Genomic DNA, 57,671 nt, shown 5'->3' with positions numbered 1-57,671 from the left:
GTATAATACACAAATTTTCCGTCGTGTGTTGGCGGAATATAAATTTAAAAGGGGGCAATATTAATGAGCAAGAAATTTTTAATTCTTATGAGCGTTATTCTTGTAGTAGCAATGCTCTTTACTGGATGTTCTTCACCAGCTGATGAAGCAGATACACCATCTGATACATCTGAAGAAACTCCAGCTGAAGAAACAGGAGGAAAGAAGATTTTAAGATCAAATAATAGTAGTGAACCAGGTTCCCTAGATCCTGCATTGGCACAAGGAACCCATGAATCTTGGGTACTAGAGAATGTTTTTGAAGGGCTTATGACCTTTGACGAAAAAGGAGAATTAGTTCCTGGTATGGCTGAAAGCTATGAAATATCAGATGATGAACTAACCTATACCTTTACCCTTCGAGATGGGGTTAAGTGGTCAAATGGGGACCCAGTAACAGCAGAAGACTTTGAATTTACTTGGAAAAGAGCTTTAGACCCAGAATTAGCTGCTGACTATGCAAATATACTTTACTATATCAAAGGTGGAGAAGCTTATAATACTGGTCAAGGTTCAAGAGACGATGTAGCAGTTAAAGCTTTAGATGAGAAGACTCTAGAAGTAACTCTAGAATCTCCTACTGCATATTTCTTAGAATTAACTGCATTTTATACTTATTTCCCGGTAAACAAGAATGTTGTCGAATCTAACCCAGATTGGGCAAAGAAACCAGAAACTCATGTTTCTAATGGACCGTTCAAATTAGTTAAGTGGGAACATAATGCTAAACTTGTATTAGAAAAGAATGAATCCTACTATAATGCAGACAAGATTAAATTAGATGGTATTGATCTAGATATTATAGAAGACCAAAACACAGCTTGGCAAAAATATGAAGGTGGAGAATATCATATTCTAGTAGATGTTCCAACTTCAGTAGTAGCCCAGCTTCAAGCTCAAAACGATCCAGAATTAGAAATAGGAGCTCAAGTTGGTACTTATTACTATAATGTAAACCCAGAGATTAAACCATTTAATAATGTAAAGGTAAGAAAAGCTTTATCCATGGCGCTAGACCGTGAAACCATAGTTAAGAATATAACTCAAGGTGGACAAATTGCAGCTGAAGGTGTAGTATCTTACGGACTATTAGATGAAACTGGAAAAGAATTTAGAGAAGGCGTAGGCAGTTTGATTGAATACGATCCAGAAGGAGCTAAAGCTTTATTGGAAGAAGGTTTAGCTGAAGAAGGAATGAGTATAGAAGAATTTAGTAGCAGTAACTTTGTTCTTCTTTACAATACTTCAGAATCCCACAAGAAAATTGCACAAGCTGCTCAAGAAATGTGGAGAACAGCTTTAGGTATTGAAATAGGACTTGAAAATGTAGAGTTCCAAGTGAAACTTGATAGAGAAAAATCAGGAGACTACCAAATTTCAAGGGCTGGTTGGATAGGAGACTTTATGGATCCTATGACTTTCCTTGATTTATGGGCATCAGACAGTTCTTTCAATGATGTTAATTATAATAATCCGGAATATGATGCATTATTGAAAGAAGCAAAATCAACAATTGATCAAGATGTTCGTATGGAGAGTATGAGAAAAGCAGAAAAGATGCTAATGGAAGATATGCCAGTCTTACCAGTATATTTCTATACTCAACCATATACTGTGAAATCTAATGTATCGGGAATAATCAAAGTTCCTGTAAGATATCCAGTAATAACTTATGCTGATATAGCTGAATAATAAAAATTAGAAAACAGTGGATGCTATATCCAATTTAAAATTAAAGAAGACATTAAAGATTAGAGGCTAGATTTTAGAATAGGATCAAGTGGCTAATTTAGCCACTTGGTTTCTATTTAACATTATAGAAAAGGGGAGGTAGTATGAGTAAATACCTTGTAAGACGACTTGCTATGGCTATAGTAACTCTATGGGCAGTTATAACTATTACTTTTATTCTAATGCACTCTGTTCCTGGCAATCCTTTTGTAAACGAAAATAGAAATATACCTGAGGCGGTTTATCAAAACTTACTAAAGAAATATGGGTTGGATAGGCCTTATAGTGAGCAATATGCAGTGTATTTAAAGAATATTGCTAGGGGAGATTTTGGTGAATCTATGAAGTCAAATACCGAAACCGTAAATGAAATGATAGCAAGAGGTTTCCCTGTTTCTGCTCAATTGGGACTTCAAGCTCTTCTTATAGCTTTAATATTTGGACCTGCATTAGGTGCAATTGCGGCATTATTTCAGAATAAATTTCCTGATTATATTTCCATGATTATTTCAATTATCGGTGTTTCGGTGCCCAGCTTTGTAATGGGGTCATTTTTAATTCAATTCGTGGCTAGAAATGTAGAATGGATACCTATAGGTGGCTGGGGAGAATGGAGACATACTATATTGCCATCTTTTGCCCTAGCATTGATGCCACTAGCTCAAATGGCTAGGCTTATGCGTTCTAGCATGTTAGAAGTAATAGGACAAGATTATATTAAAACAGCTAAATCCAAAGGGATTACAAGAACAGCCGTTATTATGAAGCATGCTGTTAGAAATGCAATATTACCTATTGTATCCATATTAGGTACTACAATTTCAAATCTTTTAGTAGGGAGCTTCGTTATCGAAAAAATATTTGGTATTCCTGGATTAGGTATGTTTTTTACTACTTCCATTTACAATAGGGATTATACATTAATAATGGGAGTGACTGTATTCTATGCGGTTATATTGATTGCTATGTTATTATTAGTTGATATAGCCTATACTTTAATAGATCCGAGAATAAGACTTACAAAGGAGGGACGTTAATCATGAAAACAGATATGGTATATACTAAAGAAATGTTTGAAAAAGCCCCTCAAGATTTGCGAGATTCTGAAGGTATAAGACGGCCTAGTATTAAGTATTGGGCAGATGTATGGCGTAGATTAAAGCAAAATAAACTGGCAATGACTGGACTGATTCTTCTTATAATTATGGGGGTTATGTCCTTTCTAGGTACTACAATAAGTAATTTTGAGTACTATGAACAGGATTATAGTAAGACAAATCTTAAACCAAATGGTGAATATTGGTTTGGTACTGATGAATTAGGTAGGGATTTGTTTTCTAGAGCCTGGTTGGGAACTCGATATTCATTAATAATTGGACTCCTTGCAGCCCTTATTGATTTTGGTATAGGTGTTGTCTATGGAGGAATTGCCGGTATGGCCTCTCCTAGGGTAGATGCTATAATGATGCGTATAGCTGAGGTTATTTATAGTATTCCCTATATGCTTGTAGTTGTATTAATATCGGTAGTATTTTCAACTAAAGGATCGGGTACTTCCATGTTTGTGCTTATAATCGCTATGACTATCACTGGGTGGGTACCAATGGCCAACCTAGTAAGAGGTCAGGTTCTTCAACTTAAAGAGTCTGAGTATTCATTGGCTTCTGAGTCCTTAGGGGCTTCCAAAGGATGGATACTTAAAAATCATATTGTACCAAATACTCTAGGGCCAATTTTAGTTAATGTAACTCTAACTATACCTAGGGCAATATTTGCAGAGGCGACTTTAAGTTTCTTAGGATTAGGTTTACAGCCACCTAAACCAAGTCTTGGAACTTTAGCTAATGACGGATTAGCAGTTATGCCAATAGGGCTTTTCTATCAAATACTAATACCAGCAATACTAATATCTCTTATAATGTTTTCCTTTAATGTATTAGGGGACGGTTTAAGAGATGCACTAGATCCAAGATTACGTAAATAGAAAGAGGTGGGAAAATGGAAAAATTGTTAGAAGTGAAAGACTTAGCAGTGTCCTTCCAAACCTTTTTTGGGGAAGTAGAAGCGGTGCGTGGAGTTAGCTTTCATGTAAACAAAAAAGAAACTGTAGCTTTAGTAGGAGAGTCAGGTTGTGGGAAGAGTGTAACAGCAAGCTCTATAATGCAACTTCTTCCTATGCCACCTGCCTTTTATAAAAATGGTCAAATCTTATTTAATGGTGAAGATATAGTACAAAAAAGTGAAAAGGAAATGCAAAAGATTCGTGGAAATCAAATATCTATGATATTCCAAGACCCAATGACTTCTTTGAATCCAACGATGAAAGTTGGAAAACAAATAGTTGAAGGATTAGTTAAACATCAAAATTTAAGTTTTAAAGAAGCAGAGAAAAAGGCAATAGAAATGTTAGATTTAGTTTCAGTACCTCAACCTGAAAAAAGGATTAAACAATATCCTCATGAATTTTCAGGAGGTATGCGTCAAAGGGTTATGATTGCTCTTGCAATGGTATCCCACCCTAGATTATTAATAGCTGATGAGCCTACTACAGCCCTAGATGTTACTGTTCAGGCTCAGATATTAGATCTTATGAAAGAAATACAAAATCAATTCGGCACTTCTATTATTTTAATCACTCATGATTTAGGTGTTGTTGCTGATATAAGTGACAGAGTTATTGTAATGTATGCTGGACAGCTTTTAGAAGAAGGTGGAGTAGAAGAAATATTTAATAATCCAAGGCATCCTTATACTAGAAAATTACTAGGCAGTGTTCCGCGATTAGATATGGACAGATCAGAAACATTACATTCCATTGATGGAACTCCTCCTGATTTATATATACCACCAAAAGGTTGTCCATTTTTCGATAGATGTGATGATGCTATGGTTATCTGTAAAAACCATATGCCAGAAAGGGAATACCACACAGATTCTCATTATAGTTGTTGTTGGTTAAATCATCCAATGGCCCAAAAGGTAGCAGAAGGGAGTGAAATATAATGGTTGAACCTTTAATATCGGCAAGAAATATAAAAAAATATTTTGATGTTGGTAAAGGAAAATTAAAGGCAGTAGACGGTATTAGTTTTGATATATATCCTGGAGAAACCTTTGGTCTAGTAGGAGAATCGGGTTGTGGAAAATCTACGGCTGGGAGGACTATAATCAGACTTTATGAACCAACGGATGGTGAGCTGATCTTTAATGGGAAGAATATTTATGAATTGTCCCGACATGAAATGCGGGATATTCGTAGGGATTTTCAAATGATATTCCAAGACCCTTATGCTTCATTAAATCCGAGGATGACGGTTGAGGAGATTATAGGTGAGCCTTTAGAAATTCATCGTATATATAAAAACCACAATGATCGTCGAAATAGAGTAATTGAATTATTGAAGCTTGTAGGATTAAATGAAGAGCATGCTTTACGTTTCCCTCATGAGTTCTCTGGTGGGCAACGTCAAAGAATTGGGATTGCTAGGGCCTTAGCTTTGAATCCAAAGTTTATAGTTTGTGATGAGCCTATTTCAGCCTTAGACGTATCTATTCAGGCTCAAGTAGTTAATCTATTAAAAGAATTACAGGAAGATTTAGGGCTTACCTATCTATTTATTGCCCATGATTTATCCATGGTAAGATATATTTCGGATAGAGTTGGAGTAATGTATTTAGGACATATGATGGAGGTTGCTAATTCAGAAGAACTTTATGATAACCCAATCCATCCTTATACCAAAGCCTTATTATCAGCTATACCTATTCCAGATCCAGAAACTCAAAGGAATAGGCATAGGATAATGCTTGAAGGAGATGTACCAAGCCCTATAGATCCAAAAGAAAATTGCCGATTTGTGGACAGATGTCCTTATGCTATAGATAAGTGTAGAGAAGTAGTTCCAGAATTCGAAGAAATACATGAAAATCATTTTGTAGCTTGTCATAGAGCAAAGGAACTTTAAGCTATAAATAAAAAAAGAACCAATCCTTATATTATGGATTGGTTCTTTTTAGTAGCTAAATATCTATTCCTCCATCTACTCTTATTAATTGACCAGTTACAAATGAAGAGTCATCAGTAGCTAAGAATAAAGCTGCTGTGGCAATTTCTTCAGGCTGCCCAGCCTTTTTAATTGGGGAACCTTCTATTAAATGTTTAACTGCAGCTTCTCCACCTACACTGTCAACCATAGCAGTCATAATTGCACCAGGTAATATGGCATTGGCACGGATTTCTGGACCATTTTTGTAAGGTTTCCATACCATAACGCTGGATAGATAGAAAAATAAATTTATCTACTATGTCATAGAGAGATTCTTCCTCTATATCATTACAATTTAATTTAATTTGTAGAATATATCCTAGGTCGGAGCAGATATTAACAAAAAGGTCGATATGGTTCCAATTAAATATAATATCATTCTTTTCTAAATGACAATTACTTTTGCTCAGAGGATTAAGTATTACATATTTCGGAGCATTAAAATGTATTTGTTTATCAGATATTTGTAAATATTTTAATTTAATATAGGTTTCTATTAGGGAGGAAATATCTGAATCTTCATGGAAATTAAATTCTAATGTAAAGAAATTTTCAATATAATCATTAAATATTTTTTCCAAATCATTTATCTCCAGATTTATATAATCGGAACCCTTTTTCATATATTCAATACATCTACTTCTATGTTCTAAAGGCATACATCCATACCATCTTTTAAAATTTTTATAGAAGTATTTTACATCTGAAAAGCCACATTTTTTTGATATTTCTGATATGGTGTCATCTGTAAATAATAGAAATTCGGATTTAAGCACCCTTTCATAGTTTATTCTTTCTTGAAAACTATAGGAGCTTATATCTTTCCAAAAATGAGAGAAATAGGTTTTAGTGACGAACTCTTGAGACACTATATCATCTAAGGTTATTTTTTCGGTATAGTTTTCTTGGATATATTTAACTACTCTATGATATCTATCTAAAGCAGTGGTACTGATGAATTTATTGTTTTGCTTAAGAAATTGTATCCAGTTAAATTCATATACCATTAAATATACTAACTGGTATGAAAAACTTTCTAATAGATTTTCAGACAAATTATTTTTATCTAAGATATGGGACAAAATGCTAATTAAAAGATTTCTAAATTTAATTATATGGTTTTCTTTAACATTTAGGAATATATTTTTGTTTTTTTTAATTGGGCATTCAAAGTACATTTTACTTCTAAAAAACATTTGCTTTATGTATCGGAATTCATCTTCAAAATAGTTCAAATCTATATGAAAAATTACTACAATAGTTTTTGAGGAACTTCTTATAGAGTGAATAGTTTCATTATTTATAAAGCAAAATTCTCCTCGGTTTAATAACTTTTTCTCAAAGTTAGCGGTAACTTCAACGGAACCATTAATAGGAAGAATTATCTCTACAATATCCTTATGCCAATGGAAGGGATATCTATTAATTGACTGTACTTCAATATTTAGGGGGATGTCCCTCTTGAATTCAATATTTTCTTTTATATACATATAAATTCACCTTTTTTAATTAAAGATTGTCAATATTTATTAAGTTTGTCCTATTAAGATATTTACCATAAAAATGGCTTTTTAAACAGGGGTTCAATACTAATAATGGACTATATATTTGAAGAACTTTATGAAAATGAAGTATTAGGAATCCATGTTGATTTCTTCCATACTGATAGATGGGTGGATTTAGATTAATTAGACTGTCTACTTTGGAAGTATCATATCATAAAGCCTAGTTTTTCTATACCATGAATTCATATTTTTTATGATATAATATATTAATGTATAGAATATTGGATAAAAGGAGAATTCAAATGGCGAGACGTAAAGAGATAAAGGAATTATACTATATAAGGGCTATAGCTGCCATGGGAATATTGATTATCCATGCTACTGGTGGGTTTGCAGTTAGTTCAGAATATGGCTCTAAAGCCATGTATTTAGGCATATTTTTAAATCAATTCTTTAGATTTGGAAGTCCTATTTTTATGATGGTTTCAGGATTGGTGTTATTTTATAATTATAGGTCTATAGATGAATTTAATAGTCCCAGGTTCTACAAGAAAAAAGTAAAATTCATATTAATACCCTATATCCTTTGGTCGATTATTTATTTTTTATATGATTCTTATGTATATGAACTATCTATAAATAGAGAAAGTCTATTAACCCTAGGCAGGGATATATTATTAGGAGAAAGCTTTGCTCATTTATACTTTATATTCTTGATATTTCAATTTTATATAATATTACCATTATTAATGAAATACCTAACGAAACCAATGGAAGAGAAACCCTTTAGAGTATTTGCCTTTTTCTTTATATTCCAAGGTGTAATCCTTCTATATGGGTATTATTTCAAAAACCCTAATGCAACAGGAATAATAAAGACTTTCAACCAATACTATTGGAAAACTTTGTTTAGCTGGTCTTTTTATTTTATAACTGGTGGGCTAATGGGTATGCATTATGAAAGGTTAGTAAACTTTGTGGAAAGGAATATGAAAAAGATATTTTTAGCATATATAGCCACAACCATATTATATATTGGACAAGTATACTATAATATTTGGATTCATAGCGGTAGGGATTATTATGGGAGATTTGGCTCTATTAGACCTCAAACCATGATATATGCCTTAGCTACTATGCCTATACTCATTTGGCTGACACGGAAGATGGTGGGAAGGTATAATAATTTGAAAAACTTCGGTACCTATTCCTTTGGAATATATTTTTCCCACCCACTAATATTGGAAGAGATAAAAAGACATCTAATAGGGAGTTTCCCTAGCCACATAGGATATAGTAGACTATCTTCCTTAGTATTAATATCTGGATTGGGTTTAGCAATAACGTTTATATTTGTATTATTAGTAGGAACCTTAAACATACGTTGGCTATTTATAGGTAAAGTACCTAAGTATGTTTTAAGAGAAAAAGAAGAAGTGCGGAACTTGTAATTGGTAAGAATATAGATAAATACAAATTAAAGATACTATTGGAATAATAGAGTTGATTTTAAAATGACAGGATACAATGACAGGATACCTTGTAAAATTCAAAATATCCATTAAAAAATAGAAGAGTTAATAAAAAAATGGACAGTAGATAAACAGTACCTAGTTAGGTAGATAGCGGAAGTAATAGTAACAAATTCAAACAGTCAAAGCTTGATAAAATATCAGGCCTTGGCTGTTTAATCTTTTTTGAAATCTTTTATAATAATAAAAATAAATATGAGTATATATGTCGTTTTTTATAATCTTGAATATTATATACTTGTATAAATAGTATTTTGCTCTTAAGTATTTACTAATATCTTCGTTGGATCAGTGCCAATGTATTTACTTGTCCTAGAAATATTTGTTTCGTATGTTGTGGGAATTTGAAAAGCAAATTGGTCAAGTTACATCTTATTGAAAGAGTAAAATACTAACTAGATTAATTTTCAAACGATAAACTTGTAAAAAAACAAAATAATTTAGGAAATTACAAAAATAAACTAAATTAATATTGCAAATTACAAAATTATAGTATATAATATTAGTAAATAAACAAGAAATCAGAATATTGTAAATACACTTAATTCTATTTATGAGTTTAAGTATAATGAATAAAGGAGTTTGATTATGAAAAAAAATATTAGAAGAAAAAAAATAATTGAAGTTATACAAGAGCAACCTATTACTACCCCATCAAATTTAGCATCAATTTTTGATGTATCTACTGAAACCATACGCAATGACTTAAATTATTTAGAAGAAATGGGATTGATTATTAAGGTTCATGGAGGAGTTGCTCCTGCTATGCAAAGGGGAGCAGAGGTTCCATATGACGAGAGGGAAACAGTAAATATTTTTGAGAAGAAACAAATTGCTAAAGAAGCATTAAAATTGATTAAACCAGGAGATTCAATAGCATTAGGTGCAGGAACAACTGTTGAAGAATTAGCAAAATTGCTAGTAAATAAAGAAGAGATTACAATTATTACTCCGTCACTTAATATTGCAAATATATTTATTAATGACCAAAAAAATAGAGTATTTTTAATCGGAGGTTGGCTAAGAAAGGAAGATATGTTTTTACACGGGAATTATAGCGTTGACATGATAAGAAACTTTCATGTCGATAAAAGTTTCGTTGGTTCAGCAGGAGTATCTAATAAATATGGGATAACGGACTACTTTGAGGGTGAGGTAGGAATAGTAAAAGAATTAATGAACATATCCAAAGAGAAGTATTTACTAGCAGATAACAGTAAATTTGGCAATGTAGCCTTACTGAGTATTGCACCTGCTAATAAATTTGATGCAATAATTACTGACGATAAAAGCTCTGTGGAGGAAATAAAGAAATTAAGGAAATCAAATATAGATGTAATCGTAGTAAACAGCGATAGACAAGGAGATGACTAAAAATGCTGAAAGAATATTTAGATGAAAATTGTATCTTATTAAATCCTGAGATTGATGATAAATTTGAACTTTTAAAGGATATGGCAAATTTATTGATGAGACATGATTATGTTACTGATGATTTTGCAGCAAAAGTTATAGAGCGAGAAAAAGTTTTCCCTACTGGGCTTCCTATGGAGAAAGTTGGGTTTGCAATTCCTCATGCTGATGCAAAATATGTTAGGAAGTCGAGTCTATGTATAACTGTTTTAGATAAACCAATTAAATTTTTTAGAATGGACGACAATAATGTGGAGATAGATATTGATTTTGTAATTATGATAGCTATGAAAAATCCTGATGAACAATTAAAGACGCTACAATCCTTAATTGATTCATTTAATAATATTGAAGGTTGGTTGGAACTTAAGAGAGCTTCTAAGGCACAAGAGGCTGTTGAAAGGTTAAGAAAATTATTCCAATCCTTTAGCCCAAATTAATGTCTGCGCCTATTATATTTTAATGAAAACCATATATTTGAGCTAATAATTGATTGTTTAGGCATTAAGCTTTTTCTTTATTAATGGGTATGATTGTCTCCTTAAATATTATATCTTTTAGAAAAAGAAAATAGCTTTTATATGTATTACATTTATTACAAAAGACTTGATAGGAAAGGAGGGAAGAAAGATGATGAAGGTTTTAGTGGTTTGTGGAACAGGAGGCATTACTTCTGCAATAGCGGAAAAAGAAATACAAGAAGAAGCTAAAAGGAATGGAATAAGTATAACCACTTATAGGTGTACACCTTTAGAAGTTAACTCAAGGGCAAGTGATGTTGATTTGATAGTAAGTACTACTGTGCTTGAGGATGACTATGGTGTACCTATAATAAACGGATTACCTTTCATTACAAAGATTGGAAAGGATAAGGTGTTGTCAGAGATAATGGACTATCTTAAAAAAACCAATAAAGGAGTGTAATGTATGGCAACTTTCATGAATATTATTAATTTTATAATGGATGCTGGAGCACCAATTTTTATGCCTATCATAATTACTATCTTAGGTTTAGTATTTGGACAAAAGATCAGTAGAGCTTTTAAAAGTGGTTTGATTGTAGGAATTGCATTTATCGGTATTAATTTGGTAATAGATCTACTATCTGGTTCCATAATGACTGCTGTAAATGAAATCGTTAGCATATATAATTTTAAGCTAACAGCAATAGATGTTGGTTGGCCTATTGCAGCTTCCATAGCTTGGGGCAGTGGGGTTATTGTGCCAGTAATATTAATTGCTGTATTTGCTACCAATATAATTATGCTTGTTTTAAAATGGACAGATACATTAGATGTAGATATTTGGAATTATTGGCAAGCTTTATTCCTTGGAGGAGTAGTTCATATGCTTACGGGGAATATGGTATTAGCAGTTATAGGTGCATGTGTTGCTATGGGAATTATATTTAAAGTAGCAGATTATACACAGCCCTATGTAGAGGAATTTTTCAATTTACCTGGAATATCAATTCCTCATATAGAATCAACTGGTTGGGCTTTAATAGGGATACCATTGAATAAACTAATTGATAAAATACCTGGGATAAATAAGATAGATTGGTCTCCTGAAAGTATTCAGAAAAAATTTGGTTTACTTGGGGAACCTGTTGTATTAGGTATTTTAATAGGTTTAGTTTTAGGGCTTATAGCAAGGCTTGATGCTACATCTGTTTTAAATACTGCTATCTCGACTGCAGCTGCTATGTATTTATTGCCTAAGATGATAGGTGTATTGATGGAAGGTTTAACACCAATTTCAGAGTCTGCATCAGAATTTATGCAGAAGAAATTTAAGGATAGGAAGATAAATATTGGTCTTGATGCAGCAGCAGTAGTTGGACATCCTTCAATAATTGCAACTGCTTTACTATTAATCCCAACAACATTGATTTTGGCTATTATACTTCCAGGAAATATTACTTTGCCATTAGCTGAATTAGGTGGGCTTGTATTCTTTCTTGTATGGGCTGTTGTACCGTCGAAAGGAAATATTTTTAGAGGATGGCTTATAGGTACAATATTTATGATACCAATACTTCTTATTGCTTCTGATTATGCGCCAGCTATGACACAACTTGGTAGAGAAGTTGGTTTTCAATTTCCAGAGGGGGCAAGCATGGCAACCTGTTTATCAATTGGATCCCAATGGATAACATGGGTTATTTATAAAGTATCAATGTTTATAGGTGGTATTTTTTAAAATTTTGTTTGAAAGGATGATTAATTAAAATGAAAGCAGCAATATGGAATGGACCGAATAAAATTGAAGTGAAAGATGTTGACGAACCTAAGTACAAAGAAGGTGATCTGTTATTACAAGTAATATGTTGTAATATATGCGGTTCAGACATAAGAACATATAGATATGGTTCTGATAGCATAAAAACAGGAACTGTCTTAGGGCATGAATTTGTTGCTAGAGTTATAGATGCAACTAATTGTGATGGTTTTTCTGAAGGTGATTTAGTAATAGCTTCTCAAGATATTCCTTGTGGAGAATGTTGGTATTGTACTAGTGGTTATGAGAATGTCTGTGAAAACAAGTTAGAAATAGGAAAAGATTTTCAAGGAGCTTTTGCTGAGAAAATAGTATTACCCGAAATTATTTTAAAAAAGGGATGGGTAAGGAAATTAGATTCTCAAATACCCATTGATGCTGGTTCATTAATTGAACCTGTTGCATCTTGTCTCCATACGCAAAAGTTGTTGCCTCCAAAAAAAGGTGAAAATGTTGTAGTAATTGGTGCAGGACCTATTGGTTGTATACATGGCGAATTAGCTAAACATGCAGGGGCAGAAAAAGTAATAATTGCAGATTTTTCAAGGGATAGATTGAAGATTGCAGAGAAATTTAACTTTGATAAGTATGTTGATTCAAGTAAAGAAGATTTAGTCCAAGTGATAAAGGAAATGTTTCCTTTTGGAGTAGATAGAGTTATTTCTGCTAATCCTTCTGTAGATGCTGTAAGACAAGCTGTTGAAATAGTCAGAAAAAAAGGAGTAGTAGTAGCTTTTGGAGGTTTCCCTAAAACAAATTACATGGTTGAATTGGATGGGAACAGAATCCACTATGATGAAATAGTTGTAATTGGTTCTTATGCCTATAGTAGAAAAGAATGTGATGAAGCAATGAATTTAATAAGAGAAGGGGCAATTAGTGTTGACAATTATATTTCAAGGAAATTTCCTTTAGAGGATATAGGAGAGGCTATGGTTTTAGCTACTAAAGCAGAAGTAATGAAGATTCAGATCAGATTGGGCTAGAATGGTTTAATTATTTGGATCAATATATAGAAGTATAAACAGATCTTATAAGGAGGAATTCATAATGATTTTAGAAAAGGAACGTGAACAGATAGTAGAAATTGGTAATAAATTAGTGGAAACGGGGCTAGTTACATTATCATGGGGAAACTTGAGTATAAGAGATAAAGAATCTAATTTAGTTGCAGTTTCTCCAAGTGGAGTAGACTATACAACACTAAAGAAAGAAGATGTTGTTATTATAGATATGGAAGGAAATGTTGTTGACGGGAAATTAAGTCCATCTAGTGAAACCCCCATGCATTTATATATTTACAAAAACAGAGAAGATGCATTGAGCATTATACACACTCATTCAACATATGCTACAGCTATAGGTGTAGCAGATGGAGAGATACCTTTAGTAATAGGAGAATTAGCTAATGCTTTAGGTGGTAATGTTAGAAATACAAAATATGCAGCTGAAGGAAGTACTGAACTTGGTGAGGAAGTTGTAAAAGCTATGGAAGGTAGAGCGGGTGCATTAATGAAAAATCATGGTGTTGTGACAATAGGTAGGTCATTGCAAGACGCATTTTTCAATGCAATGGTAGTAGAAAATGCTGCAAAAGTATATTTCATTGCAAAATGTATGGGTCAATATACTACTATATCTGATGAGGAAGCTAACAAATTGCATGAAGGATTCTTGGAAGGTTATAAATATACTATATAGTTTCAAATAATTCTATTAAATTCTGATATTATATGCAGTTTAAGGATGTATAAGAAAAAGAAATTCAGGAGGTGATAAAATGGTATTTCCAGATGCAAAACTAATTGACATAGATTTAACTAGTGGAGAAATAAAGAAGAAGGTTATACCGGGAGAAGTATACAGATTGTATCCTGGAGGTTCTTCTTTAGGGCTGTATATTTTACTAAATGAAATGGATCCAAAAGTAGATCCTTTATCTCCTGAAAATATGTTAGTTCTTTCTGTATCCCCATTGGTAGGATTCCCAATTAGTGGTGCTAATAGAATGACTAGCACTACCAAAAGTCCTTTAACTAATACTGTAGGAGATAGTCAGGCAGGAGGTTTTTTTCCAGCATATTTAAAAGGGAATGGATGGGATGGAATAGTAATTAGAGGTAAAGCAGAAAAACCAGTATATTTATATATAGATGGCGAAAAAGTGGAATTAAAAGATGGAGCTAATGCATGGGGCAAGGTAACTGGAGAAGCAGAGGAGATAATAAGACAAGAATTAGGAGAGGAAAGAATCGATATAGCTCAAATAGGGCCAGCTGGAGAAAATCTGGTTAAATATGCTTGTATAATTAATATGTGTAATAGAGCTAATGGTAGAAATGGAACAGGAGCAGTAATGGGATCGAAGAACTTAAAAGCAATAGCGGTTAAAAAAACAACAAGAAGACAACCAGTGGATAAAGAAGGATTTAAAGCTTTAGCAGAAAGTGTTAAGGAAAGACTTGAAAACAATATAAGCGTACAAGGAATGGGAGAACACGGAACAGATATAGATCTTGAAGGATTTAGTGAAGAAGGATTTTTACCAACTAAAAACTGGACAACAGGATGGTTTCCAGAAGGAGCTAAGAATATAACAGGAACAACAATGAGTGAAACAATTTTAACGAAAAGAGATACCTGTTATGCTTGTGCTGTAAGATGCAAAAGAGTGGTAGAAGTACCTGGAAAAGTGGAACCACTATATGGAGGACCAGAATATGAAACCTGTGCTGCTTTAGGTTCCTACTGTGGGATAACAAATCTTGAAACAGTAGCTCTTGGTAATCAATTATGTAATATGTATGGTTTAGACACTATATCTACCGGTGCTACAATTGCATTTGCAATGGAATGTTTTGAGCAAGGTATATTAGATAAAAGCCAAACTGATGGATTAGAATTGAGTTTTGGAAACGATAAAATAATGCCTATAATAATTGAAAAGATAGCAAAAAGAGAAGGAATAGGAAATATATTAGCAGAAGGAAGTTATAGAGCAGCTGAAATGATAGGGGAAGAATCATATAAATACAGTATATCGGTGAAAGGGCAAGAACTTCCAGCACATATGCCAGAGATGAAGCCTACTGTCGGAGTTATATATGCAGTAAATCCCTTTGGTGCAGACCATCAATCAGCAGAACACGATCCTGTACTAGCTATGGATAATGATAGTTGGGAAAGAAGAAACTTAAATAATCTAGGAGTATGGAAAGGCTATGATGATATCATGGAGTTAGACGATGAAAAAGTAAGATTTGCATTTAATACTCAATGCTTCTTTTCATTAATGGATATACTTTGTCTATGCCAATTTGTATGGGGACCTTCTTGGCAATTATTTGGACCAAAAGATGTGGTAGAATTAGCAAAAGTAGCTATAGGATGGGATACTTCAATTCACGAATTAATGTTAATTGGAGAAAGAAGAATAAATATGATGAGATATTTCAATGCTCAAGCAGGGTTTGATAAAAAAGACGATTACCTACCAGACAGGTTATTTGAACCATTTCAGGAAGGGCCATCTAAGGGAATAGCTTTGGACAGAGAGAAGTTTGAAAAATCATTAGAGACCTATTATGAAATAGCTGGTTGGGATCAAGAAACAGGAAATCCTACGACAGGAACTTTAAAAAAACTTTCATTAGGTTGGTTACTTTAAAGATAGTTAACCATGAGGTGATATAGTGCTAATAAATGGTAAGCATAAGGATATAGAACCTGGAACTACTGTAGCAGAATTAATTGAAGCTATAAGACTACCAAAAAACATTGTAAGAGTAAAAGTAAACGGGAAAAAAATTTCTGAAGAAGATTATGAAATGGAACTTGACGAAGATAGCAATGTAGAAATATATAGTTTCATTGGCGGAGGCTAAAGGTAAAACATTAGAAAGCCTCATTAAAACCTAAGTATATAAGCCTCCATTATACAAATACTAATTTTGAAAAATATTTGCATAATGGAGGTTTTGTTATGGGAAATAAATTAGTAGAAGGAATGTCTAAACAACCACTTCTTCCCAGGAGATAGCTTCAGATATATTGATTTTACAATTTACCATTGTAAATGCATTTTTAGTGGGAGATCCTACTGTAGATGAGGGAATGGTGGCAAAAATGTCTTCTACATTTCCTCACCATACAAGTATCGATATAGGTTTTAGAGCTGTAGCCCTCACTAGTGATGGCAGTATACCAGGTATGGACGGGTGGAGATGGATTCATACTCCAGGACATACGGAGGGACATATTTCTTTATTCCGTGAATCAGATAGGATTTTAATAGCAGGGGATGCTTTTACTACAACAAAACAGGAATCCTTGTGATCCGTATTGACCTAGAAGGAACAGATAAGCGGTCTTCCGACATATTTGACTGTGGATTGGAAAGTATCTAAAGATTCAATTGATTGTCTTAAAAATTTGGGACTAAACCTAGTATTACCAAGTCATGGTAAACCCATGAAGGGAGAGGAAATAATGGAGCATTTGAATATGTTAGTAGAAGATTTTAATGAAATTAGCAAACCAGAACAGGGACGATTTGTGGATAATTAAAAGATATAAAACTAGCCAATCTATTACGGCTGGCTATTGTTAATCTTCAGATCATAGAGAATATTATCCATTGCCTATAAATTTAAAAGAGATAGGTGTATCTATCTAAAATAGAATAGTAATGACTACATTTAGAGATATACAGACAAAAGATATTCATGGAATGATGGATTTTATTTTGAGAACGGCAGAATATCCTATAAACCTAGAAGATAAACAGACAGGCATAGAATTAGGAGCAAAGCAGGACAGAGGTAGCGAGGAATTTAATGTAAAAAAGAAACTAGAAATCATTATTTTTCTAGTTTCTTTTTTAGCTTCAATTGGAAACTATTAGAATATACACGAGAAAAGTATAGGGAACAAAAAATTTAAGAATATTTTACGATATTGTAAATATATAGGTTTCCTCTACAAGGAGGAAATTGATTTGATTGCATAATTTGAATAATAGATATAAAATATAAATTAAGGATCCGGTGATAAAAATGGCATATAGAAGGCAAAAAAAAATATTCATATGTTTATTAAATTCTTTAGTAGGATTATCGGGAAATGAGTTAGCTAAAATGTTTGATGTGAGTTCTAGAACTATTAGGTCAGATATTAAATCCCTAAATGAATTAATTAAAGGTTATGGTATTAAGATATGTTCTTCAAAACAAGAAGGATATTTTATACCAGAGGAACAAAAAAATACAGGATTGTCGGTGGCAAAAGAAATTTATAGAGAAGAAGCAACTTTATCTAAATTTCCTAACACTCCATCAGAAAGATTTGCTTTTATATTGCTCAAGTTAACCTTTACAAAGGATTTTATTTCCATGGAAGATTTTGCAGATATGCTATTCGTTTCAAAGACAACTATTTATTTAGATGTAAAAAATATAATCAAATTTTTAGAAGAATTTTCAAACTTGAAGCTGGAAATTTCTCCAATAAAGGGGCTAAAATTGAAAGGAGATGAAAGATTAAAAAGGTTTTTAATTTCAAATGTACTTAAAAGAGATAAGGAAAATGAAAAATTAATGCTAAGCAGAAGCCTCTATTATGTTTTTGCTGATGATAATGTAAATTTGAATAAGGATATATTATTTTTATATGAAACTATAATAAATATATTAAATAAGTATGGATATATTTTAACAGATGAGGATTTAAGTCTGTTTGTAAAAGATATTTTGATTAGTATAAAAAGGATTAAAATAGGTTTTACCATAGAAGATGAAATAGGGAAAGATTTAGATTTAACTATAGCAAAAGCTATAAAGGGAGAAATTGAAGGTTATTTTAATATCTCTTTGAATATCAAAGAACTTGAATATTTTCAACAAAGTTTTAATACCAAAAGGCTGCTAAATATCACTAAAAAAGATTGTGTTTTGAAAGAAGGGGGAGAAGATATACTAGATGAATTTTTAAAGGAGATTAAAAATAAATTTAATATTGATTTTACTGGAAATGTTAATTTTAAAAGAAATCTCATACTTCATTTGAATCCTATGATTGAAAGAATAAAATCGGACTATTTTGAGGACAATCCCTTTAAAAATCAAATAAAGACAAATTATCCCTTTGCCTTTGAAATTGCTATGACTATAGTTCCAATAATCAATGAAAAGTTAAATGTAATAATTAGCGAATCGGAAGTTTCTTATATAGCTTTGCATGTCGCCGTAGCTTTAGATAAAATCCATAATAAAACAAATATTGCTATTATCTGTGGATCAGGTTTAGGGACTGCTCAATTTGTAAATAGTAAAATAGCATCTTACTATGGTGAACGGGTTAATATATTAGGATATTTTCCGGTATATAAATTGAACAATATTTTAGAAGGGGAGTATGGAAAAGTAGATTTAATAATCTCAACTATTCCATTAACAACAAAAAGCAATATACCAATAGTTCAAGTAAAACCGTTGATTACTGGAGAAGATTTGAATAGGATAAAACACTATGTAGGTAATCCTCTGATGATAACTGAAAAAACAAGCGAAAATGGGATAAAAGAAGAGTTTTTTAAAAAAGAGTTATTTAAATATTTTGATGAGGAAATTGACTTTTTTAAGGCTATATTGAAACTTACTGAAATGCTAAAAATTCAAGGATATATAGAGGATATTGAATCCTTTTATTCTTCGGTTATCGAAAGGGAAAACCTATTTTCAACTGTTTTGGAAAGTATGGTAGCAATACCTCATCCCATGAAATCTATGTCTAAAAGGACAGTAGTAGCAGTTGGAGTATTTAAAAATCCTATAGTACATGATGGGAAAAAAGTAAAAATAATTCTACTATTTGCTTTTAATGTAAAAGAAAATGAAAGGTTAAAGCTATTATATAAGTTGCTTCAAGAAATAGTAGAATCCAAAACTATTGTTGGAAATATATCTCAATCTAAGGATTTTTATGAACTTATGTTAAACATGAGTTAGTAAAATATTAATTATATATGTACTTGTGTAATTGAGAGTATAATGTATAGGCTTTGTAAACTAAACATGAAAAAATAGCACAATGTTTTATAGAATTACTTCAAATTGCTTTAAATTTCGCCTTGACAATTATAAAAGTCCGCCTTGAGATTATCAAGGGTAAAATGAACGGGCTAACACGCGCCCTTGACAATCTCAAGGACGTACATTTGAAAAATATTTAGGCGAAATAAAGAAAAATTTATGCTACAAGAAGATACTTTTTCTTCTCTCTTTCAGTTAGATTTAATCCAGCAACTTGAGCTGGGGTTAAGCCATTAAGAGATGAATGAGGTCTTACAAAATTATAGAAAAATATAAACTTGCTGATTAGATTATTGGCTGATTCAAAAGAATTAAAACCTTGCTTAGTCTTATACCAAGCTTTAAATTGATGATGAAAAGATTCTATTAAATTATTAGAAATATCATCTTTAAAGCTTTCAACCCGATTATGTTTAACAGAACTTCCCAGTACAGATTTAACTGGTACTTTGTAAGCACTGTATCGATCGCTAACTATGGCATTAGCAGTACCTAAGTCTTTAACAGAATTAAGCAAAGCAAAAGCTTGGCTAGAATCTCTATAAGGCGATAAATGAAAACCTAAGACAAAGTGGGTTTCTGAGTCTATGATAAACCAAATATAATATTTTTGACCATTAATTTTTACAACAGTTTCGTCAGCATGCCATTCATCTGAATTAAAGTCTAACATTGGTATAAGTTCTAAAGAGAGATTATTAAAAAATGGAGCAAATTTCTTACACCAATTGCTAATGGTAGTATGAGAAACCTTAACATCATGGGCTACTGTAAGTATTAGGGCAATATTTCTAAAAGAATTTTTGCCAAGGTAAAACATAGATAGAGCAGTAATAATTATATGCACGGGGTAGCGCATACGCTTAAAATCATTCTTTCCAACAAGTTTAGACATAGATGCAGGCAGTATATTGTTTGGTTTAGGAACAAACATAGAATTATTACATTTCTTATCGCAACAACGATAATTAGAGTAATATTCATAATCGTGATGAAGAAACGTAGCTTTACCACAAACAGGACAACGAGGATATTTGGGCACCTTTTTAGACACTGGTCTATCAGGAGCAAATTGGTGATTGCACTTACGGCAAAGATACTTTTGATAACCATCTCTATCTTTGCCATAGCGATAAAAAGAATCTTTATTATTGCATTTTGGACATTTTATTGGTACAATTTTTTGCATGAGGACTTCATCCTTTCTGGGAGGTATTTGTTTTCTAGCAAAAACATTGTACCACAGAGGATTGAAGTCCTCAATTTTCATTTAAGTTTACAGAGCGAATGTATAAGGAGGGAGTACTTTGAATGAATTAATGAATTTTTTGGAAGCAAAGTTAGTACCGATAGCTAGAAAGTTAGATCAGAATAGGTATTTGACTGCAATTAGAGATGGTTTTTTTGCAGTAATGCCACTATTGATTATAGGTTCATTATTTCTTTTAATACCTTATATTCCAAGTGAAGCATACCAAAATTTTATGGCAGGCAAATTAGGCGAAAATTGGTTAAACTATATTTTAATTCCTTATAATGCTACAATGAATTTGATGACTATTTTTGTAATTATAGGTATGGCTAAAAGCCTAGGAAGGTCCTTTGATATTGACGATACAACAAGTATTGTAACGTCTTTAGTGGCATTTTTCATTTTGACACCTATGATAGAATTCGGAAATGATGCTGGTAAAGGTTTGCCTGTTGACAATTTTACGGCAAGTGGATTGTTTGTTGGTATACTTACTACTATGTTGGCACTGAAAATATTTTCAGCGATAGAGAACAAAGGTTGGACTATTAGAATGCCAGGGAATGTTCCTGGTAATGTAGCTACTTCATTTAGTGCTTTAGTACCGGAACTATTTGTTATTCTAGTACTTACAATTATTAGAATCGTTTTTTCTTTGACAAATTTTGAAACGGTACAATCTTTTGTATATGCCATACTTCAAAAACCATTAACTAATATAGGTGGGAATTTGTTTTTCCTAATTATAGTGATTATTATTCAGCAAACATTATGGATGTTTGGTATACACGGTTCAAATGTAACTGATGGAATTACGAAACCTATTATGTTTGCACAAACGGCGGAAAATGCTGCAGCTTTTGCGGCAGGGACGGAATTACCAAATATTTTAAATTATCAATTTTACACTAACTATGTTTGTATCGGTGGAGCAGGTGCAACATTAGCATTAGTTTTAATAATTTTATTTTGGGCGAGGTCAGAAAGATTTAAATCTTTGGGTAAGTTATCAGTTGGTGCGAGCATATTCAATATTAATGAACCAGTAATCTTTGGATTGCCAATTGTATTAAATCCGATTATATTTATACCTTTTTTATTAGCACCATTGGTAAATGCATTATTGACTTATTTTGTAATGGCAGTGGGTATTGTCCCATTAGCCAACGGTATTAATATTCAATGGACAACGCCACCTATTTTATCCGGGTTGATTATCTCTGGTTGGAGAGGTGCTCTGTGGCAGGCTTTATTGATAATTATAGATGGGCTAATTTATTATCCGTTTTTCAGAGTAGTTGATAAGTTGGAACTAGAAAAAAAATCTACATTGGATAAGCAATAAAAATAAAAATGTGGGGACTTCACTTCATAGAAGTCCTTGATTTTCTTTTAATTTTAGAGAATATATTATGAAGGCAGGGAAGTTATAGATGAAAAATTTAGGTATTTCAATTTATCCTGAAAAATCTACGGATAAAGAATTGTTTAATTATATTGACATAGCAAAGGAGATAGGGTTTAAAAGAATATTTTCTTGTTTACTGTCGGCACAAGGTTCGAAGAAGGAAATTGTGGATAGATTTTCTAATATCGCAAGTTATGCAAATGAAAGAGGATTTGAAATGATTGTAGATGTTAATCCATCTATATTGAAAAAATTAAAGGTTAATGGAGAAAATCTATCCTTTTTTAAAGATATTAAAGTGAGTGGTTTTAGGCTAGATAACGGATATTCTGGGTATGAAGAGGCTATGATGACGTACAATGATTATAATTTAAAAATTGAAATCAATATGAGTAATGATACTAGGTATATAGATACAATTATGGATTATATGCCAAATAAATATAATTTAGTGGGTTGTCATAACTTTTATCCTCATAAACATACTGGATTATCATTAGACCATTTTGAAAAATGCACTCAAAATTTTAAAAAATATGGACTTAATACTGCAGCTTTTATTACCAGTCAAAATAGTACTGCATTTGGACCTTGGCCCATTGGCAACCAGATGCCAACTTTGGAAATGCACAGGTATATGCCTATTCAAGTTCAATTGAAACATATGATAGCTTTAAATAATATTGATGATATTATTATATCCAATTGTTTTGCAACTAAAGAAGAATTTTCAAAAATAAAAAACATGCGGTTAGATATGGTATCTTTTGAAATAGCACTTGAAAAAGATATTACAGAAGTTGAGAAATCAATATTGTTAGATGAAATTCATTTTAGAAGAGGGGATATTTCCGATACAATCATTAGGTCTACTAAAAATAGTAGAGATAAATATAAGAATAGGAGTTTTGTTTTACACAATGCACCCAGAAATATAAAAAGAGGAGATATTCTAATAGAAAGTGATGAATATGGAAATTACAAGGGAGAGTTAGAAATAGCTTTAAAGGATTTTATAAATAGCGGAAAATCTAATGTGGTTGCTAGAATTAAGGAAGAAGAGATTTTTATATTGGATTTTATAAAACCTAATCAAAAATTTAATTTTATCATAAATGATAATTAGATATTTATAGGAGTGGTCATATGAAAAAAAAAGCAGATCAAGATTTAATCGAAACTGTAATGAACATAATAATTAATGCGGGAAATGCTAAATCTAATGCTATAGATTCTATTAGGGCCGCCAAAAAGTTTGATTTTGAATTAGCAGAAGATAAGTTAAAATTAGCCAAGGATTCGGAGTTATTAGCACATAATGCACAAACAAAGTTATTGGCTAAGGAGTCTGATGGACAGAGGATAGAATTTAATTTATTGGTTGTTCATGCTCAAGATCATTTAATGAATTGTATAACATTTAATGATTTAGCAAGGGAAATTATAGATTTATATAAAACAATTAAAAAATATTAAAAGGGAGGATATTGATTATGAAAAAGATATTTTTATTATGTTCAGCAGGTATGTCAACTAGCTTATTGGTAAATAAAATCAAGGAAGCTGCAAAAAAACAAGGCCTTGAATATGATATTGCGGCAACCTCATTAGCTAATTTAAAAGATATAAAGGAAGAAGCAGACGTTATATTATTAGCACCTCAAGTTAGATTTGATAAGGAAAGGGTAGAAAAAGAAGTTAAAGATATTCCTGTAAATGTAGTTGATATGACTGCCTATGGAATGATGGATGGAGAAAAAGTATTAAATCAGGCTAGAAAGTTACTTGGAGAATTATAATATATTCAAACAGGAGGTAATTATGAGTTACGGTAGATTTCCAAAAGGTTTTTTATGGGGAGGAGCTACCTCTGCTTGTCAAATAGAAGGTGCTTATAATCTAGACGGCAGAGGCTTATCTATAGCTGATATGGTTAAATTTGTTCCAAAGGAGGAAAGAAAAGGGGACAGGCCACTTAATATAACCAGGGAAGAAATTTATGCAATGTTAAAGAACGGGAAGAACTATTATTTTCCCAAAAGAAAAGGGATAGACTTTTATCATAGATATAAGGAAGATATAAAGTTGTTAGCTGAAATGGGTTTTAATGTTTTTAGGCTATCAATAAGTTGGAGTAGGATTTTTCCAAATGGAGATGATGAAAAACCTAATGAAGAAGGGCTAAAATTTTATGATTATGTATTTGACGAGTGCAAGAAATATAATATTAGACCATTGGTTACATTATCTCATTATGATACGCCATTAAATCTTGCATTAAAGTATAACGGATGGTCTAATAGAAAGTTAATTGATTTTTTTTTAAAGTATGTGAGAACAGTATTTGAAAGATATAAGGATAAGGTAGATTTATGGCTGACTTTTAATGAAATGAACGTTATGACAAAAAACCCTTATACTGGTGGAGGAGTATTTACGGAAGATAGTGATAACCCTTTACAGCTAAGCTATCAAGCTACCCATCATCAATTTATTGCTAGCGCATTGGCTACCAAAATAGCCCATGAAATCAATCCTAACAATAAAGTTGGATGTATGTTGGCGAGAACTGCAATTTATGCGGAAACCAATAATCCATTAGATATTATCAAAACTCAAAAGGCAAATCAAATGAATTTGTTTTTTACAGATGTTTGTGTAAGAGGACAATATCCGAATTATATATTGAGGTATTTTAAAGAAAATAATATTTCTATACAAAAAGAATTTGGAGATGAAGAGATTTTAAAACTTTATCCAGTGGATTTTATTTCAATAAGCTACTACAAATCTATTACAGAAAGCTCTAATTCTAATACTGAAAGATTGCCTGATAGCTTATTTACAGGAGTTAAAAACCCATACTTGGAGACGACAGATTGGGGATGGCAAGTTGATCCTGTTGGCTTGAGATGGGTTTTAAATGATCTATATGATAGATATCAAATACCAATTTTCATAGTTGAGAATGGATTAGGAGCATATGATAAAGTAGAAGAAGATAATAGGATTCATGATGACTATAGGATTGATTATTTAAAGAAACATATAATTCAAATGAGAGAAGCCATCGAAGATGGGGTAGATTTAATAGGTTATACAACTTGGGGCCCTATTGATTTAGTAAGCGATTCTACATCCGAAATCTCAAAGAGATATGGGTTTATCTATGTAGATATGGATGACTATGGGAGGGGAAGTCTAAATAGACTAAAAAAGGATTCTTTCTTCTGGTATAAAAAGGTAATAGAATCTAATGGTGAAAAATTGTAACAGCGTGTAACAAGGTTTATCCATATACTAATTATATTTATCTATACCATAAATGGGAATTGGAAGTATTATGAAGTCTAAGAAAATAATATTATTGGCCAGTGGAAAAAAGAAAGGAAAAGCTGTTAATCAACTATTAATAGGAAATAAAATAACAACAAAGTTGCCAGCAAGTATGCTTTTATTACATCCTGATGTTACGGTTATTGTTGATGAGGAAGCATACAATAGTTAAAACAGGGTTAAGGAGGGCTAAATAATGTACAAACAAGAAGTAACACTAAAAAACGAGACAGGTCTTCATGCTAGACCAGCAAGCTTATTTGTAAAAGAGGCTGCCAGGTTTACATCTGGGATAACTGTAATAAAAGATGACAAAGAATACAATGCAAAGAGTATTATGGGAATATTAAGCATGGGGGCAGGTAAGGGAGATACAATTTTAATTCAAGCTGAAGGAAATGATGCTGAGGAAGCTGTAAAGGCATTAGTAAAATTAGTTGATGATAATTTTAATGAATAAGATGGAAAGTCTGTCCATATATAGAAAGATAAAAGTTAAACCTAGCCAATGGTGCCGGATTGGCTAGGTTTAACTTTTTAAATTTTCCATTTACAATTAATGGACGATGCATTTGCAATTCAGTTAAGAGGATTAAAGGCCTTAGCTTTTATTTAAGTTAACCTTTTTAATTGGAGTTTAATTTTTAGTTTAAAAAATCAGTAAATTTAATTTAGATTTATATTGAAACAGTAAAACTCAAGATATAATATTATTAGGCAGGTGATAGTAAGGGATTTTAAAAGGAATAGAAAAAGAAGAAAAATCTCTAAGGTCTGGTAATCACATATAAACCTTCATTATTGCAAATACTAATTTAAAATATATTTCCTTAATGGAGGTTTTAATATGGGAAACAAATTAGTAGAGGGGATGTCTAAATTAGCAACCTCTTCTCAAGAAATAACTTCAGAGATATTGGTTTTACAATTTACTATTGTAAATGCTTTTTTAGTAGGGAATCCCAAGGCTGGCAATAAAAAATTTGTATTGGTGGATACAGGCCTAGAAAACTCTGGTAATTTCATAATAAAAGCAGCGGAGGAAAGATTTGGTACAGAAAGTAGACCTGAAGCTATTATTCTTACCCATGGTCATTTCGATCATGTAGGTTCGGTTATTCAACTTTCCCAACATTGGGATGTTCCCGTCTATATTCATGAGTTAGAAATACCTTATATAACAGGGAAAAAAGATTATCCTGTGGGAGATCCTACAGTAGGCGGGGGAATGGTAGCAGAAATGTCCCCAACATTTCCCCATACTAGTATAGACATAGGTTATAGAGCTGTGGCTCTTCCTGCCGATGGAAGTATACCTAGTATGCCTGAATGGAGATGGATTCACACCCCAGGGCATACGGAAGGGCATATTTCCCTATTTAGAGAATCTGACAGAGTTTTAATAGCTGGAGATGCTTTTTCTACTACAAAGCAAGAATCTTTATGGTCTGTGCTTACTCAAAAAGAACAAATAAGTGGTCCTCCGGCATATTTAACTGTAGACTGGAAGGCTGCTAAAGATTCTATTAACCGCCTAAAAGAGCTAAATCCAAATATTGTACTACCCAGTCATGGCAAGCCTATGGAAGGTAAAGAAATAATGGAGCATTTAAATATGTTGGTAAATGACTTTGACGAAATCAGTAAACCAGAGGGAGGTCGATTTGTAGATAAGTAAAAGTTGAACCTAGCCAATAGTATCAGGCTGGCTAGGTTCAACTTTTTCAATTCCGTTTACAATTCTTTTAAATCTACTTAAAGGAATACGAGGGGATATGCCGAACCTTGGAAGTTCATATTTATTTAATTCCTCGGTAACATATCCAGAATCTATGGTGAAGGCCATTTCAAATCCAGTTTCATTTAAATACTGGATAGTATTTTCATCGTATTTTCCATAGGGATAAGCAAAGTATTTAGCATCTAGCAATTCTTTGCTTCTTATTAAATCCTGAAGGATAATTTTTTCTTCTGAAGATATTAGAAGTTTCTCACCTTTTTCATTTACATCATGAAGCTCATAAGTATGACTTTCATAGTCGAATACATCTTCGTATTTATAGGCTTCATATATACTTAAAGATTGGGTGTCACTAGGATCAAAAGGAATCTGAACACTATCTACCCTGTATCCTAACATAAATATGGTTCCTCTAAAATTATATTTTTTCATAGTAGGATAAGCGTATAATACATTGCTTAAATAACCATCATCAAAGGTAATAACGACTGTCTTTTCTGGGAGAGTAATTTCCCCATCTAAAAAGGATTGTAATTCATCTAAAGTTGCAGTATAAAATCCATTCTCATAAAGGTAATCCATCTGTTCTTCAAAGGTTTCCACTGATAGAACACTACCATTGTCTGACCAATTATATTTATCTATATCTTCTTGCTTTAGCAAATGATGGTACATAAGTACTGGAATTTTGCTTGCTTTTTTTTCACTTAATTGATTCCTTAACTGTAATATTTCTTTTCTTAATCTTAAATTTTGTTCCTTAAATAATTGGTATCTTTCTTCTGCAATACTAGTAGTATTGCTTTCCCCATAGGCTGCAATTGGAGCCTGTACTACTAGTGTAATCATTATCAATAATATTATTCCAAATCTTTTCATTCACCTGCTCCTTCCTTATCTAATGTAATACATATATTATATATTCTTCAAGTCATATTGTAAATTAAAAAAGGGATAGGAGAATAGGTAATACATGGATTAATCTTTTTTAATTATATTTATTTATAATAATCCATAGAACTATAAATATAATTAATTTGTTTTATGGGTAATCTTATCATAAAATTAATATGAGTAAATTCTAGGAGGTGTAGCATAATGACTAAAGAACAATTAATGGAAGAAGTTAAAAAAGAAGCCGAAGGATATTTTGAACGAGGTGAGTTTTTCTGTTCAGAAGCTGTAGCTCAAACTATAAATAATCTACTTGGCAAACCTTATGATGATAAGATTGTAAAAATGGCTTCTGGATTCCCAATAGGCATGGGAAAATCCGGTTGTTTATGCGGGGCAGTAAGTGGTGGACAAATGGCACTTGGTATGGTTTATGGTAGAGTTCATGGAGAGCCTATGAATGAAAAAATGTTCCCACTAGCTGCAGAATTGCACGATTATATTAAAGATGAATATGGTTCTACTTGTTGTAGAGTTATGACAAGACAATGGGCAGGAGATAATTTTCAAAGTCCAGAGAGAAAGAAACATTGTATAGAGATAACTGGAAAAGTTGCTGAATGGATAGCAGAAAAATTAATTGAAGATGGACAAGTTGAATTATAAAAAACACCACTCAAGTATTAGTGGTGTTTTTTATGGTTTATTTAGCAGTTGCAGTTTTTGAAAATAGGAATCCAATATATCTTATCAATACATAGAGAACAATTATTACCGCCAATAATTCCTCAAATTTTACTAAGTATTTTAAAAAGGATATTTCCTTTCCAGCATTAATCAAGAAACCATTGGTTAATTTTAAGGATATTCCACTTATGACCAATGGAAAGGTGAAGGCTGAATAACTAGGATAAAATGGCAGTTTTAATAGTTTAGGAAGCTGTAACAATACATAGAGCAATGTAAGCTGAGATAAAGTTAATAATAGCCAAACTATAAACATGTTTTTATTTTGAAAAGAATTCATATATCCAGCTAAACAAAGGCTGGCAGGTGCAGCTAAAATTACTAAGGTGGGCATAGCTGGTTCAGGAATTTCTTTAATTTTTAAAATCCTATATAGGATAATTGGTAATAATATTAAATAGGATATAAAACCGAACCAAAATAGTACTTGCCCAATATTTGCCATGTCAAAAGCTGGGGCAGTTACAGATCCTACCACGATTCCAACATAGACTATATACCAACTAGGAAATACTTTTTTAATATTAAAATTAAAAACATATTTTATTGTAAAATATAGAATTAAAATAATGTGTAAGGCCAATCCAATAACCCATATGCCAAAAGCTAAGGATGGTTTAAAGGGCTTAATATAGGTAGCTATAAGCATGATTCCCATGGAAAGAGCAGGAAAAACACTAGCTATTACTGGGTTTTTTAGATCTTCAGCTACATTTTTAGGATATTTTATAATTTTAGCCAATATTAAAATAAAAGTAATTCCTGCAAAGATGCCAAATATATTTCTATAGATATTACCGTAGGATAATACTAGATTGCCTGTAGCGGCTAAAGCTAGGAATAATGCTACAGCTGGAATTGGCAATACTTTTATAATTCCCTTCATTTACATCTCTCCCTTTATCAATTTCTGATGATTGCTAACATCCCAAGATAGATTAACATAGAACCTAGAACAAATCCAATAAAAAATATCTATAATAAAAAGGGTTTGCTAAAAAAATATTTATACTTTATTTAAAATATTTGCCATAATAATAAGTCTTAAATCCTAAATAGTTTTTAAGCCGTCTTTCCATAGTCTTTCTATAACTTTCTAATTCAAGTATGTCTTCATCTGGAGTAGGCGATGCACTATATTTATTTTTTACAAAGATTTCTGTAATTTCTTTTAAATCTTTATCTGTAGCAAATAAGAAGAAACTATGAGCAATTCTATTAGCATATTCATAATGGGTTTCTCCATGTTTTTGATTATATCCTAATAGATTTGTTAGTTTGATAATTTCATTATAGAGGTAAATGATTCTTTCTTTATTTGGCAATTTTGTTATTTTATAATTTTGGTATTGAATTTTGATAAATCTTTCTATAAATTTTATTGACAAAATTAATAGAAGTAAGCCTACAATAATTACTGGTGTATTTTTGGGTAGGTAGACCATTATATTACGAGAATTTTTTTCATTATCTATATTTATATTGCCATTCTCAAGGTTTTCATCTATTTCCATTCTAGGCATTTCTATATCTGTCCAGAAACTTCTATCTTTTGTATTGAGTTCTTCTCCTTCTTCAGCTCCTATCTTTTCTTTAGATTCATCTAAAAGGCTTTCATCTATTCTATCCAATATTGGATAGGCTGGTGTTGGCTCGAAGATCATCCAACCTACTGGTTCTATAAAGGCTTCTACCCAAGTGTGGGCATTTTTATGTCTGACTTCATAGACGCCTTTTTCTATTGAATCATCGGCTAAATACCCTTCTATATATCTAGTTGGTATACCTTCTAAACGGAGCATTATGGCCATAGCCGTTGCATAGTAGGTGCAGTAACCCTCTTTACCTTCAAATAGAAAATAATCAATAAACTCTCTATTTTCAGGGACTATTTCTACATCTAAAGTATATCTATAGTTATTGCGTAGATGATTTTCTATGGCTAAGGCTTTTTCAAAATCCGTTTCTGCATCTTTTACAATCTCTTTTACCAGCTCCCTTGTAGAATCCGTTATTCTATCTTTAGGTATTTGCAAATAGCTAGGTAGTTGGTATAAATTTTCTTTTTTTCGGTTTATTCCAAGGCCTAATAATTGGTTATAGGGAAGGGGGCTTAATACTTCTACTATATAGTTTTCATTAGAGTATATTCCCTGTGGGAAGATCAATTCACCATCGGCTCCTACCTTTAGGTGATCCCCATTATCTTTAAAGTTTACAATAGAACCTTTATAAGGGCTAAATAGGGTGGTTGAGGCAAAGGAATTATAAAGTATTTCAACGGAGGTTTTATTATAGTAGTTCTCTTGTAAATACTTTGAGGTATTGCTAAAATCTTCTCCTAATTTATAGCTTTTCCAGACCTGAGGCATAGCTTCCCATGTATCTCCTGTATATATGAGTTTTACATTCCCACGAAGATAAATAGGTCCTTCTCCATAGATTGTCATAATCAAATCCTCATTTAGACTAACTGGACCTCCAAGTCTTGAACTTTCTTTTTGATAGCCTGTTATTGAAAAGTCGAATAAACCAGCCTTACCATATTTTTTGCTGAAGGTGTTAGTTGAACGTAAATTCTTAATACTAGGGAAGGTATTTTGAATTTTATCTTCAAGCCAAGTCCATTGAATGGTTTTAGAACTTTTAGGCAGTAGTAGGGCTAAGATTATTATCATGAAACTATATCTAATTATAGTTCTTAGCCAAGGCTTATATAGCTTTTCAAAGTTAACATTAGTATGATTTTTTATATTTTCTTTTTCTTTAGAGTACTTATCTAAGCCTGCTAAAATTATAAAGAGTAGGAGAAACAAGGCTATCATCCAATAGGCTTCATCATAATGTATATACCAGTAGTATAGGAAACTACCTATATAAATAGGTAATAAAATATATATTTTATTATTTTTAAATATAATATATCCTGTAAAAATAGATAATAAAACCACAAGGATTCCCCAAAACAATACTTGGTTTTCAGGATATATATTTTCTACATATTTTATATGGTCAAGTATATTTTCAAATAAAAGGTAAGTTCTCTGTAAAAATATAATCATATAAGGGGTGAAAAAACGAGTTATAAATATAACTGCTATAAAAATTATGGCAATAAGAATATAGAGGGATATAGGATTTAGTAGGAAAAAATTTACTATTATACTAATCCATAAAACCATTAAAATTTGCAGTGGAATATTAAGCTCTATTCTGATGGCCAGTCCTAGCATATAGGCAAGGGTAAATACCATAGAGGAATAGATAATATTTTTTATAATTTTTACATTTTTATTAAAGACTTTATCCATTTTTACCCTCCAGAGCTTCTTTTATATTGGCCTTATAGTCTAATATATATAGAGGAATGGCTTCCTGTCTAAGCCCTTTTTCCACTATAGGGTCTAGGATGCCTGAGTTATTTTCTTTATCTGTAGTAACTATGATTAAAGGTTTTAGATACTTGGTTTTTAATAATATACCAAGGGTACCTTTAGGTTTATCTAAGTTAGGGGTAATGATTATGACGGTAGCACCTTTTCTAAGGGTATTTGCTTTATTTTGGATAGAAGGATTAAAGTTCCTAGTGCCATTACCTTTAAATTTGGCAAACCCTATTAGAAAAGGCTTTATATCAGAGTTTTGTTCTCCGTATATTTCAACTATTTTTTCTCCATCCTGAGTATATAAATGGACAGGTATATTTTTATTTAGATAGTAGTTAACTATACTAAGGGCAATATCTACAGCTTTGTCTTCTAGACGCCTGTCTACATCCTTCTGAAAGTATTTCTTGTAATTATCTATAAATATTACTACATAAGTATCTCCACGGTTTTCATAGTCCTTAATTATTAGATTATCAACCTTAGCTGATAGTTTCCAATGGATAGATTTTACTGAATCTCCTTCCCTAAATTCTCTTATAGTGGATATTCTACTTCTGTCTTGAAAAGCAAAGTTTTCAATTAGTAATTCACCTAATTGTTCTACGGCGGTTATTTTAAAGGAATTAAGATCAATTGGTTTTGGATAGACTAAAAGAGATGCTTCTGAGGCAACCTTCTTTCTCAAAGAATAAAGTCCAAAAACATCCCGGATATTAACTTCTATTTCCCCTAGCTGATAATAACCTCGTCTTTTTAATACTATGGTTTCCTTATGGCGGAAAGATTCCTTTGGTTTTAAATTAGTTATAATTTCAGGTGGTGCTATACCCGTTAACTGTTTTGATATATGGTTTTGGATTTCTAAATAAGGAATATTAAAATTGCTTCCATTGTTTATCTCATAATTAATTGAAATCTCTTCTCCTGCGTATAAGGAGTCTTCTGGAATTTGGACATAGCCTTTAAGCTTATGACGAATAATTAGACTGTGAAACAGGGGAATTAAAAATATGAGTAAAAATATGTAGAACAAAAAATAGGGCATAGTTCCACCAACAAATAGAAGGAAGACAATTAATATAATGGATGTAAAGATAATCTTCATATTAGTCATTTGGTATCACCGGTATAAATACTTTTTTAAGTACTTCCTTTAGAATTTCTTCTATAGTCTTTCTTTCAATTCTAGCTTCTGGTGAAAGGATTAGTCTATGGCTTAGTACAGGTAGGGCCATTTTCTTGACATCATCTGGTATAACATAGTCTCGACCATCTAGAAATGCTTTGGCTTTAGACACTTTTAACAAATCAATGGAGGCCCTAGGGCTTGCTCCTAATCGTAAATCTTCACAGCTCCTAGTAGCATTAACGATATTTACTATGTATTCCAAAATATCATTATGGACTGTAAGATTATCAACTATAGATTGCATATTTAGTATATCTTCTCTAGAGACTACAGGTTCTATAAGATTAAGTTTTTTAATTGAGCCATACTTTTTTAGTATTTCTATTTCATATTCTTTTTCTGGATATCCAAGGGATAAACGCATTAAAAATCGGTCTAACTGGGCTTCGGGTAATGGGAATGTACCTTGATATTCTAGGGGGTTTTGAGTGGCTAATACTATAAAAGGTTTTTCTAGAACATAATCTTTTTCTTCTGTGGATATTTCTCCTTCTTCCATAGCTTGTAATAGGCTAGATTGAGTTTTAGGAGATGTGCGGTTTATCTCGTCAGCTAGAAATATTTGATTAAATATAGGTCCTTTTTTAAAGGTGAAAGTTCCTGTATCTTTATTATAAATATTTATACCAATAATATCTGAAGGCATTAAATCTGGTGTAAATTGAACTCTTTTATAGGATAGTTCCATACTTTTAGCCAAGGCTTTTGCTAAAGTAGTCTTTCCTACACCTGGAATATCTTCTACCAAAAGATGGCCTCTGGCGAGGATGGCGATTAAAACCTTTTCAATAACATCATCTTTACCTATAATTACCTTTTTTATATTCTCTAATATCCTTAAGGCTTTACTATTATCCATTATATCCCCCATTTCATTAGATGATTATCATTAAGTTTAATGCCTTATTTAGAAAATTCTAACTTCTTATATTTAATACCCTGATAAATTATAGATTAACATTTAGATATAGTCATCCCTTTGTTTTATTATATAGTCTATTATATGGGAAAGTCGACTCTAATTTTGTTAGATAATGCGTATTTTGTCAAATAATTGTTTGTTGAAATCACACAATTTATTAGATATTTAAATATGCTATAATAATTGTTCAAATAAGTAATTCATAAAATATTCAAAAGGGGGGGTAAGAAGTTGAAAATACGTAAAATTAGTAAAGGCATAACAATTAGTTTTATAATTATCTGTTTTCTATTCTTTACCGTAAACACTTCATCCTACGGTGAAGGACATTGGGCACAAGCTGAAATGGACTATCTATTATCAAAAGGGATTATTTCAGGTTATCCAGATGGAAGATTAAAACCAGATGATTATATTACTAGGGCAGAATTCGTAAGAATTATTAATAATGTAATTGGTAGCTATGGAGAAGCTGAAATATCTTTTAAAGATGTGGATAAAAAAGATTGGTTTTATGATGAAGTAGCTAAAGCTGTAAAATCAGGATATGTTGAAGGGTATGGCAATAATATTTTCAGACCAAATAGCCCGATTACAAGGCAGGAAGTAGCAAAAATTATAGTTACTATTTTTGGGCTAGAAGGTGACGTCTTAAGTAATAATAATAGATTTGTTGACCAAAGTAAAATAAGTAGTTGGGCTCGGGAATACGTTTCCATTCTTAAGGGAAAGGGATATATATCGGGATATGCAGACGGAACTTTTCGACCTACTGCACCAATTACTAGAGCTGAATCTATGAAGATAATTACTAATGTAAGCGGAGAGATAATTAATCTTGAGGGAGAATATTCAGGGATTGTAGCTAACAATTTATTAGTAAATGTTTCAGATGTAGAATTAAAAGATATGCATATAAAAGGGGATTTGTTTTTACTAGAAGGTATTGGGAATGGAGATGTTATTTTAGATAATATAACCGTTGATGGGACAATCTATATTACAGGTGGAGGACTAGGCAGTGTATTAATAAGAAATTCAACTATAAAAAAGATAGTAACTAATAAGGTGAATGGAGTAATTCACGTTGTATTAGATAATTCAAAAGTATCTTCAGTTACTATAAATGAAAATACTAATTTCACTATTAGAAATAAAACTTTAATTGAAGATATGGAAGTCAAAGGAAAATCAAATATTAAAATTGAACGGAAATCTAAAGTAGTTAAACTAATAATAAAATCTATTGATGTAGAAATAGAAGTACAGGGTGATATTGAGTCAGTTATTGCTAATCAGGATTTTGAATTAAATGGTAATAGGATTAAAAAGGGAGCAAAATTAAGTATAAAAGATGGAAGAATCATTGAGAAAAATGGAGCAAAAAGAACTATTACTGACACGAAAGCCAAACCAAAGGATGATTACAAAGATGATGAAAAGGATGATGATGAAGATGACAATAAACCTATACCTATAGACTATCAATTTGTTGTTAAACTGGATAAAAATGAATTTACCATAGACGAAGCAATAACATTATCCGGCAAAGTTTCTAAAAATAATATTGGACTATCAAATATTGATATAACATTAAAATTGGGGGCTGAACCTATTAGTGTAGATCAATTTAAAACAGTTGAAAATGGAGAATTTAACTATACATTTATGGTACCGAAAGATACTATCCTAGGTGAGTATAAGTTGATCATTAAAGCTAACGATCCGGTAAATATAGCTAAAGAACTGGATATAAAATTATTGGAAATAAATGAAGGATATAAAGTAAATATAGAATTAGATAAAGAAAAATATATGTTAAATGAAACAATAGCTATTAGAGGTGAAGTGCTAAGAAATAATGTAGGGTTATCTGATATCGATATAACATTAAAATTACAGAATAAAGACGGAAATGAAATGATAACTGTAGATCAATTGAAAACCAATGAAGTGGGAGGTTTTAGCCATACTTTTATGGTACCTAAAGATACCATATTGGGGGATTATAAATTGATATTTAAGATAAATGAACCATTAAATAGGTTCTTAGAATTTGATGTTGAGATAATCGATGGATAAAGGGGGTAACCATGTTGAAGAATAGAGTTATTAAAAGATTGAGTGGGTTTTTAGCATTGATTATGATTCTAAGCAGTGTTTTTACTATAGGAATGCCTATGATGGTAGTGGCAGAGGAAGAAACCTTTGTAGAGACTTTTGATGGTTTAGAATATTCCGGAAGTTCCTATATATCAGGTAGTTTTATAGGTGAATATGGGATTGAATGGAATTATGAAGGGGCAAGAGGGGATTTGGATGAATATGAGATAGATGGGAAAGGTATGATGTTCAGACGCTCTGGTGCAAATTCTAAGGTGTATGCAACTATTGAGAGGGGAATAGGAGACTTTTCTGTAGACCTTAGGAAGGCATTTACCACAAATACAAAAAGAGAAGTTGAATTATTAATAAATGGGGAGTCAAGAGGAAGATTTGAATTAGATCTTTCTAATGATGGTGTTCAAAGATTCCAAGTAGACAATATAAATTTAGAAGGAGAATTTACTCTTGAAATTAGACATGTTTCTGGTGGAAGTACCAATGCTCAAATAACAGTAGACAATATTACATGGACATCTTATAGCGGTGGAACTGTTGAACCAATTCCATTGGAGAGTATAGAAATAGAAGGTGAAAATGAAATATCTGTAGGTAGCATTACTAGATTAGATGTGATTTATACTCCAGCAAATACCACACAAAAAGGTGTTACTTGGTCAAGTTCTGATGAAACTATAGCTATAGTGGATGAAAATGGAGTTGTAACAGGGATAGCTGAGGGAGTAATTACAATTGAAGCTAACTCAGTTTATGATGAGTCTATAAATGCAATTCATGAAATGACGGTGAAACCATTAGTTATACAAACTATTGCAGAAGCAAGGGAACTTAATATTGGGGATTCTGCCACAGTACAAGGTATAGTAACCTTCATAGATTCAAACGATAACTATTTCATCCAAGATGAAACTGCTGCTATAGATATATATAAATATGGTGAAGATTTAGGGTTAGAAATAGGAGATGAGGTAGTTGTAACAGGTAAAATAGATGAATATGGTGGTTTATTAGAAATAATTCCACAAGGTGAAGGCGATATATCCGTTGTAAGTAAAAATAATGAATTACCAGAGCCTGAACTAGTTACTTTTGGCGATATAAAAACTGGAAACTATGAATGTGAAAGGGTTAAGGTGGAACAGGTTTATATAAGGGAAATAAATTATGATTTTAATACTACAATAGAAGACTTATCGGGAGATACTTTAATAATATTCAAAATGCCAGAATTAGAAGATATAGAAGAAGGGGATTTAGTTGATATTGTAGGATTTGGTTCAATACATAAGGGAACTTACCAATTACGGGTATATAGCGCTGATGACATAACTAAAACTGAACTAGGTCCAGATACTAAGGCTCCCGTTATAGAGCATGAACCGATAACTGAAGCAAATATCAATTTAGATTTGGAAATAAAAGCTAAGGTTACAGATGATAGGACAATAGAGGAAGTTATATTATTCTATAAAACTAAAGAAGAAATAGAATATAAAGAAAAAGAAATGTTCCTAATTGATGAAGAATATGCTACTGTCATATTAAAATCAGAATTAGATATGGCAGGATTAGAATACTATATATGGGCAACTGATGGGACCAATGAAACTAGGTTACCAGAAGATGAAAATAATCCATATTTCGTAGAAATAGTGGATGAAGATATAACTCCGCCAAGGATTTTCAATATAGAACCAAAAGAAGACGCTATATTAGATGAAACCGTCACGAAACCAACAATAAGAGCAGAATATGAAGATCCATCTGGAATAGACACTAATTCTATACAAATGTTTATTGATGGAATAGACGTAACAGAAAATACAACCATAACAGAAGAAAATATTACCTATACACCAGAAGAAGATTTGAAGTTAGGGAATCATACAGTTATGGTTAGAGTAAAGGACAATAAGGGCAACGAAGTATCTAAAACTTGGACCTTCACTATTGGTGAATTAGAATATGGATTCCGTTTTGGACAACTACATTCCCATACCAATGTTTCCGATGGTACAGGCACGCCAGATGATGCATATTCTTGGGCAAGGGATAAGGGTAAGGCCGATTTTTTTGCAGTAACAGATCATTCTAATTGGTTTGATAATGAGTTGGACAATGAGAATATTACAGATACAAGTCAATCTACAAGTTCGGATTGGAAGTTGTTAAATCAAAAAGCTGATGAGTATAACGAAGATGGGGAATATGTAGCATTAGCAGGCTATGAAATGACTTGGTCTGGTTCTACTGGCGGTTGGGGCCATATAAATACTTTTAACACTCCATGGTTTGTTTCCAGAAATAATAGAGATATGGATTTACCAGCATATTATGAAAAGATTGGAGAATGGCCAGAATCTATAAACCAACTAAATCATCCAGGTAAAACCTTTGGAGATTTTGCTGACTTTGGATTCTATAGTGAAGAGACAGATAATGTAGTCCAATTAATAGAGGTAGGTAATGGAGAAGGACCTATTAGAGGTAGTGGCTATTTTCCAAGTTATGAATATTATACTAGGGCATTAGATAAGGGATGGCATTTAGCACCATCTAATAACCAAGACAACCACAAAGGTAATTGGATAACCTCTAATGAAGCTAGAACAGTTATACTTTCAGAAGAGTTAACGAGAGATAGTATATATGATGGGATAAGAGATATGAGGGTATATGCTACTGAAAATAAGAATTTGGAAATTATGTATAAAATAAATGGACAGGTAATGGGTTCTAAGCTTAGAAGTCCAGATAAATTAAATGTTTCCATAAATATAAATGAACCAGATGTTGATGATTTAGATCAAAAGATAACTAGGGTAGAATTAATATCTAATGGGGGAGTAGTTGCCGCATCTCAGAATTTTGATAATTATGATATAGATTGGAACTTCCAACTAGACCCGATGTATGATTACTACTACGTAAGGGTAGCCCAAGCTAATGGAGATATTTCTGTTACATCACCAATATGGGTAGGGGAAGTATTGCCAGTTGGTTTATCTGGGCTAGATGTATCTTCCGACTATTTTGAATTGGGAGATACCATAGAATTAATAGCTACAGTTTACAATAACGGAAATAGCATAATTAGTAATGCAAAGGTAGAATTTTATGTGGATAGTATTTCTTCTGAAAATAAAATAGGAGAAGATATAGTTGAAAATATTGGGCAAGGGTCAACAGCTAAAGCATCAGCTAGATGGACACCGGAGGAAGCTAGAGGGTACAATTTATATGCTGTAGCAACCATAGCTGGAGTAGAGAAAACATTTACTGTAAGTAAAAGGGTAGAGGCAGTGTCTAAAGGTTCTGCTGTCAAGGTCATGGTAGATTATGCCCATAGTAACCATTATGTAAGTGGTGATTATGCTGGTATGATTGAAAGTCTAAAGGAAATGTTAAAGGTTAAGAAGATGATTATGGTAGAAAATTATCAAACTATAACTGATGAAGTGTTGGAAGATATAGATATTCTAATAATTACTTCACCCCAGCCAAAGGATAAAGGTGAAGTGAATCGGTCTAAATTGAGCCATAAGGAAATAGAAGCAGTGGTTAAGTTTACCAATGGGGGAGGTTCTTTAATTCTTACATCTAGAGCCAATTATGGAGATGGTACTGGAGAATACCAAAATTCTATTCAAGGGAATAAAGTATTAAATGCTATAGGCTCCAATATAATATTCAATTCCGACCAAGTAGTAGATTATGAAAATAATGGGGGACAACAGTATAGGTTATATTTTGAAAATTATGTCTCTGAAAAATATAATTTAACTCTAGGTCTAGGAGAAGGGGATGAATATAGTTTCTATAGTGGCTGTTCAGTAATATTAAAAGATGGTGGAAATGAAGAGAATGTAGACTTCTTAGTAAAAGGTCATTCTACTACAAAGAATGAAAATGCTGGAAAGACCCCTACAGGATATATAGAGATTGAACAGGGTAAAGTCCATGTTTTAGCTGCAGAAATCCTTCCAAGTGGAGGTAAAATTATAGCTTCAGGGTCCACATTCTTCTCTGATTTTGAAATGTCTGGGGACAATAGATATTCTAATATTGAAATAACTAGCAATATCTTAGATTGGTTAAAACCTGAAAGACAGGTAGAGGTAAAGACTATAAAAGAGGTAAGAGATGGGATGCCAGAAAACTTTGGCCAGGAATTTGCCATAGAAGGTAGAGTAACTGCTATGTCGGAAGCCTATGCAAAAGAAAAAAACATTCCTAATGCCTTTTTTGAAGTAATCTATATTCAAGATGAAACCGGAGGCATAACCATATTTGGAGTATCCCAGACTAAATTATCACTGGGAACAAAAGTAAGGATTATAGGCACCGCTGGTCAATATGAAGGAGATTATCAACTTCAAATAAATAATGAAGTAGAAGATTTAGTAGTGTTAGATGAACAAATAAAGGAAGTAGAGCCAAAGCTTTTGTCCACAGCAGATAGTATGAAGAAGGAAAATGAAGGGTGGCTAGTCAAGGTACAAGGAATTGTCACTAGAATAGATATAGAAGACAACAGCCTATATGTAAAAGATGATTCAGGCAAAGAAGCCAGAGTATATGTCAATGGATATATAGGTGGTAATCCAGATTATAGATATGGATTAGGTAGATGGGATCCAAAGATTAAAGTTGGCGATGTTGTATCGGTTATAGGTCTTGTTTCGACTGACCCAGTAGGACCCAGGTTGAGGGTTAGAAACACATCGGAGATCATCAGAATAAGTGATGAGTATCCAATTGTCATAAGAGGAGTAGAGAAAACAGAAGTAGGGGATAAGTTTGGGGTGAAAGTTGATGTAGAAAATATTGCAGATGATAATATAAATGGAGTTATAATAATAAAGCCAATTGATGATAAAGATAGAAGCTATAAAGTTATATATAAAGATGTTAAATTAAGTTTAGGATTAAATACAGTAGAATTTATATTGGATACAGCAGATTATATTAATGGGATTAAAAACATTAAGGTTTATATATGGGATAGTTTAGAAAATATGAAACCATTGGCTGACATATAAGAAGAGAAAAATAGAAAACCCTAGTGCCTTGCACTAGGGTTTTCTATTTTCTTAGCCAAAATGGAAGCAATAAATGCAGTAATAGGCACAGTAAGAATTATACCTATACTACCAGATGTTCCCTGTATAACTTCAGCTACTAAAAAGTCCAAGTTTACTATTTGCCTATAGGGCATTCCATAGGCTACGATGAACAATATCGTATTTAATGATGAACCTACAAAGGCTAATATCAAAGTATTTGACATGGTACCCATAATATCTTTTCCTATGTTCATACCAGATTTAAACAATTCATTTTTTGTATTTTTGGGATAGGTTCTATTTAGCTCAAATATTGAAGAAGCAATGCTCATGGCTACATCCATGATGGCTCCTAAAGATGCTATTAAAATTGCAGAAAAGGTAAGCCCTTTTATTTTTACATTTTGATGTTCTGCAATATATATTAGTCCTTCTGCTTCATTAGATGTAAGGCCAGAAATATGTGCGATATTGCTAGCGATATATGAAATAATTCCAGCTAGGACTACTCCAATTATAGTACCTAAAATAGCTGATAATGTTTTTGGGTTTGGTCCATTTATTAATAATAGGGTTACTATGGTAGTTATACCAACGGTTATTATTGTTATAGGGATAGGTTCATATCCTCTAAATACCATTGGGATCATAAAGAAGACTATCATTATACCTGTAAAAACTAGGGATATTACTGCATATAAGCCTTTCCATCCTGATAATAGAACTAATAAAATAAAAAAAGAAATTATAAGCGTATATACTACTTTTTCTTTTTGATAGTTGTATAAAGAAATGCTTTGTATAACATTATTTTCCTCATATATACTTACTACGACTTTTTCACCTATGCTAGTATGCACATTATAAAGTCTACTCATAGGATTTCTTATATTAAAAGTTTCTCCTTTATGTTTTCCGGTAGTTATTCTAATTTTAATCTGTTGATAACCTAGATAAAGATCTTCAACTATGGAATCATTTTCAAGCTTTTCTTCATTAATGGCTTCAACTATGGCTTTTTCAAATTGATAAGGAGACAGATTTCTATTGAATAGATTAGAGGTAAATATTATTATAATAGATAGTATAATTATTGTTGATATAAAAATTTTTAGAAAACTAATTTTCATTTTATACCCCCTTAGGTAATTAAGTATAAGAATATATTCTATTTAGTTTTGAAAAAACCTTTATTTTATATTAAACTATTTTTGTCAACGAATCTCTAATAGCTAACCCTAATTGTCTATCATACTTATATAAAATATAGATGTCTAATTTCTACAATTAAAAACTACTCATATTTTATTTGTGTCATCCTGAACGTAGTGAAGGATCTCTGTTTTGAGCTATATTGGAGATTTTTCGCTGACGCTCAGAATGACAACTTTTATTAAGCTTTCAAATTGTATCACTATAATAGATTGTAATATAATAAGGGAGTAGAATATAATAATAAGTATCAATTATTTTTGGAGGATGGATATACTATGGATATGAAGGTTAAAAATTTGATGGAGCAGTTTGAAGGCTTTAAAGTATTGGCTGGAGAAGGTGGATTGGAAAGAAAAGTGAGTACTGTTACTGTTATGGATGCCCCGGATATATATAATTGGATGAAGGGAGGAGAGTTTTTAATTACTACTGCTTATATAATGAGGCATAACCCATTAGAACTTAAGGATTTGGTAATCAAATTAAATAAAAATGGTGCATCAGCTTTAGGTATAAAAATAGGTAGATTTATTGAAGAATTGCCTCTGGAGGTTAAGGAAACGGGAGATAGGTTAAACTTTCCCATCATCTATATACCAACGGATTTTGCTTTTAGCGATGTAATTAACCCTGTCCTTTCAAAAATAGTTAATGCTCAAGCTAAAAAATTGATGATGTCTGAAAAGGTTCATAAATCATTTACACAAATTGTAATTGAAGGTAAGGGAACAGGGGATATTGTAGATACATTGTATAGGATTTTGAATAGAAATGTGACTTTTATGGATTTAGTCTTTAATAAAAATTATATAAAAAGTAAATCTAATGAATTTGAGGAGGATATAAAAAAATTAGGTCTTATAGACATATTGGATAAATACTATAATTATGTAGTTCAAATAGGTGGTTCTATATATGGATATATAATAGTTGAAGAAGGTAAAAATGAAAATACTTTATCAGATTTAGACAAAATAACCATAGAACATGCCAGTACAGTTCTCAAATTAAATATACAAAAAGAGATATCCAATCATCAAATAGAGCAGAAATATAGGGATGAGTTCATCCAGGATTTATTGGTAAACAATATAAGGACTGTTGAGGAGGCTAATAACAGGGCTGCTTTATATGGTTGGAAAATGGATAAAGGTCTGATATGTTTAATTGTGGATATAGATAATTATAAAGAAAGGTTTTTATCCTTAGAAAAGACAGATGGACTAGAAGAGCAAAGGGATAATGTATTTCGTTTAATTACTAGAAAGATGAAGAAAAGTTTTTACAAATGTTTTTACACAAATTATAGTGATAGTATAGTGTTTCTAATAGAACCCGATGTAGAACCTATGGAAGATTTTTTTAAAAAGCTTGAAAGGATATCTAGAGAAGTGAGACAGTTTGTTAAGGAAAACAGTCAATTTACTGTAACTATTGGTATCGGAAGTTACAAGGAATCTATTATAGATATATATATTAGTTTCATAGAGGCTCAAAAAGCCGTAAGAATAGGTAGAACTATTTATGACGAAGATAATACACATATTTATTCTAATTTAGGAATTTATAGAATGCTCTATGATATTTCTTTAGAGGGTGAGGCAAATAGTTTCTGTAGCCAGTATTTGGAAAGTCTAATGGAGTACGATAAACAAAACAATGGAGAATATATGGGAACTTTGGAGCGTTTAGTAAAGAACGATTGGAATTTAAAAAAGACAGCAGAGGATTTGTTCATTCATTATAATACTATGAAATATAGAATTAATAAGATCAGTCAGATAGTTAAAATCGACTTGAACAGTAGAGAAGACAAGTTTAAAATAGAACTTTGTTTAAAGTTAATGAATATGAGTAAACAGTATTCATTGTACATGAAGACTAATATTTAGTCTTTTTTTTATACTTTGTGGACAATGTGTATAAGTTGATTAAGATGTAGAATACAAGTAAGTAAAATAATTAACAAGGAGGTAGTTGTATGTATAGTACAAAGGTTGGTATGTCCAAAGATATCTTAGCATCTGTTAAAGATGGCAGCTTATCAGATCCAAGTAGGGAATTAGATAAGACTGGAAAAATTATTTTAAAAAATGGACTAGTAATAGATCCTAAAAACCAAGTAGAAGAAGTATTGGATGTGGTTATAATAGGAGATGAAATAGTAGAGGTAGGCAAGGATATCTATGTAGAAAAGGGAGATTTAGTAATAGACTGTGAAGGTTTATTGGTTGTACCAGGGTTAGTAGATATGCATCTTCATCTAGGTGATTTGTTTGAAATAAGCACGGATCCAATCTATGGTTCAGTAGCTGACGGAGTAACTATGGGGCTTTCTCCAGGAGCAGGAAATACATTCATGGCACCAGCATTACTAGGGGCAGAGGTAGATAGAGGGTTACCAATAAATATTGGAGTATATCAAGGGGCTGGTAGCGTTTTAGCTACTATGCTATCGGTAGAGGAATTGATAAAACTTTATAAGGGTGAATTAGAGGAAGATATAGCTTCATCTAAGATGACAAGAAATAGCATTACAAATACTACAGCACCTTTAATTGTTGGTATTAAAGACCATATGGGACATTTCATTATGTCGGATGAAAATATAGATAAAATATTTGAAATAACTTCTAAAGCTAAATTAATATATATGACACATACTCAAGACCCAGATCATGCTGCCAGATTAGTTAAGTTATCTAAAGGTAGACCAATCCACTTAGGTCATGCAACAGCAGCTGGATGTGGTACTCATAAAGAGGCTGCTGAATCTATGAAATTCATAATCGATTTATGTGAAGAAGAAAATGTAACTGGAGAATTTGTAACTACCATGCTAAGAGAAGGTGGCGGTAGTAGAGAGGGACTTATTCTACCGAAAAAATCTCAACAGTTAGCTTATGATGCATTGGAAAAAGGAATAGTTGATGTGTTGATATCCGATGGACAAAATGACGCTACTATGAAAGGGTTTGGAGATACTAGAGACAATATACCTACAATACTGGAATTGGCTGAAATGGGAGTATTAAGCTTATCCGATTCAGTGGCTACTATGACTTGTAACCCAGCTAAATTAGTTGCAGAAAAAACGGATAATAGCTGGTGGACAGAAAAAATTGGGCATCTAGGAAAAGGAGCATTAGCTAATGTTACCGTTATAAACAGAAAAGTAAAATCAGCAGCCTACACCATAGTAAATGGAGAAGTAGTAGGATTTGAAAGTAGAGCAGTAAGACGAGGTAGTGGTGCAGGAGGATTTGTAAGTAAATTTGGTATGGTAAAGAGAATTGGAGTGGGAGATTTAGTAATGTTCTCATATAAAAGATAATAATTGATTTTAAAGGGGGAGTTTAAGTTGAAGAAAAGAACAGAGAATATTCTAAGAAAATTGGTTAATGTAAATACTACCAATCCACCTGGAAATGAAATGGATGTAGTTAAGACTATTTTAAGCTTCTTCCCTAAAGGTATTGATTATGAAATAATCGATCATGGTAATAATAGAGGTTCCTTATTATTAGAGATAAAAGGGAAAGATGAAGAGAAAATAGGCTTCATGGGTCATATAGATACTGTACCAGTGTCAGACGAGTCTAGTTGGATTTATCCACCTTTTGATGGAGTAGTGGAAGACGGTTATATGTATGGAAGAGGCACTTCTGATATGAAGGGTGGAGTTACAGCTATGATATTGACAGCACTATATTTCATAGAGAATAACATAACTCCTCCTCATACTCTTAAGTTTGTTTTTACTGCTGATGAAGAATCAGGAGGCATGGGGGTACAGGCCTTAAGGGATAAGGGAGATTTAAAGGATATATCCAAAGTATTTATTCCAGAGCCTACTGATGAAGAAATTGGTACTTGTGAGAAGGGTGCTTTATGGCTAAATATTCTGGTAGCAGGAAAATCTTCTCATGGTTCAAAACCAGAATTAGGGATTAATGCTATAGAAAAATTATATGAATATATTTATAGGCTTAGAGATACTATGGATTTAGATAAGAGCCACCCCTTATTAGGGAAATCTAGTTTTGCCATTACTCTAATAAAAGGAGGAGTAAAGACCAATATAACTCCTGAAAATGCGGAAGCTTCAGTGGATATAAGGACCATACCTGGATTAGATCATAATACAATTTTAGAGGATGCAAATATTATTGGAAAAAGTATGGAAGAAGAAAACCCAGGATTATCCATAGATATACAAGTGGAGAATAATAGGCCACCCTTGACTATGGACGAAGAGGATAGATTTATAAAGGAGATAGTATCCGCATATGAAAAGCTATCTTATCCAGTAAAATTTAAGGGGATAAACTTTTATACTGATGCATCTCAACTGATACCGTTTCATAACATACCTTTTGTCCTATTAGGACCTGGTGAGGAAAATATGTGTCATCAGAAAAATGAAAGGATAAAATTGGAATCAATTATAAGAATGACTAAGTTTTATATTTCTTATATTAAAAATTCTTAGAAGGGAAGGATGAGTATGGAAGATATGAAGGCGAAAAAACGAAAGTATAATTCGGGTTCGGTAGCAGGGCTTATTATTTCCGTTGGAATAGGTTTTTTAATATATTTTATTCTAAACAATATTAATGTAGTGAGTAATTGGTTGGATTATAATACAATAGTCGCTAATGCAGGCCATGATCCATTCTATAAATTCATATGGTATATTATGAATTTTACAGAAGCTCAGTTCTATGCAGGATTTTTTGCTTCTTTAGGTGTAATCATAGGAGGATTTATAGCTTGGAGACTGGATGTGAAAAATTCTAAATATAGAGGATTTGATGTATCTTATGGTTCCAATCTGTGGCCTTGGGTATTAGCAGCTCAGCTATTATCATTATTTGTTGCAATATTTGTTTTGAACTATACTAGGTTTTTTAACACAGGGGAATATACTTGGTTACCAACCTTTATTACAGTAGTAGGTATCCCACCAGCAATTATGCTATTATATGGACCAAGTTTGAAAGCACTGTTTACTGGTTCAATTCTTGGGGGGATCATGGGATTCCCAGTGGCTATGTGGATTAGCGATTATATTATTCCAGTTTTGGATGTACCAGGAGTAGTATCAAATGTATTTACAATGGCTATTACAGGAATTTTAGTTTGTACTATATGTAAAGCTTTGCCTTGGATGGAAGAGGTACCAGCAAAACCACATAACAGGAAGGAAAAATCTCAAGAAGAAACTATAAAGGAAATGGAGAAACCTTTATGGTCTGTAAGAAGGGTTTTAGCAGATTTTTCTGAAGCCCAATTTTATGGTAATGAAATAGCTGGAATATTGGTAATATTGGGAGCTGCTTTAGACTGGATACTAAATGTAAATCACGGTGTTTACGGTGCAGGTGTAATTCCGGGAATAATATTGTCCCAATTTATTGGTTCGGCAGTAGGAGTATTCTTATACTTTGATAAATATGTGGAACAAGGATGGTATGGAACCTATGTGCCTGTAGTAAGCGTTGGACCTGCTTGTGTTCTAATGTTTGGATCATCAGTAGGGATTGCTGCTACAGCAGGTATATTAGGAGGAATCATTGGACCAGCTTTAGCTGAATATTTCTGCAGCAAGCTTCCAGAAGGATATCATCCCACTATAGGAAATGTAACATCTATGGGGGTAACAACTATAATAGTGTCTGTAATAATCAAGGTACTACCTTGGCTATAAAAACCAGTCTAATGGCTGGTTTTTTTATTAGTATAAAGGATAAGTAATTTTGAATATATTAGAATAGATGAGGAGATGTTGAAGTTATAGATTCAATTTTGATAGAATGTATTGGTAAATGAAAAGGGATGCTTTGTAATAACGAATATTTTATAGAGCTTAATTGAGGAGGAGAGAAATGATAAAACCAAAAGGATTAAAAATAGGAGATACTTTAGGAGTAGTGGCTCCAGCTAGTCCTACTACTAAAGATAAGGTTGATTTAGCTTATAAAAAGCTAAATCAAATGGGATTTAAGGTAATTATGGGGAAAAGTTGTTATTCAAATTATGGTTATTTAGCAGGTTCAGATGATTTAAGGGCGGAAGATTTAAATACTATGTTTAAAAATCAAGAAATAGACGGAATTATATGTTTAAGGGGTGGATATGGAACACCACGTATTTTGGATTTGTTGGATTATAAATTGATAAAAGAAAATCCAAAGGTATTCATAGGATATAGTGATATAACGGCTTTACATATTGCCTTTAATCAACTATCTAATTTAATTACCTTCCATGGACCTATGGCAGCATCGGATTTAATTGGAGAATTTAGTGATTTTTCTAAGGAAAGTTTGCTTAATTCTATTATGGAAGGCGAATATCAATTTGCCATAAAGGATTCATTAGGTAAAATATTAACTATAAATGGTGGAATTGCAGAAGGTCCAATAATTGGTGGAAATCTATCTTTAATAACTAGTACCATTGGTACCCCATATGAGATAGATACAAAAGGGAAAATCTTATTTATAGAGGAAATAGATGAAGAACCTTATAAAATAGATAGAATGTTTACTCAACTGAGATTATCCAAAAAATTAGAAGAAGCAGAAGGAATTATTTTAGGTGATTTTAATAATTGTGTAGCAGAGAGTTCAGAGTATGATGATTCTTTAACTTTGGAGGAAGTAATAGATAATATAATAAAACCTATAGGAAAGCCTACCATATTCAATTTAAAAGCAGGTCATTGTGAGCCAGTGGTGACCATACCCTTTGGAATAAATGCTAAGATGGATGCAGATAAGAAAGAATTATTGCTACTGGAAAGACCAATACATTAAACCAGTCTTTTTAGACTGGTTTGTTTATCCATATTCTATTATAAAAATGGAAAATTGAAAATATTTTGACTTTTACCACACATTACTTTATAATATATATTTAGTAACCTTATATGTATTACTGATTATATAAATTTTGATGATTTTTTAAGAAAGGAGGTAAATTTGTAAAAGTAAAAATTTAAAAGAGGAGGGCGTTTATGGGTAATTCCTATGAAAAGAAAAATTTTTCAGCTGGTGATTACTTAAAATTTATTGTACCTTCAGTTATTGGTGTGCTTCTATTAATGTTTCCTTTCAAATATGAAGGGGATACAACTATTCTAGTTGCCCTACTGGCAGGGGGTTTAACAGGTTTATTAGAATCTATTTTACCTACCATCATTGTAATTATAATTACTTTAACCGGAATTATGACTCTTGCTTACAAATTTTCTAAACCCGCATTTATTGAGAAAAGTGAATTTTTGAAATCTGTATTTGACGTATCTAATTTTTGGATTGCTACAAGAATTATTGGAGTTATACTGGCTATTTTAGTGTATTTCGAAATAGGACCTGAGTGGATTTGGTCTGGAGATACTGGTGGATTAATACTTCACGATTTAATACTAGGATTGTTCTCTATATTTTTATTTGCAGGATTTTTATTACCTTTTTTAACGGACTTTGGATTATTAGAGTTTATTGGGGCATTATTGACTTCATTGATGAGACCAGTATTTGAATTACCTGGGCGTTCATCTATAGACTGTATTGCTTCTTGGGTAGGAGATGGAACTATTGGTGTAGCACTGACTAACAAACAGTATGAAGATGGATATTATACTGCCAAGGAAGCATCTATTATATCTACTACCTTCTCGGCTGTATCTATTACTTTTAGTTTAGTAGTACTAAATCAGGTTGATTTAGCTCATTTATTCGGACCTTATTATTTAACCATTATTATATCTGGAATAGTTGCAGCTATTATAATGCCAAGAATTCCACCTCTATCTAGAAAGAAGGATACTTATTATACTGGGGTTAAAAAAGATGTTGGAGAAGATGTGCCAGAGGGATTTACAAATGTCCAATGGGGTACTTATTTAGCTGTAAAGAAGGCAGAGGAAAGTGGAAATCCTAAAAATTTCGTAATAAATGGAGTGAAAACTGTATTAGATATGTGGCTAGGCGTATTACCAGTAATAATGGCCTTTGGCACTATAGCTCTTATAATTGCAGAGGCTACTCCAGTATTTGATTGGTTGGGCATGCCTTTTATTCCAATACTAAAATTGTTCCAGGTAGAGTATGCAGTAGAAGCTTCTAAAACCATGGTAGTAGGATTTGCAGACATGTTCCTACCTTCCGTTATAGGTGCTAGTATTCCAAGTGAGATGACTCGCTTTATTGTAGCTACAGTTTCTGTAACCCAATTAGTTTATCTATCAGAGGTTGGAGCAGTTATATTAGGTTCAAGGATCCCTGTATCCTTAAAGGAGTTATTTATCATATTTATAGAGAGAACTTTAATTACACTACCGATTATCGCTATTGCTGCCCATATTATATTTTAGATAGATTGTTAATTAGCCATTCCTTTTTAGGAGTGGCTTTTTTTATTTTGTAGAAAAGGAAGGAAAAGAGGATTCTATGTCTAATATTATAAGGAGAAGCAGGAAAGGGGTGGAAGGATGCTTAGGACTAGGGACAGAAGAAAATTCATTATATTAGCCTTATTAATATTGTGTAATACTATATTTATTTCTTCTGAAATGGTAGCAGAAGAGGAAGATTCTTTAGAGAAAATCCAAGAGGAATTATTGAATATATCTAGTGAGGAAAGAGAGATATTAGACTCCTTATTTATTCAAGCCCAAGAAATTGAAGAGCTAGAAATGGAAAAGGAAAGGATTACATTGGATATTGGAAAAATGAAAAAGGAAATAGGGGATTTAGATAGAAAGATAGAAAAGGAGACTAAAAGTTACGAGGATAAATTGGATTTATTGAAACAGGTCCTTAGATCCTATCAGAGGATGGGGCCTGGTTCTTATATTGAGATAATTCTAGATGCAGAAAATATAGCCAACTTGCTGAGGAGGATAAATACTTTAAGGGATTTAACTAAGAATACAGGAGAATTATTAGATTCAATAGATGAGATTAAAAAGAGACTTATTAAGGAGAAGGTTAGTTTAGACCAAAAGCTTAACCTATTAGAAGAAACAGAGGATCAATTGGCTAAAACAATAGAAGAAGGACAACAAAAGGTAAAGGAAATGGAAGAATATTTAGCCTCTTTGGAAGGTGATAGAGAATATTATCAAGAACAATTAGATAGATTGATGAAGATGATAGATGAATTGACTCTTTTAATAAAAGATGCAACTAAGGAATTTACTCATATTATAAAAGAAGGAGATTTGCCTGAAGAAGAAGTGAAATTAAAATTAGCTGGGAAAAATGTAAAGGGAAGTATTAGAGAAGGTATATTTAATCAAATAATTAAGGCTAATTCCAATTTGCCAGAAATTATAGTTCATTTTTATCCTGATAGAGTAGAAATGGAGTTTCCTGAAAAAGAATTATTGTTAATAGGTTCTTTTGTGGTTTTGGATAAACAAATTTTACAGTTTAAAGTTGAAGAGGGGACTTACTATGGTTTTGTTCTTAAAAAGGGAACTATAGATAAATTCTTTGAAGAAGGGGATTTCATTCTAGATATTCAACCATTGATTGGGAGAAATGTTTTGAAAGCTGTAGAGATTATGGATGGTTATATAGAACTAACCGTTGAGATTAAACTGTTTTAATGTATAGATTGGAGGTTTTACTATGATTGAAGCTAAGGACATGTCTTTAGTATATGGAGATGGCACCAAGGCTTTAAAGAGTGTAAATTTACATATAGAAGCTGGAGAAATTGTATATATAACGGGACCTAGTGGGTCAGGAAAGACTAGCCTGTTAAAATTAATTATGGGAATTGAATATCCTACAGAAGGAAATTTAAAGGTTATGGGTCAATGGATAGCCAGAGAACAGATATCAAATATTAGAAAACTTAGGAGGAATATGGGGCCAGTTTTCCAAGAGTTTAAACTTATAAAGGGAAGGACCGCTTTAGAGAATATAGTATTGGGGATGAGGTTTTTACATTTTACTCCAAAGGAAATGGAGGAAAATGCCACTAGAGCTTTAGAAAAAGTTGGGTTGATCCATAAAAGGAATTCTATAGTGGAAAGATTATCCTGGGGAGAAAGCCAAAGGATTGCTATTGCTAGAGCTATAGCTAGAAAGCCTTCTTTAATATTAGCAGATGAGCCTACAGGAAATTTAGATATAGATAATGCATTAAATATAATGGATATTTTAACATCTCTTAAAGATGAACAAACTACCATTATAATTACTACCCATGCAACCCATTTAATTGGAGAAAAAGAGGATGGGTTATTTATTCGAATAGAAGAAGGGAATCTTCAGTGGGAGAGACGGGGGGTTATGGCAAAGTGAGGAAAGCAGCTTATAATCTAGGTTATTTTATAAAGGAAGCAAAGACTCTATTTAAATTAGATTTTTTCTCCAATCTATTTTCTATTATTAGTATTGGATTAATATTTTTTATTTTAGCTTTAGTGATTTCGGGATGGGAAATTAGTAATTATGTTATAGAAATAGTGGAAAAGGAAGCAGAGATAAATGTGTATTATGATACTAAATTAGAAAGGGAAGAAATTAACAGATTAATAGAGGATATTGAAAAAATGGAGGGAGTAGGAAGGGTTACTTTGGTTGATGAAGACGAATCCTATAATAGGATGGCAGAAATATTAGGGAAAGAAGCTAATGTTTTGGAATTGTTTGATGAGAATCCATTTACTTCTTTTATTGAGATACAGATCCATATTGAAGAAGTAGATTCCATATTGGATAGACTAGAAAGTATAGAAGATATAGATTATATTAGAGATAATAAGGGAGTTATAGATCGATTACAGGATATTGTAATTATACTCAAAGTTCTAGGTGTTTTGGCTGTAGTTGCTGTTGGAGTTTCTACTTTAATAGTAGTGTCCCATATTATTAGGCAGGGTATCTATAATAATAGAGAACAGATAAACACCTTGGAGTTGCTAGGAGCCCCAGAATTTTTTATTGGTTTTCCATTTTTATTGGAAGGATTGTTTTTGACTTTAATAGGGGGAATTCTAGCCTTTTTATTGCTAAAATTCACATTGGAATATGGTTATGGGCAAATGGCTACTGCGATTCCGTTCATACCATTATTGCCAAAGGAAACTTTGGTTACTAAAGTGGGATTATTGATTATTGTTATGAGTGGAGCTTTAGGTATAGTAGGGAGTTTATTTGGTTTAACTAAACATGGTAATAACCTTAAGTAGTTATTTGTTTTTTGTGGTATAATATATAGGCGGGCTAATTAGGGAATAAAACTTAAGGGGGCCAAGAAATGCGTTTAGAGATATTTGATTTTATTGATGATACCATAGTTTTGGTAGATGAGATGAGGGATTTACTAGAAGAAGGAAATAGGGAGTTGGAATATTTCTTTAAAGAAAAATTTTTAGATTTGGATAATATACTAAATATTAGTTCCAGAGTTAAATCTTCCATGAGTTTAAAGGAAAAGATATTTAGAAACAATTTTTATTTAAAGTATGATTCACCAGAGGAGTTGGTTAAAAGTCTATCGGATCTAATTGGAGTAAGGATTGAATGTAGATTTATTGAGGATGAAGAAGAGGTATATGGTAAACTATTTGAAATATTCGATAAACCTGAAGAAGATGGTTATTATTATAATGAAGGAAAGCCTAATATTCTCTTGAAATTAGGTGAAAAGCAGCCTCAACTACAAAAAAATGGTTTTGGCATATATAAAATTGATGGGAAATATATTAAGGATAATAGGGTGTTGAAATTTGAATTACAGATCAAATCTCTTGTAAACGTATTTTGGGGAGAAGTAGAACATAAAGTACTATACAAAAACTATAAATATCTCCTTACTGAGGAATTATTTAAGGATGTAATGTATTCCTTAAGGGAAAATTTAAGTATGATAGATAGACAGCTAATGATTCTTTTTACCCATTTGAAGGATATGGATGAGGCTAATATAGATAAAAGAAGGGAGCAATTAGAATCCATACTTTCTAAGTTAATATATGAAATATATTCGGAAAAGACTAAAGAAGAATTTGGTTTTGTTGTAGATTATAGAAAATCCTGTGATGTAATCGTATCCTATGTTTTAAGGAAGAATGGTTCTAAAGAGCCACAAAGTTATGATGAAGTGTTTTTAAAGGTTTTAGAGAGGCTTTACAGGATAAAGGGAAATGAGATATATTTGGATAGACATATAGAGTTTGAAAGGGAAATAGAATACGAAGATGATTTTTGTGCAAAAATTGGGGAGGCTATTTTAGAAATAATCAATAAGGATTTTAAATGGAACCTATTTTTTAAGATAATATTCCAATTGGAAAGGGGTAGTAATGCAGAGGAGTTTGAAGGCTTCCTAATATTTCTGAGAAATCGTTTTCACAATAATTTGAAGTTAAACCAAGGGCTAAATACAAAATTTTCTCAAGAAGAAAGGAAAGAGATAATAGAATATATTATGAATTTAGTAGCAGACAGTTTCATAAACAATAGAGAAATAGAGTTTATAAACGACGATAATATAGACTGTATGAATAGAAAGATAAATATAACCTTAAACAAGGTTATGAATTATGATATGTGGAAGGAAAATATCAAATATTTTACCGATGAGCTTATGATGAAACTTAATGATTATAAATAATGAATAAGTTCCTTTTTTGGTGCCTGGCACCAAAAAAGGAACTTATTTATTTTCTTTTTGATAACTCTTCTTCTTCGTATTGTTTAACAATATTGTACCATTCATCTTTAATCGGAACATTATTAGTATGACAATAGTAGTTCCAAACATCTCCAAAAGGATAAGATTTAAGTTCTTCCATTAATACTAATCTTTTAGTGAAACCCCTTTTTTCTTGCAGCTTTTTCAATTCCCCATTTGGCATTAAAAGGGCAAATAATAATGCTTTTATCATATTTCTAGTGCCTAACACCCAGGCGGCAACTCGATTTATACTTGCATCAAAGAAATCTAGACCAATAATTACCTTATCTAGCGCATCGTTTCTAACGATTTCCTTGGCGATTTCTTGTAATTCATCATCAAAAGTTATAACATGGTCGCTGTCCCAACGAACAGGTCTACTAACATGTAATGCTACCTTATCGTTGAACAATAGCATGGATGGTATTTTGTCTGATATGACTTCAGTAGGATGGAAATGCCCAGCGTCTAATAAATATATTTTATTATTTTTAGCTGCATAATTCATATAAAACTCATGGGATCCAACAGTGTAGGATTCTACACCTATTCCAAACAATTTGGACTCAACTGAGTCTATATTATACTTTTCATTTATTTCTTCTTCGAATATCTTATCCAATGAATCTTTCAATCTTTTTCTTGGTGCAAGTCTATCGCTAGGTATATCTTTAAAACCGTCAGGAATCCAAATGTTTGTTAAACAAGGTTGGCCTAGTTCTTTTCCAAAGTATTCTCCAATTTTCCTAGATCTTTTACAATGTTCTATCCAGAAATTTCTTATATCTTCATTTGGATTGGAAAGAGTGGCTTCTTCGGCCTTTGGATGAGAAAATAGAGTTGGGTTAAAATCCAATCCTATACCCATCTTCTTAGCCCATTTAACCCAGTTTTCAAAATGCTTAGGTTCAATTTCATCTCTATCAACAGCTACACCATCGGTTTCTGCATAGATGGCATGTAGATTAACTTTATGTTTTCCTGGTATCAAACTTAATGCTTTTTCTAAATCTTTTCTCAATTCTTTAGGATTTCTAGCTTTTCCAGGGTAATTTCCCGTTACATCGATTCCGCCTGAAAGTGAACGTTCTTCAATCTCAAAACCCGTAATATCATCACCTTGCCAACAATGGATTGATATTTTAACTTTAGATAGTTTTTCAAGAGCTTTTTCTACATCTATACCTAGTTTCTCATAATCCTTTTTTGCTGATTGAAATCTTTTACTAATGTCCATCTTATACCTCCTAATTAACGTTATTTAAAAATGTATAATCTAATTTCAGTTTAAAGTCTATTTTTGCTTAGGAGATTACATATGAAGGCTATATATAATAATTACTATACTAAATTATATATTTAAAAAGGAGGTATTTTAATATCCATATTTGTTTAGTTTATTAACCTTATTTGCAAAAAAAGATATTTTAGTCAGTTGTATCTCTATACTTTTTAGGAGTAGTATTATATTTTTTCTTAAAAATTTTATAAAAATATGTTAAATTTTCATATCCTATAGATTGGATAGTTTCTGAAATTGGCAAGTTAGTTGATTTAAGAAGTTCTGCTGCTTTACTTAATCGTTTTTCTTGTAACAATTCATTAAAAGTTAATTCAGTGTATTTTTTAATGATACGACTTAATTTGTAATGGGGTTGTCTTAACCTATTTGATATTTCATATAAGGTTGCAGTTTTATAATTGGTATCAATATAGTTCAAAGTATCTAATACCAATTTTTTTTCGTAATCATTGGCGGAATAACCTTCAATAGAATCGGTTTTTTTAGCTAATTCGATTAATAATAAGCCGACTAATAACTTTATTGTTGCTTCACTCATTGTGGAAGGTTTGTATAACTCCCACATGATTCTATCTATAGTTTCTTGAATTTCTTTGTTTTTTGATACTTTAAAATATAAATATTCTGCTTTTGCATGGTTAGTATATCTTAGTGTAAAATAATTGTTGGACAAATAAACAAAAAAATATAGAGAATAATCCTCAATTTGATATAATGTAATCGTCGAAATCACAAAAAAGGAGGAT

The 57,671-nt window shown here is 31.9% G+C and carries 50 protein-coding genes; 39 read left to right on the top strand and 11 right to left on the bottom strand.

Annotated features, from left to right (window positions below; all coding sequences use genetic code 11):
• Positions 1-63: 63 nt before the first annotated feature.
• The 5 genes from C3E89_RS02240 (at position 64) to C3E89_RS02220 (ending at position 5,735) form a co-directional block, all read left to right on the top strand.
• Positions 64-1,731, top strand: coding sequence for a peptide ABC transporter substrate-binding protein (locus C3E89_RS02240; protein WP_236910873.1), 1,668 nt, complete (start codon positions 64-66; stop codon positions 1,729-1,731).
• 143 nt (positions 1,732-1,874) lie between these two features.
• The gene (locus tag C3E89_RS02235; RefSeq protein WP_236910872.1) at positions 1,875-2,807 is read left to right on the top strand and encodes an ABC transporter permease; all 933 of its coding nucleotides are present in this window, start codon (positions 1,875-1,877) and stop codon (positions 2,805-2,807) included.
• Between the two features lie 2 nt (positions 2,808-2,809).
• A complete protein-coding gene (locus C3E89_RS02230) occupies positions 2,810-3,754 on the top strand; it encodes an ABC transporter permease (protein WP_236910871.1) in 945 nt (314 codons plus the stop codon).
• Positions 3,755-3,768: 14 nt separating this feature from the next.
• Positions 3,769-4,773 carry an ABC transporter ATP-binding protein gene (locus C3E89_RS02225; protein ID WP_236910870.1) on the top strand — a complete coding sequence of 335 codons (1,005 nt, stop codon included), beginning with the start codon at positions 3,769-3,771 and terminating at the stop codon, positions 4,771-4,773.
• Entirely contained in the window at positions 4,773-5,735 is a 963-nt protein-coding gene (locus tag C3E89_RS02220) for an ABC transporter ATP-binding protein (RefSeq protein ID WP_236910869.1), read from the top strand. The genes C3E89_RS02225 and C3E89_RS02220 overlap by 1 nt, the downstream gene beginning before the upstream one ends.
• Positions 5,736-5,790: 55 nt before the next feature.
• On the opposite strand, the gene C3E89_RS02215 is transcribed toward C3E89_RS02220, so the two are convergent.
• Complete coding sequence (locus C3E89_RS02215) at positions 5,791-5,973, bottom strand: SDR family oxidoreductase (protein ID WP_236910868.1); 183 nt, start codon at positions 5,971-5,973, stop codon at positions 5,791-5,793.
• Complete coding sequence (locus C3E89_RS02210; RefSeq protein ID WP_236910867.1) at positions 5,957-7,306, bottom strand: AraC family transcriptional regulator; 1,350 nt, start codon at positions 7,304-7,306, stop codon at positions 5,957-5,959. Before C3E89_RS02210 ends, C3E89_RS02215 begins: the two co-directional genes overlap by 17 nt.
• 317 nt (positions 7,307-7,623) lie before the next feature.
• Here C3E89_RS02210 and C3E89_RS02205 point away from each other — a divergent pair, with 317 nt between their 5' ends.
• The 13 genes from C3E89_RS02205 (at position 7,624) to C3E89_RS02145 (ending at position 19,550) form a co-directional block, all read left to right on the top strand.
• On the top strand, positions 7,624-8,772 hold the full coding sequence (locus tag C3E89_RS02205; RefSeq protein WP_236910866.1) for an acyltransferase: 1,149 nt from the start codon (positions 7,624-7,626) through the stop codon (positions 8,770-8,772).
• Between the two features lie 669 nt (positions 8,773-9,441).
• Complete coding sequence (locus C3E89_RS02200; protein WP_236910865.1) at positions 9,442-10,227, top strand: DeoR/GlpR family DNA-binding transcription regulator; 786 nt, start codon at positions 9,442-9,444, stop codon at positions 10,225-10,227.
• Positions 10,228-10,229: 2 nt separating this feature from the next.
• Positions 10,230-10,706, top strand: coding sequence for a PTS sugar transporter subunit IIA (locus tag C3E89_RS02195; RefSeq protein WP_236910864.1), 477 nt, complete (start codon positions 10,230-10,232; stop codon positions 10,704-10,706).
• A 190-nt stretch (positions 10,707-10,896) separates the two neighbouring features.
• A complete protein-coding gene (locus tag C3E89_RS02190) occupies positions 10,897-11,190 on the top strand; it encodes a PTS sugar transporter subunit IIB (protein WP_236910863.1) in 294 nt (97 codons plus the stop codon).
• 3 nt (positions 11,191-11,193) lie between these two features.
• The gene (locus tag C3E89_RS02185; protein ID WP_236910862.1) at positions 11,194-12,468 is read left to right on the top strand and encodes a PTS galactitol transporter subunit IIC; all 1,275 of its coding nucleotides are present in this window, start codon (positions 11,194-11,196) and stop codon (positions 12,466-12,468) included.
• A gap of 29 nt (positions 12,469-12,497) precedes the next feature.
• Positions 12,498-13,532 carry a zinc-binding dehydrogenase gene (locus C3E89_RS02180; RefSeq protein WP_236910861.1) on the top strand — a complete coding sequence of 345 codons (1,035 nt, stop codon included), beginning with the start codon at positions 12,498-12,500 and terminating at the stop codon, positions 13,530-13,532.
• 64 nt (positions 13,533-13,596) lie between these two features.
• Positions 13,597-14,247, top strand: coding sequence for a class II aldolase/adducin family protein (locus tag C3E89_RS02175; protein ID WP_236910860.1), 651 nt, complete (start codon positions 13,597-13,599; stop codon positions 14,245-14,247).
• Between the two features lie 79 nt (positions 14,248-14,326).
• Positions 14,327-16,213: an aldehyde ferredoxin oxidoreductase family protein gene (locus tag C3E89_RS02170; protein ID WP_236910859.1), complete on the top strand. Its 1,887-nt coding sequence runs from the start codon at positions 14,327-14,329 to the stop codon at positions 16,211-16,213.
• A gap of 25 nt (positions 16,214-16,238) precedes the next feature.
• Positions 16,239-16,430, top strand: a complete 192-nt coding sequence (gene thiS / locus C3E89_RS02165) for a sulfur carrier protein ThiS (RefSeq protein WP_236910858.1) — start codon at positions 16,239-16,241, stop codon at positions 16,428-16,430.
• 166 nt (positions 16,431-16,596) lie between these two features.
• Entirely contained in the window at positions 16,597-16,881 is a 285-nt protein-coding gene (locus C3E89_RS02160; protein ID WP_236910857.1) for an MBL fold metallo-hydrolase, read from the top strand.
• A gap of 45 nt (positions 16,882-16,926) precedes the next feature.
• The gene (locus C3E89_RS02155) at positions 16,927-17,112 is read left to right on the top strand and encodes a hypothetical protein (RefSeq protein WP_236910856.1); all 186 of its coding nucleotides are present in this window, start codon (positions 16,927-16,929) and stop codon (positions 17,110-17,112) included.
• 121 nt (positions 17,113-17,233) lie between these two features.
• Entirely contained in the window at positions 17,234-17,449 is a 216-nt protein-coding gene (locus C3E89_RS02150) for a hypothetical protein (RefSeq protein ID WP_236910855.1), read from the top strand.
• A 151-nt stretch (positions 17,450-17,600) separates the two neighbouring features.
• Positions 17,601-19,550, top strand: a complete 1,950-nt coding sequence (locus tag C3E89_RS02145; RefSeq protein WP_236910854.1) for a BglG family transcription antiterminator — start codon at positions 17,601-17,603, stop codon at positions 19,548-19,550.
• Between the two features lie 241 nt (positions 19,551-19,791).
• Here the strand turns inward: C3E89_RS02145 and C3E89_RS02140 are convergent, their stop codons facing one another.
• The gene (locus C3E89_RS02140; protein WP_236910853.1) at positions 19,792-20,823 is read right to left on the bottom strand and encodes an IS6 family transposase; all 1,032 of its coding nucleotides are present in this window, start codon (positions 20,821-20,823) and stop codon (positions 19,792-19,794) included.
• A gap of 118 nt (positions 20,824-20,941) precedes the next feature.
• Between C3E89_RS02140 and C3E89_RS02135 the strand changes: the two genes are divergently transcribed.
• The 8 genes from C3E89_RS02135 to C3E89_RS02100 all read left to right on the top strand — a co-directional run bounded on the left by C3E89_RS02135 (position 20,942) and on the right by C3E89_RS02100 (position 27,308).
• Entirely contained in the window at positions 20,942-22,231 is a 1,290-nt protein-coding gene (locus C3E89_RS02135; protein ID WP_236910852.1) for a PTS sugar transporter subunit IIC, read from the top strand.
• 88 nt (positions 22,232-22,319) lie between these two features.
• The gene (locus tag C3E89_RS02130; protein WP_236910851.1) at positions 22,320-23,420 is read left to right on the top strand and encodes a DUF871 domain-containing protein; all 1,101 of its coding nucleotides are present in this window, start codon (positions 22,320-22,322) and stop codon (positions 23,418-23,420) included.
• A gap of 20 nt (positions 23,421-23,440) precedes the next feature.
• Positions 23,441-23,770 (top strand): PTS lactose/cellobiose transporter subunit IIA, encoded by a 330-nt coding sequence (locus C3E89_RS02125; RefSeq protein ID WP_236910850.1) that lies wholly within the window; start codon positions 23,441-23,443, stop codon positions 23,768-23,770.
• A 17-nt stretch (positions 23,771-23,787) separates the two neighbouring features.
• Positions 23,788-24,093, top strand: a complete 306-nt coding sequence (locus C3E89_RS02120) for a PTS sugar transporter subunit IIB (RefSeq protein WP_236910849.1) — start codon at positions 23,788-23,790, stop codon at positions 24,091-24,093.
• Between the two features lie 22 nt (positions 24,094-24,115).
• Entirely contained in the window at positions 24,116-25,567 is a 1,452-nt protein-coding gene (locus tag C3E89_RS02115; RefSeq protein WP_236910848.1) for a glycoside hydrolase family 1 protein, read from the top strand.
• A gap of 70 nt (positions 25,568-25,637) precedes the next feature.
• A complete protein-coding gene (locus C3E89_RS02110) occupies positions 25,638-25,802 on the top strand; it encodes a hypothetical protein (RefSeq protein ID WP_236910847.1) in 165 nt (54 codons plus the stop codon).
• Between the two features lie 24 nt (positions 25,803-25,826).
• On the top strand, positions 25,827-26,090 hold the full coding sequence (locus tag C3E89_RS02105; protein ID WP_236910846.1) for an HPr family phosphocarrier protein: 264 nt from the start codon (positions 25,827-25,829) through the stop codon (positions 26,088-26,090).
• A gap of 387 nt (positions 26,091-26,477) precedes the next feature.
• Positions 26,478-27,308 carry an MBL fold metallo-hydrolase gene (locus C3E89_RS02100; protein WP_236910845.1) on the top strand — a complete coding sequence of 277 codons (831 nt, stop codon included), beginning with the start codon at positions 26,478-26,480 and terminating at the stop codon, positions 27,306-27,308.
• Positions 27,309-27,317: 9 nt separating this feature from the next.
• Here the strand turns inward: C3E89_RS02100 and C3E89_RS02095 are convergent, their stop codons facing one another.
• Complete coding sequence (locus C3E89_RS02095; RefSeq protein WP_236910844.1) at positions 27,318-28,250, bottom strand: polysaccharide deacetylase family protein; 933 nt, start codon at positions 28,248-28,250, stop codon at positions 27,318-27,320.
• A 219-nt stretch (positions 28,251-28,469) separates the two neighbouring features.
• Between C3E89_RS02095 and C3E89_RS02090 the strand changes: the two genes are divergently transcribed.
• Positions 28,470-28,931 carry a C-GCAxxG-C-C family protein gene (locus C3E89_RS02090; RefSeq protein ID WP_236910843.1) on the top strand — a complete coding sequence of 154 codons (462 nt, stop codon included), beginning with the start codon at positions 28,470-28,472 and terminating at the stop codon, positions 28,929-28,931.
• Between the two features lie 37 nt (positions 28,932-28,968).
• Here C3E89_RS02090 and C3E89_RS02085 read toward each other — a convergent pair whose 3' ends face one another.
• From C3E89_RS02085 to C3E89_RS02070, 4 genes are all read right to left on the bottom strand, one after another.
• Complete coding sequence (locus C3E89_RS02085; RefSeq protein WP_236910842.1) at positions 28,969-29,898, bottom strand: TDT family transporter; 930 nt, start codon at positions 29,896-29,898, stop codon at positions 28,969-28,971.
• Between the two features lie 127 nt (positions 29,899-30,025).
• Positions 30,026-32,323: a transglutaminase-like domain-containing protein gene (locus C3E89_RS02080; RefSeq protein WP_236910841.1), complete on the bottom strand. Its 2,298-nt coding sequence runs from the start codon at positions 32,321-32,323 to the stop codon at positions 30,026-30,028.
• Positions 32,316-33,515, bottom strand: a complete 1,200-nt coding sequence (locus tag C3E89_RS02075; protein WP_236910840.1) for a DUF58 domain-containing protein — start codon at positions 33,513-33,515, stop codon at positions 32,316-32,318. The genes C3E89_RS02080 and C3E89_RS02075 overlap by 8 nt, the downstream gene beginning before the upstream one ends.
• Positions 33,508-34,449, bottom strand: a complete 942-nt coding sequence (locus tag C3E89_RS02070) for an AAA family ATPase (protein WP_236910839.1) — start codon at positions 34,447-34,449, stop codon at positions 33,508-33,510. The genes C3E89_RS02075 and C3E89_RS02070 overlap by 8 nt, the downstream gene beginning before the upstream one ends.
• A 294-nt stretch (positions 34,450-34,743) precedes the next feature.
• Here C3E89_RS02070 and C3E89_RS02065 point away from each other — a divergent pair, with 294 nt between their 5' ends.
• Positions 34,744-36,594, top strand: coding sequence for an S-layer homology domain-containing protein (locus C3E89_RS02065; protein ID WP_236910838.1), 1,851 nt, complete (start codon positions 34,744-34,746; stop codon positions 36,592-36,594).
• Positions 36,595-36,608: 14 nt separating this feature from the next.
• A complete protein-coding gene (locus tag C3E89_RS02060; protein ID WP_236910837.1) occupies positions 36,609-41,678 on the top strand; it encodes a CehA/McbA family metallohydrolase in 5,070 nt (1,689 codons plus the stop codon).
• Positions 41,679-41,698: 20 nt separating this feature from the next.
• On the opposite strand, the gene C3E89_RS02055 is transcribed toward C3E89_RS02060, so the two are convergent.
• On the bottom strand, positions 41,699-42,832 hold the full coding sequence (locus tag C3E89_RS02055; RefSeq protein ID WP_236910836.1) for a YibE/F family protein: 1,134 nt from the start codon (positions 42,830-42,832) through the stop codon (positions 41,699-41,701).
• A gap of 360 nt (positions 42,833-43,192) precedes the next feature.
• Between C3E89_RS02055 and C3E89_RS02050 the strand changes: the two genes are divergently transcribed.
• The 10 genes from C3E89_RS02050 (at position 43,193) to C3E89_RS02005 (ending at position 55,559) form a co-directional block, all read left to right on the top strand.
• Positions 43,193-44,809, top strand: coding sequence for a PucR family transcriptional regulator (locus C3E89_RS02050; protein ID WP_236910835.1), 1,617 nt, complete (start codon positions 43,193-43,195; stop codon positions 44,807-44,809).
• Between the two features lie 89 nt (positions 44,810-44,898).
• A complete protein-coding gene (locus C3E89_RS02045) occupies positions 44,899-46,251 on the top strand; it encodes an amidohydrolase family protein (protein ID WP_236910834.1) in 1,353 nt (450 codons plus the stop codon).
• 27 nt (positions 46,252-46,278) lie between these two features.
• Positions 46,279-47,409: a M20 family metallopeptidase gene (locus tag C3E89_RS02040; RefSeq protein ID WP_236910833.1), complete on the top strand. Its 1,131-nt coding sequence runs from the start codon at positions 46,279-46,281 to the stop codon at positions 47,407-47,409.
• A gap of 15 nt (positions 47,410-47,424) precedes the next feature.
• On the top strand, positions 47,425-48,627 hold the full coding sequence (locus tag C3E89_RS02035) for a hypothetical protein (RefSeq protein ID WP_236910832.1): 1,203 nt from the start codon (positions 47,425-47,427) through the stop codon (positions 48,625-48,627).
• A 178-nt stretch (positions 48,628-48,805) separates the two neighbouring features.
• Positions 48,806-49,738 (top strand): S66 peptidase family protein, encoded by a 933-nt coding sequence (locus tag C3E89_RS02030; RefSeq protein ID WP_236910831.1) that lies wholly within the window; start codon positions 48,806-48,808, stop codon positions 49,736-49,738.
• A 200-nt stretch (positions 49,739-49,938) separates the two neighbouring features.
• Entirely contained in the window at positions 49,939-51,300 is a 1,362-nt protein-coding gene (locus tag C3E89_RS02025; protein WP_236910830.1) for a YjiH family protein, read from the top strand.
• A gap of 117 nt (positions 51,301-51,417) precedes the next feature.
• The gene (locus tag C3E89_RS02020) at positions 51,418-52,539 is read left to right on the top strand and encodes a coiled-coil domain-containing protein (protein ID WP_236910829.1); all 1,122 of its coding nucleotides are present in this window, start codon (positions 51,418-51,420) and stop codon (positions 52,537-52,539) included.
• 22 nt (positions 52,540-52,561) lie between these two features.
• Positions 52,562-53,242 carry a cell division ATP-binding protein FtsE gene (locus tag C3E89_RS02015; protein ID WP_236910828.1) on the top strand — a complete coding sequence of 227 codons (681 nt, stop codon included), beginning with the start codon at positions 52,562-52,564 and terminating at the stop codon, positions 53,240-53,242.
• Positions 53,239-54,132, top strand: a complete 894-nt coding sequence (locus C3E89_RS02010; protein WP_236910827.1) for a cell division protein FtsX — start codon at positions 53,239-53,241, stop codon at positions 54,130-54,132. The genes C3E89_RS02015 and C3E89_RS02010 overlap by 4 nt, the downstream gene beginning before the upstream one ends.
• Before the next feature lie 68 nt (positions 54,133-54,200).
• Positions 54,201-55,559, top strand: coding sequence for a GTP pyrophosphokinase (locus tag C3E89_RS02005; RefSeq protein ID WP_236910826.1), 1,359 nt, complete (start codon positions 54,201-54,203; stop codon positions 55,557-55,559).
• 46 nt (positions 55,560-55,605) lie between these two features.
• Here the strand turns inward: C3E89_RS02005 and rhaA are convergent, their stop codons facing one another.
• Together rhaA and C3E89_RS01995 are read right to left on the bottom strand one after the other, a co-directional pair.
• A complete protein-coding gene (rhaA, locus tag C3E89_RS02000) occupies positions 55,606-56,859 on the bottom strand; it encodes an L-rhamnose isomerase (RefSeq protein ID WP_236910825.1) in 1,254 nt (417 codons plus the stop codon).
• A 190-nt stretch (positions 56,860-57,049) separates the two neighbouring features.
• Positions 57,050-57,671 (bottom strand): helix-turn-helix domain-containing protein (locus tag C3E89_RS01995; RefSeq protein WP_236910824.1); only part of this gene is annotated, 622 nt, incomplete at its 5' end.

It is taken from the genome of Clostridium sp. Cult1, from assembly GCF_021655095.1.
Lineage (GTDB): Bacteria > Bacillota > Clostridia > Tissierellales > Tepidimicrobiaceae > Schnuerera.
The sequence above is the reverse complement of the archived record's forward strand: the minus strand, read 5'-3'. Positions and strand labels throughout refer to the sequence as shown.

What these genes read in the sequence shown, in the direction of transcription:
- C3E89_RS02240 (WP_236910873.1), top strand. Translation starts at nt 64, where the DNA reads ATGAGCAAGAAATTTTTAATTCTTATGAGCGTTATTCTTGTAGTAGCA.
- C3E89_RS02235 (WP_236910872.1), top strand. Translation starts at nt 1,875, where the DNA reads ATGAGTAAATACCTTGTAAGACGACTTGCTATGGCTATAGTAACTCTA.
- C3E89_RS02230 (WP_236910871.1), top strand. Translation starts at nt 2,810, where the DNA reads ATGAAAACAGATATGGTATATACTAAAGAAATGTTTGAAAAAGCCCCT.
- C3E89_RS02225 (WP_236910870.1), top strand. Translation starts at nt 3,769, where the DNA reads ATGGAAAAATTGTTAGAAGTGAAAGACTTAGCAGTGTCCTTCCAAACC.
- C3E89_RS02220 (WP_236910869.1), top strand. Translation starts at nt 4,773, where the DNA reads ATGGTTGAACCTTTAATATCGGCAAGAAATATAAAAAAATATTTTGAT.
- C3E89_RS02215 (WP_236910868.1), bottom strand. Translation starts at nt 5,973, where the DNA reads ATGACTGCTATGGTTGACAGTGTAGGTGGAGAAGCTGCAGTTAAACAT.
- C3E89_RS02210 (WP_236910867.1), bottom strand. Translation starts at nt 7,306, where the DNA reads ATGTATATAAAAGAAAATATTGAATTCAAGAGGGACATCCCCCTAAAT.
- C3E89_RS02205 (WP_236910866.1), top strand. Translation starts at nt 7,624, where the DNA reads ATGGCGAGACGTAAAGAGATAAAGGAATTATACTATATAAGGGCTATA.
- C3E89_RS02200 (WP_236910865.1), top strand. Translation starts at nt 9,442, where the DNA reads ATGAAAAAAAATATTAGAAGAAAAAAAATAATTGAAGTTATACAAGAG.
- C3E89_RS02195 (WP_236910864.1), top strand. Translation starts at nt 10,230, where the DNA reads ATGCTGAAAGAATATTTAGATGAAAATTGTATCTTATTAAATCCTGAG.
- C3E89_RS02190 (WP_236910863.1), top strand. Translation starts at nt 10,897, where the DNA reads ATGATGAAGGTTTTAGTGGTTTGTGGAACAGGAGGCATTACTTCTGCA.
- C3E89_RS02185 (WP_236910862.1), top strand. Translation starts at nt 11,194, where the DNA reads ATGGCAACTTTCATGAATATTATTAATTTTATAATGGATGCTGGAGCA.
- C3E89_RS02180 (WP_236910861.1), top strand. Translation starts at nt 12,498, where the DNA reads ATGAAAGCAGCAATATGGAATGGACCGAATAAAATTGAAGTGAAAGAT.
- C3E89_RS02175 (WP_236910860.1), top strand. Translation starts at nt 13,597, where the DNA reads ATGATTTTAGAAAAGGAACGTGAACAGATAGTAGAAATTGGTAATAAA.
- C3E89_RS02170 (WP_236910859.1), top strand. Translation starts at nt 14,327, where the DNA reads ATGGTATTTCCAGATGCAAAACTAATTGACATAGATTTAACTAGTGGA.
- C3E89_RS02150 (WP_236910855.1), top strand. Translation starts at nt 17,234, where the DNA reads ATGACTACATTTAGAGATATACAGACAAAAGATATTCATGGAATGATG.
- C3E89_RS02145 (WP_236910854.1), top strand. Translation starts at nt 17,601, where the DNA reads ATGGCATATAGAAGGCAAAAAAAAATATTCATATGTTTATTAAATTCT.
- C3E89_RS02140 (WP_236910853.1), bottom strand. Translation starts at nt 20,823, where the DNA reads ATGCAAAAAATTGTACCAATAAAATGTCCAAAATGCAATAATAAAGAT.
- C3E89_RS02130 (WP_236910851.1), top strand. Translation starts at nt 22,320, where the DNA reads ATGAAAAATTTAGGTATTTCAATTTATCCTGAAAAATCTACGGATAAA.
- C3E89_RS02125 (WP_236910850.1), top strand. Translation starts at nt 23,441, where the DNA reads ATGAAAAAAAAAGCAGATCAAGATTTAATCGAAACTGTAATGAACATA.
- C3E89_RS02120 (WP_236910849.1), top strand. Translation starts at nt 23,788, where the DNA reads ATGAAAAAGATATTTTTATTATGTTCAGCAGGTATGTCAACTAGCTTA.
- C3E89_RS02115 (WP_236910848.1), top strand. Translation starts at nt 24,116, where the DNA reads ATGAGTTACGGTAGATTTCCAAAAGGTTTTTTATGGGGAGGAGCTACC.
- C3E89_RS02110 (WP_236910847.1), top strand. Translation starts at nt 25,638, where the DNA reads ATGAAGTCTAAGAAAATAATATTATTGGCCAGTGGAAAAAAGAAAGGA.
- C3E89_RS02105 (WP_236910846.1), top strand. Translation starts at nt 25,827, where the DNA reads ATGTACAAACAAGAAGTAACACTAAAAAACGAGACAGGTCTTCATGCT.
- C3E89_RS02100 (WP_236910845.1), top strand. Translation starts at nt 26,478, where the DNA reads ATGGGAAACAAATTAGTAGAGGGGATGTCTAAATTAGCAACCTCTTCT.
- C3E89_RS02095 (WP_236910844.1), bottom strand. Translation starts at nt 28,250, where the DNA reads ATGAAAAGATTTGGAATAATATTATTGATAATGATTACACTAGTAGTA.
- C3E89_RS02090 (WP_236910843.1), top strand. Translation starts at nt 28,470, where the DNA reads ATGACTAAAGAACAATTAATGGAAGAAGTTAAAAAAGAAGCCGAAGGA.
- C3E89_RS02085 (WP_236910842.1), bottom strand. Translation starts at nt 29,898, where the DNA reads ATGAAGGGAATTATAAAAGTATTGCCAATTCCAGCTGTAGCATTATTC.
- C3E89_RS02080 (WP_236910841.1), bottom strand. Translation starts at nt 32,323, where the DNA reads ATGGATAAAGTCTTTAATAAAAATGTAAAAATTATAAAAAATATTATC.
- C3E89_RS02075 (WP_236910840.1), bottom strand. Translation starts at nt 33,515, where the DNA reads ATGACTAATATGAAGATTATCTTTACATCCATTATATTAATTGTCTTC.
- C3E89_RS02070 (WP_236910839.1), bottom strand. Translation starts at nt 34,449, where the DNA reads ATGGATAATAGTAAAGCCTTAAGGATATTAGAGAATATAAAAAAGGTA.
- C3E89_RS02055 (WP_236910836.1), bottom strand. Translation starts at nt 42,832, where the DNA reads ATGAAAATTAGTTTTCTAAAAATTTTTATATCAACAATAATTATACTA.
- C3E89_RS02050 (WP_236910835.1), top strand. Translation starts at nt 43,193, where the DNA reads ATGGATATGAAGGTTAAAAATTTGATGGAGCAGTTTGAAGGCTTTAAA.
- C3E89_RS02045 (WP_236910834.1), top strand. Translation starts at nt 44,899, where the DNA reads ATGTATAGTACAAAGGTTGGTATGTCCAAAGATATCTTAGCATCTGTT.
- C3E89_RS02035 (WP_236910832.1), top strand. Translation starts at nt 47,425, where the DNA reads ATGGAAGATATGAAGGCGAAAAAACGAAAGTATAATTCGGGTTCGGTA.
- C3E89_RS02030 (WP_236910831.1), top strand. Translation starts at nt 48,806, where the DNA reads ATGATAAAACCAAAAGGATTAAAAATAGGAGATACTTTAGGAGTAGTG.
- C3E89_RS02025 (WP_236910830.1), top strand. Translation starts at nt 49,939, where the DNA reads ATGGGTAATTCCTATGAAAAGAAAAATTTTTCAGCTGGTGATTACTTA.
- C3E89_RS02020 (WP_236910829.1), top strand. Translation starts at nt 51,418, where the DNA reads ATGCTTAGGACTAGGGACAGAAGAAAATTCATTATATTAGCCTTATTA.
- C3E89_RS02015 (WP_236910828.1), top strand. Translation starts at nt 52,562, where the DNA reads ATGATTGAAGCTAAGGACATGTCTTTAGTATATGGAGATGGCACCAAG.
- C3E89_RS02005 (WP_236910826.1), top strand. Translation starts at nt 54,201, where the DNA reads ATGCGTTTAGAGATATTTGATTTTATTGATGATACCATAGTTTTGGTA.
- rhaA (WP_236910825.1), bottom strand. Translation starts at nt 56,859, where the DNA reads ATGGACATTAGTAAAAGATTTCAATCAGCAAAAAAGGATTATGAGAAA.